Origin of the sequence: Aureibaculum koreense (assembly GCF_034296135.1) — a bacterium.
In the GTDB taxonomy this organism is placed as follows: Bacteria; Bacteroidota; Bacteroidia; order Flavobacteriales; family Flavobacteriaceae; genus Aureibaculum.
The window spans coordinates 1-53,870 of record NZ_JAXKVV010000024.1 but is presented as its reverse complement, the minus strand read 5'-3'; the positions used below and the strand labels follow the sequence as shown (position 1 = coordinate 53,870).

The window sequence follows — 53,870 nt, the reverse complement described above, 5'->3', positions numbered from 1 at the left end:
TTGCTTTGAGCATTCATAAGAGCCTTTAGTTCTGATTCACTCTCTTTAATGTGTAAGTCTATTTGTTTTGCCATAAGGCAATTTACAAATAATTGAGTAAATTAACAAGAGAAATGGTATAAAGACCAAAAAAATAGGTGCTGAAATTTTAGCTGAAAACTGTGGACAAACTGTAGAAAAAATATTAAAAGACTTTAATAGAGATTATTGGATGTCAGCCGATGAATCGGTTGAATATGGCATTGTTGATGGGCAGTTAGATAAGCTGGTTTAGCTATTTGCTCTTTACTAAAATCAATACCAACATAATACTTAAACCGAAATACAGTAAGGCTAAGTAGCTTCCGAAAAAGTAATTTATCACTAAACTTTGCAGTACATAAAAGAGAGGAAAAGCAGTAATACCCACTGCAAACTTTGTGGTACTTACAAATTCAATTTCCTGAATTTTAGGTTCTATGGCTTTGTAAATCAATAGTGGAATTATACTATTTAAAACCACTAATTTTTTTAAAATTATCCAGAAAAAAGAAGGACTCTTAAAAGTTGAGCTTTTCTCGATGCTTTGTTTCTGAAATTTGTCCCGAGACTTCGGGATTAAGATTTGTTTATTGATTTTTTCAGGCTCTAAAAAATCTACATTTCCCAACTTTTCAATGGTTTCATCATAGTGTTCGATAGCAACATGTGTTGTTAACTCCTTCATTTTTTCGCTAACTACAACTTTTAACCTTTGTGCCGAACCATTAAAATCGTTTTTATCATAAAAAGCATTGGCTAATACAGGCCTACCGTAATAAATGGAAACACTTTCTGCAAATTTATCAGCTTTTGAATAATTAAGGCCAACAGGAACGATGTGTAATTGTAGATTGGGATGTTTTTCAAAAACACCAAAAGCAATTCTTGTAAAACCTTTGCTCAAAGGTCTTACCCAGCGTCTAATGTCATGAGTGCCTTCTGGGAATATTAATAATGAACGTTGTTTGTTTAGAATGTTAAAACATTGATTAAAAATTTCTTCGTTTTTAGCTAAGGTTTCTTTTCCATCTCGTAACCTATAAATGGGTAACATATTAACAGTTGATAAAATCCATTTTACAAAACCAATTTTAAAGGCACTGGCTCTGGTTAAAAAGTGAATATCCCTTGGGTTAGTTGTGGCAATCAATAATGGGTCTATTAGGGCATTTTTATGATTTGATACTAATAATACCGCTCCTTTTTTAGGAATGTTTTTAACCCCCTTAATGATTATTTTTTTGTAGAAAAAGAAGAGGCCCGTCCTAATATAAATTTTAACTAATTGATACCAAATTCTTTTCAAAATTATGTTGTTATTTTAGCGGTCTTTAACGACCAATAGTAGGCTAAACCTAGACCCGAGGCAATATCCCAAATGCCCCAAAAAGCAATGCAAAGAGCCATTCCGCCCAGCCCTAAATCATTAAAGAAATTAAAGTACAATAACAATCCCAGACCAGAATTCTGAATGCCAGTTTCAATAGCTAACGTTTTCTGATCAAAATAATTGAGACGCATTGCTTTGGCAAAATAGAATCCGCCAAGATATCCCATTATATTGTGAAAAATTACAATTAAAAGTACAAAATGAATGTATTCTGTAAAGACATCAAGATTTTGTGAAAATGCGATAATGATGAATATCAGAAAGATAATAATGGATAGCGGTCTTAAAATTTTTGCCAATTTAAAAGCAATTTTCTTATAGTATTTTCGAGTTAACATTCCTAAAATCAGAGGTATTCCTAAAATTAGGGTAACCAATTTTGCCAACGTAAATGGGTCTAACTGAACCGTTCTTAATATTTCTGAAGTAGGCTCGTATAAATTGCCCCAAAAGGCCAAATTTATGGGGGTCATTAATACTGCAACCAAAGTGGCAAAAGCCGTTAAACTTATGGATAACGCTGCATTGCCCCCTGCCAATTGAGTCATAAAATTTGATATATTGCCACCGGGGCATGCGGCAACCATAATCATTCCCAACGCAATACTCGGTGTGGGATTTACTATCGAAACCAAAATAAATGTAATTAAAGGAAAAAGTATAAATTGGCTAAAAATACCAACTAATACAATTTTCGGATTTTTAAATAAGCGTTTAAAATCGTTGCTGGTTATACCCAACGCCACCCCATACATAATTATGGCCAAGGTTATGTTCAATACCCAAAGCCCTCCGCTATCAAAGTTAATTTGGACTTTGTCAACGAGTTCATTGGTACTAATTTTTAAAAGCATATTCAATAATATTTGCACCCATTTGTAGAGCTTTCTCTCTTATAGGTGCGGGGTTGTTGTGTACAGCTTCATCTTCCCAACCATCACTCAGATCACTTTCATAGTCATAAAAAACCACTAAACGCCCTTCTATAAACAAACCAAAACCTTGTGGTGCTTTTCCTTCATGTTCATGTATTTTCGGCAGGCTTTCAAATTTATAAGTTTGATTATAAATAGCATGGTTATAAGGTATTTCTTGCAGTTCAGAGTCAGGAAATAATTTTTCCAATTCGGTTCTAATGTATTTATCCAATCCATAATTATCTGAAATATGTAAAAACCCTCCAGAAGATAAATATTTTCTTAAATTTTCAACATCGCTATCATCGAAAAATACATTTCCATGGCCGGTCATAAAAAGTATAGGATAATTGAAAACATCTAAACTATTAGCATCTACCGTTTCGGGTTTTTCGGTTATGGTAGTATTTATATTAGAATTACAGAATTGAATTAAATTTGGTATGGCGGTAGGATTTGCATACCAATCTCCACCACCTTTATATTTTAAAATAGCGACATCTTGTGAATACACTGCGGTATATAAAAAAAGTAATAATAACAAGAATCTGTACATAAAAATGAAAAGTGTATTTACAAATCTATTAATTTTTTACTTAACAATATGTTAACAAGTCAATATTGTTCGTAACAGGATGTTTTGTATTTTTGCAATTCTAAATCTTGCCTGTCGGCAGACAGGTTTAAAACTAAAATAAAATGAAAAATCAAATTTTAAAGGGTGCAGCAATTCTTTTTTTAGGATTGGCAATGGTAGCATGTAAAGATGCAAAAAATAAGACTGAAGCTTCCGCTGCGGAAGAAGTAGCTGAAACTACAAGCGAAGCAGCAACTTACACTGCTGATGTTGAAGGATCAACAATAGCTTGGAAAGGTGCTAAGTTAACAGGTACGCATGACGGTACTATAAAAATCTCTGACGGTAGTTTCTCTGTAGAAGATGGAAAATTAGTTGGAGGAAATTTTATAATAGACATGAACTCCATTGCGGTTTTAGATCTAGAAGATCCTAAGAAAAATGCTGATTTAACAGGGCATTTAAAAAGCGATGACTTTTTTGATGTAGAAAACCACGCAAATGGTGTATTTACTATTACTGGCGTTGAAGAAAAAGATGGAAAAAATATTGTAAAAGGAAATTTAACCGTAAAAGATATTAAGAAAAATATCGAATTCCCAGCGGTAGTATCAATAAGCGACACTGGTGTTACTCTAAAAAGTGAGCCATTTACAATTGACAGAACAGAATGGGATGTTAAGTTCAAATCTGGAAAATTTACAGATTTGGCAAAAGATAAATTAATTGATGACAATATTGAACTTCAAGTCGAAGTAAAAGGAACAAAATAGTAGGGAAAAATAATCCAATATTATATTGTTAAGATTGCATTCAAAATTTTAAAAGCACCACAAATTTGTGGTGCTTTTTTATTGATTTATAAATGAAACTAATTGTGTAGCCATTATACCAGCAGTTTCGGTACGCAACCTACTTTCACCCAACGATATGGGTTTAAAGTTATTATTAATTGCATTTTTAATTTCGGCAGTTGAAAAATCACCTTCTGGGCCAATTAAAATTGTTGCGTTTTGTTGGGGTTTTAAATTTTCTTTTAATGTTTTTTTATCAGTATTTTCGCAATGAGCTATAAATAAGTTTTCGATTTTACTTTGCTCGATAAAATCAGAAAAAGATGTCAAATTATTCAATTTTGGCAATTGAAATTTAAGCGATTGTTTCATGGCCGATTCTAAAATTCTAGACAACCTATCCATTTTAATAACTTTTCTCTCGGAACGGTCGCAAAGTATAGGGGTTATTTCATCAATACCGATTTCAGTTGCTTTTTCTAAAAACCATTCAAATCTATTAATATTTTTTGTAGGTGCGATGGCAACATGCAGATAATAATTCCATGGTTTTTTTTTAGTTTTAACCTGGTTTATTTTAACCGTACAACTTTTCTCATTGCCAATAATAATCTCTGAAGTGAACAATTCCCCGTTCCCATTTGTTATAAAAAGCAAATCACCAGTATTTTTACGTAGCACTTTAATAATATGCTTACTTTCTGTTTTGTCAAAAGTAAAATTGGTTGTGGCTTGGGTTATATCGGGTGTATAAAAAAGTTGCATGGTCAAAATTAAAGGTTTGAAATTTATTTTGATCTAATGTCTTTCCTGTAAGTTCTTCTTCTTTTATTGATAATAGGATCAAAATTTTTCCATAATTGGTGTATGGCATGGTTTTCTTCCAATTCCGAAGATCTGATACAATTTTCAATGCCTTTTTCTTTAAAAACTTTATAATATTCGTCAAAAATAATTGCGGTAACCCCTTTATTTTGATAATCGGGCCGTATCCCGATGAGGTAAAACAAAACCTCTTTACTGTTTTTTCTGGCATTTAAAAGATGAAATAATCCAAATGGGAAAAGTTTGCCATTAGCTTTTTGTAGTGCCTTGGCAAAACTAGGCATTACAATTGAAAAGGCAATTATTTTGCCCTCTTTGTCCGCTACAAATTTGATGTACTCGGGATTTATAAAACTAATATATTTCTTTTTAAAATAAGCTTTCTGTTTTTCAGATATTGGTACAAAAGTCGGTAGTTTGGTATAGGTAACATTGAACAAATCAAACATCTCATCTACATAAGGCATAATTTCCTTGGTCTTGGTAAAATTGACGGATTTTAGACTGTACCTTCTTTTAATTAAAGCCTGTGCCTTTTGGAAAACTGCTGGATTTTTTACGTTATTAAAAGAAAATATACTTTCAATAAATTCCTTTTCTTTTACATAACCCAATTGTTCAAAATGTTCTTTGTAATAAGGGTGGCTGTACCAAGTAATCATATTTCCTAACTGGTCAAACCCTCCGCTTAAAACACCTACCTTGTCAAGGTTCGAAAAGCCAAGTGGGCCTTCTATATATTCTAAATTATGTTGTTTCCCTATTTCGTTAACCTTGTCTAGTAGAGCTTTGGTTACATCTATATTATCAATAACATCAAACCACCCAAATCTCATTTTTTTCAACCCTTGTTGGTTAATCTCAGTAAAATTTATAATAGCGGCAACTCTGCCAACAATGTGGTTATTTTCATAGGCTAAAAAAAAGTGAGCCTTGGCATTATCTAATGCAGGATTTTTAGTTTTGTCAAAACCTTCAAGTTCGTCTTTTATAATTGGGGGAATCCAATACGGATTGTCTTTAAAAATGGAAAAAGGAAACTTGACGAATTTTTTTAAATCACTCTTTGAAGTAATTTCTTTTATGGTTATCATCTATAAATAATTAAACTCTTTTTAATTATTTCAAATCTACAAAAAAGAAATAGATTTAATTCGCTTATCTAAGTTAGATTAGTTACTATCTGGATCATAGTTTTTGTCATAGTTCTTAGCGTCTTTTTTCTGTTGTTTTTTATCTTCTTTTGCTTTCTTTTTAGCTTCTTTTTCCAGTCGTTTTTGAGCCTTGGTTTTTTTAGGTTTTAATTTTTTAACCTTTTTCTTACCGGCCTTTACTTTTTTAACCTTACGTTGTTTTTTGTCTTTTTTAGAAAAGAGCCTTGAAAAGAAACCGCCTTGTCGCCCTTCTTTGGTTACTTTGCCTTCAGAATCCAGGGTGCTAAATTTATCTTTATGCCTATCCAATCGCCAAGCAACTCCTGCACCAAAGAAATAAGAATCGTCGCCACGTTCGTCTTTTATGTAACGAAAAGCAGCATCAACTTGCATATTTTTATTAAGTAAATAAGCACCTCCGATTCCATATTGAAAATCATTAGGAACATTTTTTCTAAAAAACCCTTGATTTTCAGCAAATATTGAAACCTGCTCTGTTAATGAATACGTTGCAGTAATGATGTAAGAATTCTCTGCCTCATCCGTAAAAGTTTTGTCCATTATAAAATTTGTTAACAGCACAAACTTATTGGACAGATCGTTTTGAGTAAACAAGGCAAATCTTGGACTTAAGCCTCCAGGATATTTATGCAATTTACTTAGCAGATTAGTGTTTAAACCTGCATAAACACCAACTGCGGGTATTAGCCTTTTCCAGTCGTAACTATGTCTTTTTTTCCAACTGCGTATTTCTTTTGATTTATCTGTGTAGGTGGGAGAATACACCAAATATTTTGCCCCAACGGTAAATTTGCTTAATCCTAAAGCAGATTCACTGAAAACATCGGGCCGAGTATAATTTCTATCTTCTTGGCCAAATGATAAATCCAGGTTAATTTCCAATCTTTCAAAAAATTGACTAGTCCTGAAAGTTAAATCTGTACCGTAAGATTTACTATTATAATTAATTGTTTCTTCCGTTGCTTGGTCGTAGTACAAATAGTTACCGATATTTTTATAGAAAAAACCCGCTTCAACTTGATAAACTCCTGTACCAACGCTATACGGGCTGTCAGAGAAACCTGGTCGCTTAGAATTTATTACTTCGGTATATTGTGCAGAACTTATTTGAAAGCAGAAACTTAAAAATAAAAGCAAGATGAATTTTCTCATACGGGAGTGTTAATACTAGAAATTATCAATTTATGTATTACTTAACGTATTTGTTGCGTTCAAATTGTTATTTTTGAGGACTAATTTTAAAAATCTTTTTTTAGGGTTTTATTTTAAGCAAGAAGCCGGTATTATGGGTATATTAAGAACAATACTAATTATTTTAGTTGTTTATTATGCATTAAAAATTATAGGACGTTTCGTTTTTCCAATTTTTATGAAGAAAATGATGAACAATGTTGAGAAAAAATTTAATGAGCAACAAGGTAGGACAACTACTAAAAATGAAAATGTAAAAGAAGGTGAAACAGTTGTGGATAAAGCTCCAAACACAAATATTAAAAGCAATAACGATGTTGGGGAATACGTTGATTATGAAGAGGTTGAGTAGAAAAAATTCTAGTTTACCATATAATGAATTGCCTACATCAGGAAAATATTCAATTTAGATTTATCGTTACAATAAAAATAAATAATGAAGAATAAATTCATCCCTTTTGTCATTGCCATTATAGTATTTATTATTGCATCTGTGGCTTACTTTTCACCAGTATTGGAGGGTAAAAAAATATTTCAGAGCGATATAGCTCAATTTAGAGGTATGTCTAAAGAAATAGTTGAATACAGAAAGGAAAATGGCGAAGAACCGTATTGGACAAACAGGGCTTTTGGTGGTATGCCAGCGTATAATGTAAGTGCTTACTATCCTCATAACTATATAAAAAAAGCAGACTTGGCCTTACGTTTTTTGCCAAGACCAGCTGATTATCTGTTCTTATACTTTTTAGGATTTTTTGTATTGCTATATGTATTGAAAGTGGAATGGAAACTTGCCATTTTAGGGGCGTTGGCTTTTGGGTTTTCAACCTATTTTATCAGTCTTTTTGGAGCGGGGCACAACGCTAAAGCCCATGCCATAGCTTATATGCCCATGGTACTAGCGGGTATTTTGTTGGTTTTTAAAAGAAAGTATTTAGCGGGTTTTGTACTAACAGCTTTGGCACTGGCATTTGAAGTAAATGCAAGTCACCCACAAATGACCTACTATCTACTGTTTATGATATTGATTTTAGGTATTGTTTATTTAATTGATGCAATTAAACAAAAAACCATTTCGCATTTTATAAAAAGCACCCTCATATTGGCTGGGGCTGCAATATTGGCAATAGGAGTCAATTCAACCAGTTTATTGGCTACAAAAGAATATGCGGCACACAGTACACGTAGTAAAAGCGAATTGACAATTACACCTGAAGGAAAGCCAAAAGAATATATTACTACTGGGCTTGATAGAGAATATATAACCCAGTATAGTTATGGTATAACGGAAAGCTTTAGTCTGTTAATCCCAAGGTTTTATGGTGGCGGAAGTGGTGAAAATTTGGGTAAGGATTCAAATACCTATCAGTTTTTAAAAGATAAAATTGGCAGACAACAAGCCAAACAATTTTCTGAAAATTTACCTACCTATTGGGGTGAACAAATTATAATAGAAGCCCCTTTTTATATTGGTGCGGTATTGATTTTTTTGTTTGTTTTAGGATTGTTTTTGGTGAAGGGGAATCTGAAAAAATGGCTGTTAGCGGCCACTATTTTTTCACTCTTATTGAGCTGGGGCAAACATTTTTCTGTGTTGACCAACTTTTTTATTGATTATGTGCCCATGTACAATAAGTTTAGGGCGGTTTCCTCAATACAAGTAATTGCTGAATTGGCAGTTCCGCTATTAGCCATAATTGCGTTGAATCAGTTTTTAAAAGATAAAAATAGCAATGCCAACAAATTAAAATACTTAAAATATGCATTGTATGGAGTAGGAGGTTTAACATTAATATTTACATTGTTTGGAACCAGTCTATTTAATTTTGAAAGTTTTAGGGATGCTAGTTTAGAACAACAGATTCCTGGTTTTTCGGACGCTATTATTGCCGACAGAAAATCTATTTTCTTTAAGGATAGTTTACGCTCACTGATTTTAGTGCTGTTGTCTGGCGGATTTTTATGGGCGTATTTGAAAGAAAAGATAAATAAGAACGCTGTAATAATTTCTTTTGCCGTTTTAATTTTGTTCGATTTGGTAGGGGTTGATAAACGCTATGTAAATGCAGATGATTTTGTATCAAAAAAACAGGAAGAAGTTCCTTTTATCGCTACTGATGTTGACAAAGAAATATTAAAGGACAAATCTTATTACAGGGTTGCCAATTATACCGTAAACCCAATAAACGATGGTAGTACGTCTTATTTTCATAATTCAATTGGAGGCTACCATGCCGCAAAACCAAGACAATATCAAGAATTATTTGAATATCAGATTGCAAAGAATAATGTAGAGGTTTTAAATATGTTAAATACCAAATACATTATTTTTCAAGACAGTAATGGCGTTACAAGATTACAATTAAACGAAGAGGCCAATGGAAATGCCTGGTTTGTAAGCGAAGTTGAATTCGTAAATTCTGCCGATGAAGAGATTATAGCGTTAGATAGTTTGAATACGAAGCAAAAAGTCATTGTTAATGCTGAATTTAGAAGTCAACTAAAAGAAGCTCCTTTTGCTAAAGATAGCTTAGCTTCCATAAAATTGACGGACTATCAGCCCAATGTATTAAAATATGAAAGTAATACGAATAGAATGCAAGTTGCTGTTTTTTCAGACATCTATTATAAAGATGGTTGGAATGCTTATGTCGATGGTGAATTAACACCGCATTTTAGAGCAAATTACGTGTTGAGGGCGATGGTAATTCCTGAAGGGAAACACGAAATTGTTTTTAAATTTGAACCAACCATTATAAAAAAGGGAAACACAATCACATTGATTTCTTATGCTTTATTACTGCTGATTCCCGCAGGATGGTTTTTTATGGAAAAAAAGAAAAAGAATAATGAGTCACCACAATAAAAGGTACGCACATACATTAGAATTTTTACAAAAAGTGGTTCCTGCACCAGCCACAATACTCGATTTAGGAACAAGAAATGTTTTTAGTGAAATTATGGAAAAGCATGGCTATACTGTAATTAATACTGAAGGTGAGGATTTAGATATATTTCCGGAAGTTGTAGAAAAACATAAAGTTGATGCTGTCACCGCTTTTGAAATTTTTGAGCATCTAATTGCTCCTTTTAACGTGTTAAGAGCGTTAAACTCGCCGAAAATTGTTGCCACAATTCCACTAAACTTATGGTTTGCAAAAGCTTACCGATCTAAAACGGAGGAATGGGATAGACATTATCATGAATTTGAAGATTGGCAATTTGATTGGTTACTTGAAAAAGCAGGATGGAATATAAAAGAAACTGAAAAATGGACCAGTCCTGTTAAAAAGATTGGTTTTAGACCGATTTTGAGAAAATTCACTCCACGTTATTATGCCGTTTACGCAGAAAAAGAAATTAAATAATGAAAATAGGGATGATACTCGACAAAACTTTTCCTCCCGATCCTCGGGTTGAAAACGAGGCAACTTCCTTGGCTGAAAATGGTTTTGAGGTTTTTTTGTATTGCTTAATGTATAGAAATCAAAATCAAGAATATGATGAAACCCTTAAAGGCTTTCATTTAAGAAGATACCTTAGTAATAAAATTACTTATAAATTATCTGCTCTAGCTTATACCTTTTCATTTTACAACAACATACAAGCTAAAAATATTTCTCATTTTTTACAGCATAATAATATTGATGTTATTCATGTCCACGATATGAGAATAGCTGGAGCGGTATTTAAGGCAAATAAAGATTTTAATCTGCCAATAGTTTTGGATTTGCATGATAATATGCCTGAGATAATGAAGTTTTATCCCCACACTCAAAAATTTCCAGGTAAATATTTAATATCTCCAAAAAAATGGAAAAAGAAAGAAGAAGAATTTATTCAACATGCGGATAAAATTATAACAGTATCTAACGAGTTTAAGCAGGAGATAATCAGTAGAACTAAAATTTCAGAAAACAAAATAAAAGTAGTTCCAAACACAGTCAATCAATCTTTCTATAAAGATTTTGTTGAGAACGAGAATTTAGTATCAAGATATAAAGATGATTTTGTTATTTTATATGTTGGCGATACTGGAATTAGAAGAGGGTTATTGACCGCAATTGAAGCTATCCCGAAGATAAAAGAAGCTATTTCTAATGTTAAATTGGTAATTGTTGGGTCAAGTTCAGCAGATGAAATATTAAAACAAAAAGTAAAAGATTTGGATGTTGACCAATATGTCGATTTTCAAGGATGGCAAGATGTGTCATTATTTCCATCGTATATTTTGGCCAGTTCAATCGGTATTTCACCGTTGTATAAAAATATTCAACACGACGTAGCCTATCCAAATAAGATTTTTCAATACATGAGTTTTGCCAAACCAGTTTTGGTTAGCAATGCAACTGCCCAAAAAAATATAGTAGAAAAAACAAAGAGTGGTTTGGTACACATTGAAAAAGATGTTAATGACTTTACTTCAAAGGTTTTATCATTATATAATGATAAAACTTTACGTAATACCTTTGGTGAAAATGGAAAAAAATTTATTGAAAATGAATTTTGTTGGGAAAAAGCATCAAAAAGTTTGATTGAACTTTATGAAAATTTAAAAAATTGAAAGTCCTAATCATTACATATTATTGGCCTCCTGCAGGTGGTTCGGGCGTACAACGTTGGTTAAAATTTGTTAAATATTTAACGCAATTTGGTGTTGAACCTATTGTTTATACTGTTGATAATCCAAACTATGCCATTGAGGATGAATCGTTATTAGATGAGGTGCCAAATTCAATTAAAATATTAAAACAGCCCATTAAAGAGCCAAATAATATTTTAAAATTTTTTGGCAATAAAAATAAGAAAACAAGTGCAGGATTTTTAAATGCTAATCCCACTTTTTTTGGTCACATAATGCAATACATCAGAGCTAATTATTTTATACCCGATGCAAGAAAATATTGGATTAAACCTTCGGTTAGCTATTTGTCAGATTATCTTAAAAGTAACCCAGTTGATGCTGTAATAACTACTGGCCCACCACATAGTTTGCATGTAGTTGGGTTGCAATTAAAAAAGAAATTAGATATAAAATGGATAGCGGATTTTAGAGATCCATGGACGGATATTGATTATTTTCATCAATTGCCTTTAACACAAAAGAGTATACAAAAACACCATCAATTAGAAGAGGAAGTTGTAAGTAAGGCAGATTATACTTTGGTGGTGGGCAAAACAATGAAAGAAAGTTTTGTTAAATTTAATAGTAACATTCAGGTCATTACAAACGGTTATGATGGTAAATTGGATACTTCTAAAATTGAACTCGATAAAAAATTTACATTGGTTCATGTTGGACTCGTTAACATTGACAGAAACCCGAAAATGCTATTTAAAGTGCTTTCAGAGTTGATAACTGAAAATGAAGACTTTGCTGAAGATTTTCAAATGGTATTTGTAGGTAAATTAGCAAATGAAGTAGTACAAAGTTTAGAAATGGAAAATCTAAGATCAAACACAAAAATCATAGATTATGTTCCGCATAATAAAGTTGTAGAATTTCAAAAAAGTGCTCAAGTGCTTTTGTTGTTAGTAAATAATGTGCCGAGTGCTAAAGGAATTATTACGGGTAAAATATTTGAATATTTACAAGCACAACGCCCCATCTTGGCCATTGCACCGACTGATGGTGATTTAGCAGAAATTATTTCCAGTACAAATTCTGGTTCGGTTATCGATTTCAATGATGGAGACAAACTAAAAAAGAAAATATTAGAAATGTATAATATGTACAAAACCAATACTTTAAATTGCAACTCTAACAATATTGAGCACTATCATCGTAAAGCTTTGACTAAGCAATTAGTAAATGTGTTAAATGAAATAGTTAAATGAAACGAACATAAATTTTTTTAATTAAAAGCTACCCGCAGCGGTATGATTAAAATAAATTTATGAGAGAACGAGTGTAACGAGTGGTTGCATGGGTTCTTAAATTTTTAAATAGCTTATTTGCTGGTAGTTAAAAATTTTAAACACATGAAAAAAATAATAACCATATTAGGAGCAAGACCCCAGTTTGTGAAAGCAGCGGTACTAAGCAGGGTAATAACATCGCATCAAGAAATAGAAGAAATAATTGTACATACAGGTCAACACTTTGATACTAATATGAGTGCGGTGTTCTTTGAAGAAATGGACATTCCGATGCCTAAATATAACCTAGACATAAATGGCTTGGGACATGGAGCCATGACGGGTCAAATGTTAGAGAAGATAGAAAAAGTTTTATTAGATGAAAAACCCTCTTTAATTGTGGTTTATGGAGATACTAATTCTACTATTGCTGGAGCATTAGCAGCAAAAAAATTAGGTATTAAAGTGGTGCACATTGAAGCAGGTTTGCGTTCTTTTAATATGAATATGCCCGAAGAGATTAACCGGATTTTGACCGATAGAATATCCGATCTGCTATTATGCCCAACTCAAACCGCTGTTGACAATTTGAATAAAGAAGGTTTTTCAAATTTAAATATTCGGATCGTGAATTCAGGAGATATAATGAAAGATGCAGTTGAATTTTACGGTAAAAAATTAGAAGAAACATCAAATATAATTAACAGGTTATCCTTGCAAGAGGATGATTTTGTATTGGCAACAATTCATCGTCAAGAAAACACGGATAATATTGAAAAACTAAAATCTATTTTTGAGGGACTGGAAAAAATAAATAAGCATAAAAAGGTAGTTTTGCCATTACACCCTAGAACAAAAAATATTTTAAAAAAGTATAATTTATCTTATAATATCACTACCATAGATCCTGTTGGCTATTTTGATATGCTAGCTTTACTAAAAAATTGTCAAATGGTAATAACCGATAGCGGAGGTTTGCAAAAAGAGGCCTATTTTAACAAAAAACATTGTATTATTGCCAGAGAAGAAACTGAATGGACCGAGTTGGTTGAAAATGGATTTGCTCAAATTGTTGGGAGCAATACCCAAAAAATTATAGCAGTTTATGAGGAGTTTTCATCCAAAAAATCTGATTTTTCTAAAAATTTATATGGAGAAAATGTTGGAGAAACTATGTATATCGAGATTTTGAAAATAGTTCAGAGTTAGCTGTTAAAAAAAATATTAAAATGAGTTCCGATATTTTCCCCCTGAGGGGAAATGTCCGCAGGACAATGGGGCTGAACTTATAAACGCTTAAACTTACGCTCATGCAATTACCTAAATTTTTACTTGGAGATAACACAGATTTTCCCGATGATATTTTTATTGTGCATACCGATTACCCTCAATTTATTATCAATTTAGTAAATGATGAAATTGAATGGTTAGAAGATGTTACTGGAGAAAACCAGGAAGAACTTACTAACGAAATAAATGATTTAATTGAGCAGGCTTCTGTTTTTTATGATAGAGAAATGGAGCGATATCAAGACTAAAAAAAAGGCTGTCTAAAAAGTTTTTAGGTACGTCATTCTGAATTTATTTCAGAATCTCAACTTCCTATTATAAATTTTTGTTAGAATCTGAAACAAGCCTGCCTGTCGGCAGACAGGTTCAGATTGACGAAAATTTTACTTTTTAGATAGCCTTTTTATAATTTTTAAAAGTTAGACTTTATAACCCTCCTTTCAATTCATCTTGCCACTTAGCAAGTTCTTTCCATTTACCTTCAGCGGCCATTTTAGCTTGAGCAGGCCAAGTTTTAGGATTGTGAACTCTATAGCGAGGGCCGGCGTTGTCTAAAATCTTTTGTAATCTACTAACTTCCGCTTTTGATAATTGAACGAAGCTCCATATACCATCGTCATTTAACAAACCTTTTATTTTTGGACCAATACCTTCTACTTTCGTTAAATCATCTTTAATCGAATCATCGGCTTTGCTAGGAACTACAGTAGCTGCCAAAGAAGCAGTTGTAGCTGCTGCACTAGCCGCTAAAACACTTTTTTCTTTGCGACATGCGGCCAATTCAGCCTCTAGACCTTTAATTTTAGAGGAATAATCGGTTGTGTCATTATCACCTCCAAAAAGTTGTTTTAATAACCATCCTAATAGCAAACCAAGTATAAAGGCTCCTAATAACCATAAAAACCATGGCCAAAACATATCTGAACCATCGCAAGCTGTTGTATTTATTTGTAATGCTAACATAATTTTATTTTTTAGTTGTTGATTTATTTTATTTCTAATTCTACCCTACGGTTTTTCTGCATACCCTCTTCCGTATCGTTTGAGGCTATTGGATTGTTTTCGCCTTCTGTTCCAACTGAAATCCGGTTGCCCTCCACTCCTAACTCTACCAAAATTTTCTTAATTTCCTTAGCTCTTATTAAACCTAACCTCATGTTATAGCCGGGTCTACCTTTATTATCGGTATGACCTGTTAAAGTTATGGTTTTTTCATTCCCCTTAAGATTTTCTGCCACTTCTTTCAGATAAGTGTTAATGTTGTCGTTCTCCAATTTTTTTGCAGAGTTGTAAGGAAAATAAATCAAGGTTTTGTTGTCTATTTCTTGAATGTTTTCATTTCTGACTTTCCATTCTAAAATAGTACCGCCAAAAGGTGCAGTTTTAGCCGCTTCTGAATCACCTATCAATTTACTGTCAATTTCCATTCTGTCCATGGCAATTGAATCGGATAAAATTTGCCTTACCGCATCGGCCCTGGCCAATCCAATATTTTCAAAGGAAGTGTTGTTAACTTCGTCTTTGTAATAAGGGCCAACAATCCTTAATAATTTACCTTCGGCATCCGCTGATTGGATTTCGTTCTTTTTATCTGGCCAAAGGTCGTTGGTAATTGGTTTGGCAGAATTCCAATCATACACTAATGGGCCATACTTGACCTCAGCGGCTGCTGGTGCTATATCTTCTTTTGTTTCAACTTGCACGGCGTTGTCGCAACAGAGTATGGTGTCTTTATACCATTTCCAGCTAAACCATGCTAAAATAATGAACAAAAGAAATAGCATTAATGCTAAAAATTTCTTCATGTTTTGTAGTTTTAGTTAATATTTAGTTTTGTTAAAAGTAAGCAAAAATTCTATAAAAGTATAATTTTGAACACTATAGCATTATTTTTTTGCTGCTTCAACCAATTCTAATTGATTGGTGTTGACTTTTGTGGTAAATAATCCATAATTAATGGTCGCTATATTTTTTTCAATTTTATCAATAGTGCCAACCGATTTTCCATCTGGTAACCGTACCCTGTCGTTTACTTTGAAAGTGTAGTCGGCTTTTGTCTTTTCAACTTGTTTTTTAAGTGTATTTTTTTTCTCCCTAATTTTTTTTACTTCAATTAAAACCTCTTTATTTACTTCTTTCAACTTTCTTTCGGTCGTTTTTTTTACTTCAATTTCTTTTTTCTTTTGAACTTTGGTTTTTTTCTGAGGTTCATGTAATGTAGCATATTTATTTTTTTCGATTAATATCCATTTCATAAAATCGGATAACAGTTTCTTTTTGTTATTGGATTGAAAATAGGTATTGGACATTTCATTTATCTTTCTGCCAATTGATAACATTTTTTGGTTGTTATCATATAACTCTTGAAAACTTTCCAATTTTTCTTGAATTTTTAATTCCTTTTCAGAAAGATTATCGGTATGTGCTTTTGCTTTGTCTTGTTCTTTTTCTAAATTATCAGAGGTTCTCTGCAATTTATTTCGCTCTTTTTGAAGTTTAGAAATTGTTTTGTCTAATCGGATTTTACCACGTTCTACTTTCTTTTTTGCTCTGTTTATCAAACTGAACGGAATGCCATTTTTTTGTGCAACTTCAAATGTAAATGAACTTCCGGCCTGACCGATAAATAATTTAAATAGAGGCTCTAAGGTTCTCTCATCAAATTGCATATTGGCATTGGTTACATTCTCCAATTCGTTTGCCAACACCTTTAAATTTGAGTAATGCGTGGTTATTACGCCATAGGCATTTTTATTGTAAAATTCTTCTAAAAAAATTTCGGCTAATGCTCCACCTAATTCGGGGTCACTGCCAGTACCAAACTCGTCAATTAAAAATAAGGTGTTCTCATCACATTTTCGTAAAAAGTTACGCATATTTTTTAAACGATAGCTGTAAGTGCTTAATTGGTTTTCAATGGATTGGTTGTCGCCTATATCAGTTAAAATAGTGTCAAAAAAATATACCTCACTGCGTTCATGGACGGGAATCAATATTGCAGATTGTATCATAACCTGTAGTAACCCAATGGTTTTTAAAGTAATACTTTTTCCACCGGCATTTGGACCAGAGATAACTATAATTTGCTGATTTTGATTAAGTTCTAAGGTTTGAGGAACAGTATCAATCTTCTTCTTAGTATTGGATTCCAATAATATGGGATGATAAGCATCACGCAACAACACTTTTTTCTCATTAGATATTTTAGGAAGCAATCCGTTAATTTTTTGAGCATATTTAGTTTTGGCCAACACCAAATCTAGATGCGTAAGATAAAGTTGAAACTGTTCTAGAAGATTTTTGTAAGGACTAATCTGATCAGTTAACATTTTTAAAATCCGAACCACTTCTTGTTGCTCTTCATAAATTAAATCTTGCAATTTTCTACTTAATTTTAAAGTAGCTTCCGGTGCAATATAAACTATGCTTCCGGTTTTTGAATTTCCTAATAAAGAGCCCTTTACCTTTTTTCTGTGCATAGAAAGTACCGCCAAAACCCGCTGATTGTCAATAACAGATTCTTTGATGTCGTCTAAATAATCATTGGCAGCATAGTGGTTAAGGGCTTTGGTAAAACTATTGCCAATTTCGCCCCTAACAGAATTCATTTCTTTACGGATTGCTTTTAACTCAGTACTAGCATTATCTGAAACCTCTCCAAAGCGATTGATAATTTTATGGATACTTTCGTGAATGACTTTTGTGTGTTCAATATTTTGAGAGGCTTTAAAAAGAGCAGGAAAATACTCGGCAAATTTTTTAAAATATATTAGCAATTCAATTGTAGTTTCAGAAACCGCTGCCACTTTTTGAAAAGCTTGGGCCTCTAAAAAACTATTTTCGATACCTAACAAATGAATTTCTTTTGTAATTTCATCAAATTGATGATTGGGTATGCGATTATCGCTAATAAATGAGGCTAAATATTCATTTGTTTGATGTAATTGGTCAACTAAATTTTGTTTGTTCCGAATAGGTTCAATCTCTAAAACGGCTTTTTTGCCCAAACTAGAATGGCAGTAGTTGGCAATGCGGTTCAACACGATGTCAAACTCTAAATCTTTCAATGTTTTATTTGTGATTTTACTACTCAAAATTGTATTTTTGGTCAAACAAAAGTAACTAAAAAATAGTTTCTCCTATTACAGGGAATTAATCGAAAACTAGACTCATGAACGTTAAAATTGCTGAAAGCTGGAAACCTATTTTAGAAAAGGAGTTTAACGCAGATTATTTTAAGGATTTAGCTGCTTTCGTAAAAAATGAATATAAAAAATATACTTGCTACCCTAAGGGTGCTGATATTTTTGCAGCTTTTGAATACTGTTCCTTTGAAGATTTAAAAGTTGTAATTATAGGACAAGACCCTTATCATGGAGTAGGGCAGGCCAATGGTCTGTGCTTTTCGGTTAAAGAAAATATTGCCCTTCCACCTTCTTTGATTAATATTTTTAAAGAAATTGAAACTGATCTGAGCAAGCCAATTCCGTTGCATGGAAATTTAGAACGCTGGGCAAAACAAGGTGTTTTATTATTAAATGCTACGTTAACGGTTAGAGCTCATCAAGCAGCATCACACCAAAATAAAGGTTGGGAAAACTTTACGGATGCCGTTATCTCACAAATCTCAAAGCATAAAAATAATGTGGTTTTTTTGTTGTGGGGCGGTTATGCCAAGAAAAAGGTAAAGTTAATAGATAACAAAAAACATTTGATTTTAACCAGTGGGCACCCTTCTCCGTTAAGTGCTAATCGTGGGTACTGGTTTGGTAACAAGCACTTTAGTAAGACCAATACTTTTTTACAGGGTAAAGGATTGCAACCTATTAACTGGTAGCTTAATTTTTTTCTCTGAAAATCAATCATTTAAAAATATTATTTAAAATAATTCTAAATAAGGTTTTTTCTTTTCAATTTCCGTTTTATATTTGCGGCTTAATATATTATTTATAATAAGTCTAAATAAGAACAATGAAAAAAATCAACCTACTTTGCGGTTTGTTAATAGTCATAAATTTAACAAATTTGAACGCACAGCAAGATACCGTTCCGCAACAAATAAATGCGGCACAACGCTTAATATCTACAAATGTTAATAATGGAGTAATCGTCGGTGGTTATGGAGAAATAACTTATAATCAGCCAGAGGGAGATAATGGCGAACTGGATGTTCAACGTTTGGTTTTGTTATTAGGGTATAAATTTAGCGATAAAGTCCAATTTGTTACTGAAATAGAGTTTGAACATGTAAAAGAAGTTTATGTTGAACAAGCTTTTGTAAATTATAACGTGGCGGATAATTTTAATATTCGTGGTGGATTAATGTTGGTGCCAATGGGTATAGTAAACGAATATCATGAACCAACTACATTTAACGGTACCGAAAGACCAGCTGTTGACAATGTGATTGTACCTACTACTTGGCGTGAGATTGGAATTGGTGTAAACGGACGTTTACCAAATTTGAATTTGGGCTATCAAGCTTATGTTTTTAACGGGTTTAAATCGACTAACGACAGTGGTGAAGGTGGAATAAGTGGAATTTTAAATGGTTCTAACGGCTTACGAAGTGGTCGTCAAAAAGGAGCACAATCAACAATGAGCAGCCCAACGTTTGCCTCAAAAATTGATTATTATGGTTTGCCCGGATTGCGTTTGGGCCTATCGGGTTATTTTGGTAAAACCCAGACTGATGACGGGTTAGAATCTCTAGATGGATCAACTATAGGAATAAGTATGTTGGGTGTTGATGCACGTTATACCTATCAACGTTTTTCTGCAAGAGGTCAATTTATCTACGCCTCGTTATCGGATACAGAAGCTTACAATAATACTACAGGAAAAGATTTAGGTAGTGCTTTACAAGGTTGGTATGTAGAAGGGGCATATAATTTATTGCCACAGCATAACAAACAGAAACTGGTAGCTTTTGCGAGATACGAAAATTACAATACACACGCCGATGTGGCTGGAAATTTAGCTATAAATGATGCTTATAACAGAACAGATATTACCACAGGTTTAAGCTATCATATAGCCCCTGGGGTTGTTGTTAAAGGCGATTATCAATTCAGAGACAATGCCTTGTCTGGAGATACAATAAAGGACAGATTAAATTTTGGGATTGGTGTTTGGTTTTAATACATTAATTTTGAACGCAATAAAATAGTAACAGAATGATTTTTTGTAGTAGAGTATTTCTTCTTTTGTGCCTTGCTTCTATCACGGTCAATGCACTACAATTGCCCAAGAATATTCAAAAAAAAGTAGATAAAGAAATACGATCTGCATTTGATATAGAAGAATACACATTGGGAGCCATTGAGGTTTCCAAGGAGGTAAATGCAAAATCGGTTACTAAAATCACCAAAAACAATCTATATAAAATCATTAAAAGCGACACTGTAATCGGATATGCGTTTATTGATAAAGCACCAAGTAAAACCGATCAGTTCGATTATTTGGTGCTTTTTGATAAAGAGCTGATTTTAAAAAAATCAAAAGTATTAATTTACCGTGAAGAATATGGTGGTGAAATTAGCAGTAAACGTTGGCTAAAGCAGTTTGAAGGTAAAAATAGTTCAGAACAACTTAAATATGAAAAAGATATAATAGCAATTTCAGGAGCTACTATCTCTGCAAAATCAATGACGGTTGCCATTAACAATCTGCTCAAAACGGTTGATATTCTTCAAAAAAACAATTGTTTATAATGAAGATCAACGGACTTATACTAACCTTTCCCATAGAGCTAAAATTATTAATTGGTGCGTTTTTGATCGTATTGAGTGTTGGTTTTTATACTGGGTTGTTATTTGTAAATGAAACTTCAACCGTACAACCAAATGGTATAGAAGAAAATTATTTAGGCAATGAAGATGTAGAGGATGCCGAAGTAATGAAATTCAAAAAATCGCCAAAAGAAATGTTATCTATCGTCCATAGCCATATTTTGTCTATGTCATTGATATTCTTTTTGTTGGGACTCATTCTATCCATTACAAAGTTGTCAAAAAAGATAAAATTATTTTTAATGATCGAGCCATTTTTTTCGGTGCTGTTTACCTTTGGCGGATTGTATTTACTGTGGAAAGAAATGTTGTGGATGAAATATGTGGTTATGTTTTCAGGAACATTAATGACATTATCTTTTACGGTTTCCGTCCTTATAATTTTTTCTCAATTGGTTCGGAAACAGAATTAATCTTATAATACTAAAATCAATCTAAATAAAAATCGTAAATTCGCGTGCAATTAATTATTACGTAATTAGATTGCACATGAATACTCAAAATTCAAAGATTGTAGGCGAAGGTTTAACCTATGACGACGTACTATTAGTCCCTGCCTTTTCGGAAGTCTTACCACGCGAAGTTAACATCCAGACAAAATTTACCAGAAATATCACCATTAACATTCCTATTGTATCCGCCGCTATGGATACCGTAACAGAATCGGCTATGGCCATAGCTATGGCTCGTGAAGGAGGTATTGGGGTGCTTCATAAAAACATGTCTATCGAGCAACAAGCTACAAAGGTGCGAAAAGTAAAACGTGCTGAAAGCGGAATGATAATAGACCCAGTTACCCTACCGCTAACCGCAACCGTGGCCGATGCAAAAAATAGTATGAAAGAGCACAGCATTGGTGGAATTCCTATTGTGGACGATAAAGGGTTGCTCAAAGGGATTGTTACCAACAGGGATTTGCGTTTTGAGCATCAAAGCAATAGACCTATCACAGAAGTTATGACTTCTGAGAACTTAATCACCGCTCCCGTCGGCACTTCATTAAAAGATGCCGAAAAAATCCTACAAAAGCATAAAATCGAAAAACTTTTAATAGTAAAAGACGATAAACTAGAAGGCTTAATTACATTTAGGGATATTACAAAAGTAACGCAAAAACCAATTGCCAATAAAGACAACTTTGGGCGATTAAGAGTAGCGGCAGCCATTGGTGTAACACCGGATGCGGTGGATAGAGCAGAGGCGTTGATAAATGCTGGGGTAGATGCCATAGTTATAGATACTGCACATGGCCATACTAAAGGCGTAGTTACTGTGCTAAAAGAAATTAAGAAAAAATTTAAGGAAATAGACATTATAGTTGGGAATATAGCCACGGCAGAAGCCGCTAAATATTTAGTGGAGGCTGGTGCTGATGCCGTTAAAGTAGGCATTGGGCCAGGCTCAATCTGTACTACAAGAGTGGTAGCCGGGGTCGGGTTTCCTCAATTTTCGGCGGTGCTGGATGTTGCCGAGGCTATTAAGGGGAGTGGAGTGCCAGTAATTGCAGATGGAGGAATCCGTTATACGGGAGATATTCCCAAAGCTATTGCAGCTGGTGCTGACACCGTTATGCTGGGCTCATTATTGGCAGGTACAAAAGAGTCGCCAGGAGAGACGATTATTTACGAAGGTAGAAAATTCAAATCTTACAGAGGAATGGGTTCTGTAGAAGCCATGAGACAAGGAAGTAAAGATCGATATTTTCAAGATGTTGAAGATGATATTAAAAAACTGGTTCCGGAAGGCATTGTAGGCCGCGTACCTTACAAAGGTGATTTGTTTGAGAGTATCCATCAATTTATTGGAGGTTTACGGGCAGGTATGGGTTATTGTGGTGCAAAAGATATTGAAACCTTAAAAACTACCGGAAAATTCGTAAAAATTACGGCTTCTGGTATTAATGAAAGTCATCCGCACGATGTAATGATTACCAAGGAGTCTCCAAATTATTCTAGACGATAATCAGTATATTTATCCTCAATAATTTAAAAAATGGGAATTTTAGTATAAAAAAGCAATAAATAACAAAACCTTTTGATGTAAATTATACTTTTATTAAAGAAGGCACGTTATTTTATTGCATTTAATTCCCATTCCGTAGTTTTATGAAAATTTTTCAATTTTCTTAGCTGCGGAATGTTCTTTTATAACGTGCCTAAACTTTCAATATAATTGTTAAAAGGGGTTATTCTAAGTATAATAATTATTTGACAATATACGCTTTTTTTATATAATCTAACTTTGGGAAAGTAGATTTTAAATACGAATTGCCATATTTTTGAATAGAATCTTGCTTTCTTCCAGGGTTTTCTCCATAATCATCATAAAATGTTTTAACCACATCCATTCCATCGGTAACCTTAGCAATTACCGGAAACCCGGTTACATCACTATAAAATATAGAATCAAGCCTTGCATTGTTTTTTAGGTTGATAAATAACTGTGTGCTCCTAGATTTTGGTCCACCTCTGGCAAACGCAATTGTACCTTCTGCATTGCTCTTTTTAACAGGCTCGTCAGGTATTTTATAGCTGTTCCATGCTTTGTTCAGATCAGAGTTATCATGGATACCGAATTGAGCAACAAAATTAGGAACTACCCTGTACAATGCAATATGAGTATAAAAATCAGTAGAAATTAATTGGTATAATCTATCAACAGCTTTGGGAGACCATTCTCGGTGTGCTTCAATATCAAAATTACCTTTTGTAGTCTCAAACCTAGCTTTGAAGACTGCTGGGGCTTCTTTTTTGAGCCATTTTTCTTTAATTATTTTTTTTCCACAAGCACTAGAAACAAGAATCAAGAATATTAAAATTGTATAAAAAAAGGGTTTCATCTACTAAATTTATATTTTAAAAGTCTCCATGCAACTTTTAGTAAAGTTTATATACAAACTTATCAAAAATCTCTTAATAATTAATGATTTAGTGTAGTAGTAATGTTTATTCAGTAGTTTCATTAACAACAACAGCCAATTTATTACCAAACGGGCTAATAGCTATTCTGGTTATACCGTTTAATCCATAAGCGGACAATGAGGCAAATTCGACCCAAGTTTTATCAACTCCGGGTTTTAATTTATACAATTTATCGTCTTTGCCCATAATCATGGTGCCATCTGGTGTCCAAGCTAAATCTTGGGCATCTTCCAAAGGATCGGCTAAGTATACTTTTTCGCTTGTTATAGGGTCAATGGAATAGATTTCAGGATCCTCATGTTCTAAGCTAATAATACTTAATAACTCTGTATTAGGTATTTTTAATATAGATCTACCTATATTTTTATCAATAGGATATTTGATTTTGTATTTTAAGTTAGAAACTTCTAATGAAGAAGGGTCTCCTATTACGAAAGAGGCCAGCATTTTTTTAGATATCCAAACATGGTAGCCAACAGGTAAATTTTCAATGAGTACTTCTTGCTTTTTACCGTTAAATTTGTATTTCCACAAAAGTTGATTGCCATCTTCCTCTAACCTAATGGCTGTAAAATACTTTTTATCAGGCGTTTGAATAGGAGAATATTCACTAGCTTCGGTTTCTGTCAGCCATACATTTACATTATTTTTAATATCGTAGAGTGCAATATCGGTTTGCTCGTTACGGGTTGAGGAGTATAGTACGCCAGAACCATCATTTAAAAATGAAGGTTGATTATCGTAACCTTTATTGTTAGAAATATTTATAGGATTGTCAATTACAATGATACTATCTCCATGAATAAAATCAAATAAATAGATGTCTGTATCGGTTTGACCAAAACCGTAAGTAGCCATCGTAAGTAGTAAACAAAGTATTTTTATTTTCATATATAAAATTATTATCAACTTTATTACTTTTTTTAAAGTAATAAATGATTAATTCTTTAAATAAGTTGTTTAGTTTTGAGATAGGGTTGCAACAAATATAGATATTATTTAAATTGATTTACTATTTCGAAATTGTTATTTTAAATCAGTTTTTAACAATATTTTAGATACTATTACCCAAAGTAACAATAACTCTGCCAAAATAGAACGTAAATTTTACTGTTAAATTTTGCTGTTGTACATTTTATGTCAATTTAATTTTAATGCCACATTATGATGCTAAATTGTTATAACACAAAAAACCGCTTTAATGTTTCCATTAAAACGGTCTAAAGATTGGTTGGTTGATTGCATTTTTATGTTGCTATAATCTAGTTAAAACAACTTTTGGGTCAATACCTTTGCAGGTACTGTTTCTCTAATAACGTCATAATCAGTCAATTTATTTTGAATACTATTAATTAACTTTTCAGAAATGTTTTTTTCATTGTTCCATTTTGTTAAAGATAACCATGTTTTTACATCCTCTAATTTCAATTGATAACGCTTGGAGAACATCTGAATTAATTGTTCGTTTTCCAATGGGTTTTCAAAATATTTCAATTGATTGTTAATTACCTCAATGATAGTCCTAATGGCTTCATTCTGATTCTTTAAAACCTCGTTTCGAACAGCTATTACAAAACAAGGCCATGGGGTTTCAATATTATCAATTCTTCTAAAAGTACCATTGTCAACATAAGGTTTGGTCATAAAGTGTTCCCACATAAAATAATCAGCAGTTCCATTAGTTAAGGCATTAACTCCACCTTGCAAATTTTTAACTAGCACATATTCTAATTGTTCAATATCAAAACCTTGTTCCACTGCATTTACTTTTGCCATAAGTTGAGATCCTGAGCCATATCTACTAATGGCAATTTTTGCATTTTCAAGTTCCGAAACTGAATTAAATTCTGAACTTTTTGCCACATGAATTCCCCACAACAATGCAGAATCAACATATACTTTAACAATTTTACTTGGGTTGCCAGCTATTATATCTTTAATAATACCTTCGGTTAAAATAACGGCAGCATCAATACTACCATCGCGTAATGCGGAACACATGGCACCGGTACCACCAGGAAATTCTTTCCATTGCAGGTCAACATTCTTATCTTTAAACTTATTGTTTTCTATGGCGAAATGCCAAGGTAAATTAAAGTGTTCTGGCACACCTCCAATGGTTATTTTGTTCATGATTTTACTAACTTATTTAGGGTATAGGTAATTAATTTTTCAATTACTTGTTGTGGATTTTCACTAAAAGTACCACTTGCTCTGTTGGCAATAATAGCGTTCATTGATAGGGCTTCATGACCCAATAATTTTGCTAAACCATAAATTGCTGAAGTCTCCATTTCTAGATTGGTAATTTTTTCACCTTTATAGTTAAAGCTATCAATTTTAGAGTTTAAAACAGGGTCTTGTAACGCTAAGCGTAAAACCCTACCTTGTGGTCCATAGAAACCATTAGCCGTTGCAGTAATTCCCTTAAATATTTCACTATCAGAAATTTTTTGTTCTAAAATTGAACTTGCTTTAACCGCATAAGGTCTTGCTTTTTTGATGCTCCAATCCGTGTGTTTTATAAAAGCATCTTCAATTTCTTTTTCTAAAATACGCTCACAATCATAAGCACGTAAAGTGCCATCCATACCTAAGCCATAAGATGATAATACAAAGCTATTTACTGGAATATTATTTTGCAAAGAGCCAGAAGTACCGATACGTACGATGGAAAGCTCTGTATGTTCTAATTTTACAGTTTTTGTATCTAAATTAATATTTACCAATGCGTCAAGTTCATTTAGTACAATATCAATATTGTCAGGGCCAATGCCTGTTGAAATTACGGAAAGCTTTTTACCTTTATATATACCCGTTACCGTTTTAAATTCCCTTTTTTGAGTTTGAAAAAGAATGTTATCGAAATGTTTAGCAACAGTTGCAACCCTATCTTGATCGCCAACAAAAATAATGGTATCAGCAATATTTTCGGGTTTTAAGTTTAGGTGATATATGCTACCATCTTTATTTAAAATAAGTTCAGAAGGGAGGATGGGTTGCATAGTTTTTCTGTTTAGCTTCGCTGATTATTTTCTCTAGTTCGTATTTGTTAGTAATATTTTGCTCCAAAAGATCAAACAAAAACCTACTCATTTCAATAGTTGTGGTTTTTCTGTTAAAAAATTGAAGGATTTATGAGTTTCCTCCTTTGAGGGGAGGGTTAGGGAGGGGCTTTACCCTCCTACACGTTTAACCGCAAAGCCCTTGTCCTTTAACATTTCCATGATTTTATCTCTAAAGTCACCTTGAATAATAATTTTATCATCTTTATAACTGCCACCAACGCTAAGTTTTGTTTTAATTTCCTTAGCGAGCTTTTTAAAATCGGAAGATGCTCCAGTGTAACCTTCTAAAATAGTAATGGGTTTGCCTTTGCGTTTTTCATATTTGCAGATAATAGGATCGTCTTGCAACCAAATATCGCTTTTCTCTTTTGGATTTTCTTCCTTTTCGGGTTTATGATCTGGGAATAAATTTTTTAACTGATCCTGTAAATCCATCTTCTAGATATAAGATTTTAGATTATTTTTTTATCAATCCTAACTCAATCAAACGTTCGTTTAAAAAGTCACCTGCGGTAATACCTCCATATAATTTGGGATGTTCTTCATCAATACAATTTTCTAGGCAATTTAAAGGCATTTCACTAATGGGGTGCATAAAAAACGGAATTGAATAACGTGAAGTGCCCCATTTTTCCCTAGGTGGATTTACCACTCTATGGATGGTGGATTTTAATCTATTATTTGAATGACGCGACAACATATCACCAACATTTATTACCAATTCATCAGGTTGGGCAATGGCATCTAACCAATCCCCCTTATGGTTTTGCACTTGTAAACCTTTGCCTTGGGCTCCCATTAACAACGTTATTAAATTTATATCACCGTGTGCTGCAGCCCTGACAGCATTTTTTGGTTCGCTGGTAATTGGTGGGTAATGAATAGGCCTTAATATGCTATTTCCATTTTTTACATAATTGTCAAAATAATACTCATCTAAATCTAAAAATAGAGCCAAAGCCCGTAAAACAAAAACCCCAGTTTTTTCGAGCATTTTGTAGGTTTCTTTACCCACTTTATTGAATTCGGGTAATTCGGTAACGGTAACATTATCAGGATATTCCTCTTTTAATTTGGGGTTATCTTCTACATATTGACCAAAATGCCAAAATTCTTTTAAATCGCCCTCTTTTTTTCCTTTTGCACTTTCTTTACCAAACGAAACATAACCACGTTGCCCACCAATGCCTTCTATTTCATATTTTCGCTTGGTTTCGGTAGGCAATGCAAAAAACTTCTTAATTTCATTATATAAATTATCAACCAAATTATCGCTTAAAAAATGCCCTTTTAAAGCAACAAAACCAATATCTTCATAAGCTTTACCAATTTCTTTGACGAATTTTTGTTTTCTTTTAGGATCATCCGATAAGAAATCGGATAAATCTACACTTGGAATATTTTGCATGATGTGTTTTTTAGAGAAGTAAATTTAAAGAAATTATTTAACTTGGTTTTATAAATTATACTTTTAAAGTTTCACGCAATCGCCATCGCTATCAGGAAAAGAATTTGATGCTGTATTCTAAAAAAAAACTAGAGTTTTTAATATGGATATTATCATAGATGCCTCTCCCTGCCCGTCCGGCAGGCGGGCTTTGGGGAGGTCGCAATTGCCATTTGGCAATTACGGGTGGGGCTTATTTCGCCTTTTTATACAGCGGAATTAAATAAGAAAGTGTGTAATTGAAACCGAAACCCGAATTATTTAAAAAGACCCTGTTAAAACCAGGAACAAATAAATTTTTAAAATTATCTGGTTGTTTTGAGCTGATTACTTTTTTACCGCTAAAGCTAAACCCTAAATATAAATTATTGAAAAGCTCTGCTTTTACGCCCAATATTATTTCTCCCCAATGGGCATTTAGGCCATCGAATTTTTGTCCGTTTTCAACAGTTCTTAAATCGTCATAAAAGACATCGTTATTTATGGTAAATGTGTTTAAAGTTTGACTAAAAGTACTGAATCCGTAACGAAACCCAACATAGATCATGTTCTCCATATCCAGCCAATTTTCATAGGCATTATAGTCAACGCCTAATTTAATATAGGAGCCGTTGGTAGTAAAATTGATAAAATCTTCGTCGGTTGTATTTTCCATATAACCCAATTCGGCTGCAGCAAAATATTTTTTGGTAATACGGTAATCACCAACAATTTCTAATCCTTTTCTTGTATTATCGAATGCTGTATGAATTGGATTGTATAAATCTAAACCGACCCGTAAACCATATTTATTCAAATAAATAGTGTCTTTTTGGTCTGAACCGATACCTTGTGTAAAAGCATAAGCAAAACAGAATAAAAATAATATGTTAATGTAATATCGTAACATGTGCTTTGGTTTCATTTTCAATTTCGGACTGTTCCACAACCAAACTTTTTATCCATCTTTCGCTATCATTAAAATCTCTATTAATGCTTACGTTTTTAAAAATAGACTTATACCCACAAGACCTACCTACAAATATATTTTCGGTCTCATAATTTACTTGTATTGTGTCTTGATTTATCAGGTCACTATTTTTACTATCAGAAGTGAGTACAATTGTAGTTTGCAATGCATAAATATTTAAAGGAATGCCAATGGAATCAGTACCAACGGTATCTAAACTTTTGTTCGTAATGTCCACATTTATTATTTCAATGGCCAAATTATTTACTGATTTTGAAGATTCATCATCCTCAAAATCATAAAAAGCAATTATTAACTTTGGCGTAATAGGGTCAATACAAATTTCATCACGTTCGCAACTTGACATCACAAAAATTGTGGTCAAAAATACGAGTAGAAATGGTTTGACTTTTCTCATTTAAATAAATTTTAACTAACCTTATCTATTTGACTTATTTATATAGATTGGATATCACCATGAATAGTTAAATACCCATTATTGCTTAGTTTTTAAACATGCTTTAATAAATGCCACAAATAGCGGGTGCGGATTTAGCACAGTACTTTTATATTCTGGATGGTATTGTACACCCACAAAATAAGGATGTTTTGGTATTTCTATGGTCTCAACCAAATTTGTTTTGGGGTTAATTCCAGAAATTACCATACCAGCTTTAGTGGCTTTCTCCAAATAATCATTGTTAAATTCGTAACGATGTCTGTGTCGTTCACTTATCATTTCAGTTTGATAGGCTTCATAAACTTTAGTGCCTTTTTCTAATTTACAATCCCATGCTCCTAAACGCATGGTCCCGCCCATATTGGAAATATTTTTCTGCTCTTCCATTAAATTAATAACCGGATGGGGAGTTTTTTTATCCATTTCGGTAGAATTCGCGTTTTCCAATCCTAATACATTTCTGGCAAACTCAATAACCGCCATTTGCATACCTAAACAAATACCTAAAAAAGGTATATTATTTTCTCTAATATATTGTATTGCTTTTATTTTACCTTCTACACCTCTAAGCCCAAAGCCCGGTGCTACCAAAATACCATCTAACCCTTTTAATTTTTTAGCTGCATTTTCTGTGGTAAGACTTTCGGAGTGGATCCAATGTAAGTTCACATTAATTTCTTGCGAAGAACCCGCATGGATAAAAGCTTCTGATATTGATTTATAAGCATCTTGCAGCTCAACATATTTACCAACCAAGCCAATTTCTACGGTATGTTTAGGATTTTTATGTTTGCGTAAAAAATCGTTCCATTGTTCCAAATTCGGTTTTGGATCCGTGGGTAATTTCAATTTTTTAAGTACTACTTCGTCCAAACCTTCGTCGTACATTAAATTTGGTACATCATAGATAGTATTTACGTCGATAGATTCAATTACATCTTCTTGCTGTACGTTACAAAAAAGGGCTAATTTTCTTTTAATATCATCACCAATAGGATGCTCTGTTCTACATACCAAAACGTCGGGATTTACACCACTCTGCATTAACATTTTTACCGAATGTTGTGTGGGTTTAGTTTTTAATTCACCCGCCGCCGCCAAATAGGGGACTAATGTTAAATGGATAACAACCGCATTTTCCCTCCCTAATTCCCATTCTAATTGACGAACAGCCTCAACGTAAGGTAAAGACTCAATATCACCAACGGTACCACCAATTTCGGTAAGGATGATGTCATAATCTCCAGTATTTCCTAAAAGACGGATTCTTCTTTTAATTTCATCAGTGATGTGTGGAATTACCTGAACCGTTTTTCCTAAAAAGTCGCCTCTACGCTCTTTATCGATAACCGATTGGTAAATTCTACCTGTAGTAACGTTATTGGCTTGTGAAGTTGGAATGTTCAAAAACCTTTCGTAATGCCCTAAATCTAAATCGGTTTCTGCACCATCATTGGTTACATAACATTCCCCATGTTCATAGGGATTTAGTGTGCCAGGATCAATATTAATATAGGGATCTAATTTCTGAATGGTTACCGAGTAGCCCCGAACTTGTAATAATTTGGCTAAAGATGCGGCAATTATACCTTTGCCAAGGGATGAAGTTACGCCTCCGGTTACGAAAATATATTTGGTATTCTTCATGTACTATTTGGTTTGGTCAAAAGTACAAACTCTTAATGTAATGGCAAATGTTTTTTTGAAAGGAAAATAGAAAAAGAAAATAGAGCCTAGAACATAGAGCCTAGAACATGGGTCTTAAACCTTAAACTTGGAACTTTGAACACGGAACAGAAAAACCTTTACCTCCCATCTTGCAAAGCAAAAACCCTTTTCAATACATCTGTAGTTCGCGAAGATACTTTGGTCCTGATTTCTTTTTCTTCTACTGCAATCATAGTATAAACACCCTGCAAAGCTTCTGTAGTGACATAATCGGTTAAATCGGGATTTACCTTTTTTACAAAAGGAATAGCATTATATTTGTTAATAAGGTTGGCCCAAATTTGATCTGCTCCGACTTTAGCAAAAGAGTTTTTTATAACCGGTTCAAATTTAGTATATAAAGCATCGGAAGTTCCAGATTTTAAAAATTCAGTAGCAGCGGTATCATCACCCAATAAAATGTTTTTGGCATCGGTAAACGTAATTCCCTTTACTGCATCTACAAAAATTGGTGTGGCCTCGCTAACAGCATCTTCTGCTGCCCTATTGAGGATTTTTATGCCTTCTTCGGCTAATTTGGTTAGACCGATATCTCGTAAAGCTTGGTCAACTTTTTGGAGTTCATCTGGTAACCCTATTTTAACCAAATCGTTTTTATAAAAACCATCTTCCATGGTTAATTTTTTTACCTGTTGGTCAATACCTTTATCCAATGCTTGTCTAAGACCGGTTGCAATATCGGCATTGCTTAAGGTACCATTTGGTAGTTGATTTACAACCTGGTTTAATTCAGCACAAGAATTAAAAGTTATAAGAATAACTAAAAAAATAGATTTATAATTAAGTTTAGACATAATTTTTTATAATGAATTTCGTGCAAACTTATTCATTTTTGAATTGGAAAGCTGAAATTACCGGCAAAACTTTATTGTCAAAATCGAATACTGCCTGATTTTCCCATGGCGAACCATCTGTAGCGTCTTTTCCGTTAAAAGCGACGAGTTCTCCGCCCCAATAACAAAAACCCTTACCTTTTTCGGTCAAAGTAATCAATTCTTTTATTTTGGTAATAAAATCTTTTTGTCCTTGTTGCGTTGCGGGGTATTGTGGTAAAATTTGTTCTTCCAAACCGACAATATTGTTGGTCCAGTCGTTCCAATCTAACGTAAAAGGGTAAGCAGTTTCAGCAATTAATATTTCTTTTTGATGTTTTTCACTTAACAGTGAGAGTTTGTTTTTGAGCACTGTCAAATCCTTACCGTGCCAAATAGGATAATAAGATAATCCGATATAATCGTAATCAATAGTATTTACTTGATCAAAAAACCAATCAGCATTATTAATACCTGCAAAGTGGATCATGATTTTAGTGTTTTCATTGTCATCTCTCACCGCTTTAACACCAGTACTTAAAATTTCTAAAAATTGATTTTTATTGGAATTTATATCGCCGTAGGGCAGTAGTAAACCAGGATTTATTTCATTTCCGATTTGAATTATGTCTGGTTTTATTTCAGACATTATTTTTTTGGTATAATTGTAAACACTATCCTTTAAAGCGGTAAAGGGAATTTGTTGCCAATCTTTTGGTGGGTCTTGTTTACCAGGATCGGCCCAAGTATCAGAATAATGAACGGTAAGCCAAACTTTTAACCCTAAATTTTGTAGTTGTTTTGAGAAAGATTTTACTTCATTGAAACCAGAATTTTCAGTTTCAGGACGATTCCAAATTCTTAATCTAACGGTATTTACACCATTTTTTTTAAGAATGGAAACCATATCCTCTGCTTTACCTTCCTTATTATAAAAAGCAATATTTTTTTTCTCAATTTCGGGTAATGACGAAAGGTCAACCGCACTAATATATTCTTTTGCAGAAGGTTCAATTATTTCTTTAGGGGAATTATTTGAACAAGAAAGAAAAAATAAAAAAGAAATAATTATTATATGCTTCATTCCTTCTTTTGAAATAAGTTGTTCATATGGTTTAGACTTGCACTTACATCAAAATACAGACCTTCAATACCATCTTCGTTTTCCGCCAAGGTTAAATAATCGTAATGGTCAATAAGACTTTGTTTTCCACCAAATTCATAGCCTAAAAGGCTTAACAAACTATATTCGTGCGTTGGGCTTATAACGAAAAAAGCGGTTTCTTTAGAAAGACCATCACCAGAGCTAAGCATGGCATCGGTAATAATTCTCATTTTTGTATAATCTTTTAAAAGACTTATAGAATCCTTCATTTGTTTTTCGGCATAGAGCTTATAATTAATAGCTTTTAGACTAAATGGATTGTACTTTAATAAAGAATCAGAATATTGTACGATTTTTTTTAGATCGTTTGCACCATAATTTTTCTTTTTTAAGGTAATCCTTAAACTGTCGGTATAGTCTGACCGAGTGTAAGGGGAATAACTTTCTTGATGGATAAAACCATAATACAAATGCCTTTTCTCGTCCAAGGTCATTGTAGTATCGGCATTATTGAACTTTTCAACTAGCTTAGGATAATAAAGGTTTGAGGCTTTTTGAACTATTTTCTTTTTAATAAGATCGTAATCGGGTTTCTTAATAGTTGTATTTTGAGCAAAACCCACTGTTACAAAAAGCAACAGAATACACGGCAAAATTTTTTTCATAACATATTAAAATAACTCCTACTTATTACGAATCTACAATATTTTCAAGAGAATAACGAAAATTTTAAAATATTATTGAATTTTAGACTAGATTTGGGCTTTAAAATAAGAATACGTTAATGCAGCAAATTACAAATACCATTTTAATGGTTCGTCCCATAAAATTCAGGATGAACGAACAGACTGCGGTAAATAATTATTTTCAAGAAGATCTTGACATCAAGAACAGTGAAATCAATAAAAAAGCCCAACTAGAATTCGATACTTTTGTAAATAAATTAAGAGCTGTCGGGTTACATATTATTGTTGTTCAAGACATTGAAAACCAAGATACTCCAGATTCTATATTCCCAAATAATTGGGTTTCTTTTCATGAAAATGGTGATGTTGCTATATATCCGATGTTTGCCGAAAATAGGCGACCTGAACGTAGGGAAGATATTTTTGACACCATTGAAAATGAAGGTTACATTATAAATAATATAGTAGATTATACTTCTGCCGAAGAAGACAATATCTTTTTAGAAGGTACCGGAAGTTTGGCTTTAGATAGGCAACACAGAAAAGCATATTGTGCATTATCTCCTAGGGCAGATGAGCAGTTGATTATTGAATTCTGCGAAGATTTTGAATATACTCCGGTAATTTTCACAGCGTACCAGTCAGTTAACGAAGAGCGATTGCCCATTTATCATACTAATGTTATGATGTGCTTGGCTGAAACTTTTGCCATTATTTGTTTGGACTGTATTGATGATAAAAAAGAAAGAAAAAACGTACTGAAACATTTAAAAGAAGATGGTTTGGAAGTCATTGCAATAACCGAAGAGCAAGTTGCCAGTTTTGCGGGTAATATGTTACAAGTTAAAGGTAAAGACGAAAATAGGTATTTAGTGATGAGCGAAGCTGCTCATAAATCTTTAACAAAAGATCAAATAAATAAAATCAATAGACACTGCGAAATATTATCAAGCCCAATTGACACAATTGAAACTTGTGGCGGTGGAAGTGCTAGATGTATGATGGCAGAGGTCTTCTTGCCAAAGAAAATTGAATAACAATTAACGTCCCAATAGCTATCGGTATTGATTTTTATAAAATTCTAACTTATTTTTTAATCTACTCTAACACTTTCGGGAACCAATATTTTATAATTTCCATTGTTTCTAATAACATCTCTAACAATAGAGGAGGAGATATATGACGTTTTTGCTGAAGTGAGCAAGAAAACAGTCTCTACAGGAGCTAAATCTCTATTGGTGTGGGCAATGGCTTTTTCAAATTCAAAATCGGCGGGGTTTCGTAAACCACGTAAAATAAATTTGGCATCTATTGCAGCACAAAAATCTACTGTTAAACCCTTATAGGTAACGACTTTCACTTTCGGAAAGTCTTTAAAAGCATCTTCAATAAATTGTTTACGTTTTTCTAATGAAAACATATATTTTTTTTCCGCATTAATGCCAATAGCCACCACCACTTCATCAAAAACTTTAACACCACGTTTTATAATATCGTAATGTCCTAAAGTTAATGGGTCAAAAGATCCGGGAAATAATGCTCGTTTCATAAAATTAAATATCAAATTTAAAGCTCCAAATTACAAATAATATCCAAATTACAATGTTTTAAGTATTCAAATTCTAGAGTTATATTTTGGCATTAGAGTTAATATTTGAGATTTAGAATTTATTTATTGGGATTTCACCTTTACGCTCCACTCATATTCAAATTTGGAAACAGAATCGCCGCTTTCGTCAAAACCTTCGGCAGTCATTGTTAATGTTTGACCTGCTTTGGTAGAAATCGTTTGTTCAATTGCTTCTTTTATTAAGTGAACATCTTTGCAAATAAAGTTTATTCTTCCCGTGGCTTTTTTGGTAAATGTTCCAGTTTGTTTGGTAACTAGCATGGATATTTTCTTACCACTTTCGTCAATTTGTTTCATTACCAAAATACCTGTTGCCAATTCTGATGCCATTCCTTGAGTTGCCCAATACAATGATTTGAATGGATTTTGATTTATCCATTTGTGTTTTACAGTAGCAACGGCTTCTTTATCTGTAATTGATTTAACCCTCACTCCCGAAATATATGCGGATGGAAGCTTAAAAAACAAGAATTTGTTTAAATTTTTGACCGTTAATTTTGACATTTATTAAATTTTAATGCAAGATAGTGAAATTATATGTTCCAATTATTTTCGAATATTAGCAGTCTCCTTTAATTTAATAAAATACTGATAATTAAGTATTTAAATATTGTAAAATTTTAAAAAGTTCAAATATTAGCTAACTTCGAGCAATGTTTAAATGTTAAATAAATGTTAAAATACAGTACTTTGTATTGCATAGTAATATCTTTTGTACATATATTTGCATAAGAAAGTATTATATAAGTCAAGAACATGTTAACTCAAAACGAAAAAAATACGGGATTCTTAATTCATTTATCAGCTTTTTTAAGCTTTGTTTTTCCTTTCGGTAGTATTATCGGTCCTGTAATTATGTGGTCTATTAGTAAAGATAGAAGTGATTATTTGGACAGAAATGGAATTGAAGCGGTAAACTTTAATCTAAGTTATACACTTTACCTATTTATTTTAGGAATGATAATGTTTCCGTTCGCCTTCGGTTCTTTTTTTAATTATTTGAGGCATATTGATGATTTTGATCAGTTGGATAATTTCAATTTTCATTTTGATTTTGACAACCTTTTTGGAATTTTAAGTATAGGCAGCTTAATAGCTATAATTGCTTTTGTAAGATTTATTTTAATAATTGTAGCGGCCATAAAAGCAAATAGAGGTGAAGTTTATAATTATCCGTTAACAATAAATTTTGTAAAAAAAGATTGAAATTCTAGAATTCTAAATTAAAGAGAATTATCAAAAGAAGTTTCTAAGCTCCCTCCCTTGTGGGGAGGGTTGAAGAGGGGCTAAACAAACCAAAACTAAGTATAATGATACAAATTTTAACAACATTACTTATTTACCTGATTAATCTTATTTTAATGGTAATTAGTAATTAAATGAAAACAGAATGAAGATAGAAAACACAAAAGCACAAATGCGAAAAGGCGTGTTGGAATTTTGCATCCTTTCCATATTACAAGATGGAGAAGCGTATACCAATGAAATTCTCTCTAGCCTTAAAGATGCTAAATTGCTTGTTGTTGAGGGCACAATTTATCCATTGTTAACAAGACTTAAAAATGCAGGTCTGTTAAGTTATCGTTGGGAAGAGTCCACATCGGGCCCACCAAGAAAATATTATGGGTTAACCGAAACAGGCACAATATTTTTAAAAGAATTAAACACAACTTGGGCAGAACTTGTCCTAGCTGTAGATACAGTAACTAGCAAAAAATCAACAAAAAAATGAACAAGACAATTAATATAAATTTAGGAGGAATCTTTTTTCATATTGATGAAGAAGCGTATCAAAAATTAAGAAGATATTTAGATGCTATACGTCGTTCATTGAGCGACGACCCACAGGGTAGGGATGAAATTATCAATGATATTGAATCGCGTATAAGCGAACTGCTTTCAGAAAGGGTTAAAGACCCAAGGCAGGTTATTAGCGAAATTGATATTGACGAGGTAATTGCCGTAATGGGGCAACCCGAAGATTATATGATAGATGAAGAGCTGTTTACCGATGATTCAGGTAGAAATTATAAGAAAAAATCTACCAAGAAAAAATTATTTAGAGACGGAGATGATAAATTTATTGGTGGTGTATCATCAGGTATTGCACATTATTTTGATGTAGATGCAATTTGGATTAGAATTGCGTGGCTGGTTGCTACATTTGGACTAGGCTTTGGGCCATTACTCTATATTATTCTATGGATTTTATTGCCAGAGGCTAGAACTACGGCAGATAAATTACAAATGGAAGGTGAAGCGGTTACAATTTCTAACATTGAAAAGAAAATCAGGGCAGAATTTGAAGATGTTTCCGAACGTGTAAAAGGAGCGGCCGGAGAGGTTACTGATGCGGTTAAAGAGGGTTATGAGAACGTTTCAAATGCTGTAAAAAAAAAAGACCTAAGAAGGAGCGGAAGTAGGGCAAGATCTGGGTTGCAAGATTTTATCGATACCATTGGTAAAATAATTGTAGCCTTTTTTATGGTCATCGGTAAGTTTATAGGCGTAATGTTTATTGTAGGTTCGGTAATAGGATTAATTGCATTGGTTATCAGTTTGTTTACTGCGGGTACTGCAAGTTTTATTGGTGTAGATGGTATTTTTAATGGCGACTTGGAACTAATTGATGTTACGGTTGCACCAATTTGGGTAATGTCATTACTGGCTTTGATTTTAGCTGGTGTTCCGCTTTTTATGCTTTTCATTTTAGGACTGTTTATTTTATCCAACAAGTCTAAAATATTGAGTAGAACAACGAAATTAGTTTTATTCGCTATTTGGATTATTGCATTGTTCTCTGTTATTTATTTAGGAATAAGACAAGGAGCTGAATTTGCACATGAAGGTTCATCTATAGAAAAAAATGAGTTAAATATTTCATCAATGGATACGATAACCATAAAAATGGTCGATAACGAAGATTTGTCCAGTAACAATAATTTTAATCATCGTATATTTTTCAAAAAAGTACTAGATGCCAATGATGAAATTAAGTTTTACTCTAACGATGTAAATATTTCCATCAGAAAATCAGATAGTACCGAGGCTTATACCAAAATTTATAAAAGAGCTAACGGCAGAACACGTTTGATAGCAAGGGAAAATGCAGAACGTATTGAGTACGATTATCAACAATCTAGTAAGAACTTAATATTTAACAGTTATTTTTTAACGGACAGTAGAAATACATTTAGAAATCAGGACTTAATAATAAATTTATATATACCTGAAAATCAAGTTGTTTATTTCGATGAATCAGCTAGGGTATTTCTTAGAAACTTAAGAACCACCAATAATATGTACAGTAGGGACATGGTAAAACATTATTTTAAAATGACCGATGAAGGCCTAGAATGTTTGGATTGCCCACCGCCAAAAGCTGAAAATATTGATGATGATGAAAAAGATACTATTATTGAAGTTAAAGATGGCGTTAACATAAATCTTAGCAAGGATAGTCTAAAAGTTGAAATTAATGATAATGGGGAAAAAGCAGAAATTAAGCTAGATAAAGAAGGTGTAATTATACAATAAATCCAGATGAAAAAGCATATAATAGTTGTCGTTTTTCTTTTAATTTCCTTATCAACAATATCTCAAGTGGAGAAATCTTCTGAGCTCTATAATATCTTAAAAACAAACGACAGTTTGATTTTCGATTCGAGCTTTAATACTTGTAATCTCAAAATTTTGTCAACTCTTATTCATGACGATCTAGAATTCTATCATGACAAAGCAGGCCTAATGGAAGGAAAGGATGCTTTTTTAGAGAATACCAAAAATGGTTTGTGCAAATCGTCACATAAACTTCGTAGAGAGTTGTTAGAAGAAACTTTAGAGGTTTTTCCTTTAAATGATAGCAATGGGAAATTATACGGTGCCATTCAAAAAGGAACACATCGGTTCTATGAAAACGAAAAAAGAACAAGCATTGCACTTTTCACGCATTTATGGATACTTAAAAATGATAAGTGGTTGTTAAAAAGAGTGTTGAGCTATAACCACAAAACAGAAATAAATTAGTTCCATAATTAACAATTCATCCTAGAAAACACACAATTCAGAAACTAAAAATTGTTTAAATAATTCTTATGACGGAAATTTGAACTAATCAAATAAAAATATAAACTTAAATCCAAACAAATGAAAAATTTATTTAAAATTTCGGCAGTATTAGTCCTGTTCTTAACGGCCTCCTGTTTTATGGATGGTGTTAAGGGAAACAGAAATGTTGTTACACAAGATAGAAAGATTTCCTCTGATTTTGATGCTATCACGGTAAGCCATGGTATTGAGGTTCGCTTAACAATGAGCGATGCTACCTCATTATCGCTTGAAGCAGATGAGAACTTACATGACATTATCATAACCGAGGCGGAAGATGGTGTTTTACGCATTTATTCTGAAGAAAATATATGGAGTGCCAAGGCGAGAAAAGTGTATTTAACCGCTGAAAACATCAATAAAATAAAAGCGACGAGCGGATCTGAGGTAATTTCGGAAAACACGATATCCGCGGGTGATTTTGATATTAGGGTTTCAAGTGGTGCAGATGTTAGGTTGATGCTAGATGTTGGCAATTTATCTTGCAACACGAGTAGTGGTTCAGATGCCAGACTAAAAGGGAATGCAGGGCATTTTATTGCCAGCTCATCAAGTGGAAGCAATATAAGGGCAAAAGAATTGACTACTAAAACCTGTAATGCCGCTGTTTCCAGTGGAGCGGATATTTCAGTGAACGTAACCGATAAATTAAATGCTGCTGCCAGTAGTGGTGGTGGAATTAGATATTCGGGAAACCCGACTGAAGTTAAAAAAAGTAGTTCTTCTGGAGGGAGTATCAGAGGATAGAGTGAGAAAAATTTAGAAAACTAACCAAACAAGTTGTTTTTCCATTTTTTGTTGAAAAAAGAGGCTGTTTTACATTGAAACAGCCTCTTTTTATTAGATAATCAACCAGTAATGTCCGGTTAAAAATTATATGATGTCCCTACGGGACATTGGTTTAATAGAATCTTGTTGTTTACCAATATGTTGCCCCGCTGGGGCATATATGCCGTTAGGCATGAAATATGGGTAAAAAAACAGAACCCGTAAAAAGTAGCGTCCCGTAGGGACGCCATGTATTGCGAGGCTTCTCACGGTTATGCTTCATCTTTACCGGACGCTACAGATAATCAACCTATAAAAGTCTTGCGTGTTATGTCTATTTTAATTTTCTAAGGCTGCTAAATAGCGTTCGGCATCTAAAGCCGCCATACAGCCCGTACCTGCTGCGGTAACAGCTTGTCTGTATTCTTTGTCCTGTACATCACCAGCCGCAAAAACACCTGGTAATTTGGTTTTGGTAGATTTACCTTTGGTAATCAAATAACCGGATTCGTCCATTTCTAAAATACCTTTAAACAAGTCGGTATTGGGTTTGTGACCTATGGCAATGAAAACACCGGTTACTTCAATTTCACGTTTTTCACCAGTTTGGTTATTTACTATTCTTACACCTTCAACAACTTGATCTCCCAATACTTCATCCAATTCGGTAAAGTACAGAACTTCTAAATTTTTGGTATTATTAACTCTGTGTTGCATCGCTTTTGAAGCTCTCATTTCATCACGACGCACTAAAAGGGTTACTTTTTTGCATAATTTGGCTAAGAAAGTAGACTCTTCGGCAGCGGTATCGCCACCACCAACTACCACAACATCCTGTCCTTTATAGAAAAATCCATCACAAGTGGCACATGCGGAAACCCCACCACCTTTTAATCTTTCTTCACTCTCCAGACCTAAATATTTAGCGGTAGCCCCGGTAGAAATAATTATGGTTTCAGCTTCTATTTCTTTAGCACCGTCAATAGTTACTTTGTGTATGCCTCCAACTTTATCGCTAAAATCTACTTTGGTGGCCATTCCGAACCGTACTTCGGTATCAAAACGTTCGGCTTGTTTTTTAAAATCTTCCATCATCATTGTGCCATCAACGCCATCAGGGTAACCGGGATAGTTATCAACTTCGGTTGTGGTGGTTAATTGTCCACCTGGTTCCAACCCAGTATAAATTACCGGTTTTAAATCTGCTCTGGCGGCATAAATAGCAGCTGCATATCCGGCAGGGCCAGAACCAATAATTAGGCATTTTAATCTTTCTGTAGTTTCTGACATGGGGTTTAATTTTAGAACAGCAAATTTAGAATATTTTTATGGCTATTCAAGTTAGTTTCCATCATTTTTTCAAATTCGTAAATAAGATATTTTTATATATAACTGGCTAATCAATAAATACTCATGAATATCATTTGAACTATATTTCGTATTAAATGAGTTAAGGGAGATAAATCTCTTTATTACCTTTGTGCTCTTATGTTTTATAATAATTAAATAAAAAAATTATGAAAAAAGTTTTTATTGCAGTTGTTTTATTAGTAGGGTTTATGTATCAATCATCGGCACAAGAAATCTCCTCTCACGCCATAGGTATTAGAGTTGGAGATAATGATGGTTTTGGTGGCGAGGTATCTTATCAGAAAAAATTAAAAAACAGGAATAGGTTAGAGCTTGATCTTGGTTTTAGAAACACCAGATACAGTGATGCTTGGAAACTTTCCGGTATTTACCAATGGGTATGGAACATTGATGGAGGTTTTAATTGGTATGCAGGCTTTGGTGCCGGAGTTGGCACATGGGACCGTAATTATAAAAATGACAAGTTTGATGATGACGATGATGGTTTTTTTATTAATGCGGACGGAAATATTGGTATTGAATACAACTTTGATATACCTTTACTGATATCGTTAGATTTTAGACCGGAGTTTGGTGTGGTAAACGGATATGACGATTTAGGTTTGGATGTTGCATTAGGCTTAAGGTATCAGTTCTAAACGAAAACAATTCGAGCAGATTATGTTTTGATTTGCTCGAATTGTTCACATATTCAGTAGGATAAAATACTAAAACAATATTAATGTGTGGCCATAATGGCTTTTCGTTTTTTTAACTGAATTTCCAGGTCTCTAATGGTTTCGTCGGTGGCAGCTTCCCAGCTTTTTTCGTCAGAGGTTGCAAAAATCCGAGGCCCAGGAATGCTCAACCTAATATCGCATATTTTGCCCTTACCGGTCGGGTCGTTTTCCAATTTATAAGATACATCTGCTTTAATAATCCAATCATATTTTTTTTCTAATTTTTCTAAACGTTCTTTTACAAAGGTTTCCATGGTCTCACTAGTTGGCATTTTTACGAATTGAACAATTACTTCCATTTTTCTATCTTTTAAAATTTGAACTTCATTTAATAATAGTTAAATTTAATACTCTAATCTTATATAAAAAAATTATATTGTTATAATAATCTTAAAAAATGAGGTCCTATTCTTTTTTTACAATTGTTTTATTATGCTTAGCCATTTTAGCAATTGATATATTGGCATTTATGGGGCTAAGGTCCATACTAGAGCATACCAATTTACTGCCATTGGTTAAAATTGCTGTCAAATTGGTTTTTTGGATTTTTACAATAGGTTTAATAACGGCCATATTAGTACTAAAGAGTAGGATGGATTCCATTCACGTGGGTAGAAAACAATTGTTGATTTCTAGATTGTACGGCTTAACCATTTCTTCTTTTGTTCCCAAAATAATTTTTGTTTTTGCCATTGCTATCATTTATTTTACAAACTCTTTATCTTTGAATTCCAATTGGATGATTTTTGTAATAATCCTTGCCCTGCTTTCAGGGTTGTTACCTTTTTTTGCTATTATCTACGCCATCTTTAAGGCCGCATATCGGTTTAAGATTCATAATATTGAAATTGTTTTTGAAAATTTACCAAAAAAATTTGAGGGCTTAAAAATCGTTCAAATTTCCGATATACATATAGGGAGTTTTAATTACAGATATAAAATTCTGGAAAAGGCAGTAAATCAGATAAATGATTTAGAACCTGATCTTATTTTTTTTACGGGAGATATGGTCAATAATTACGCCTGGGAACTGAAAGGATGGGCCAAAGTTTTTAAAAAGCTGAAAGCCAAACGAGGTAAATTTGCAGTTCTGGGCAATCATGATTATGGAGATTACAGCCAATGGAAAACCAAAAAAGCAAAACAATCGAATTTTGAATCGATTAAATATTTCTTTAAAAAAATTGATTTTACTTTATTAATGAATGACGCTGTTGTTATCTCGAAAGAATCAGAAGAAATTGTAATTGTTGGCGTAGAAAATTGGGGCAAACCACCTTTTAAACAGTATGGTAATCTAGATAAGGCACTAGAAACAGGAAAATTTGTTTCGTTTAAAATATTGTTATCTCACGATCCTTCTCATTGGGCAGAAGAGGTAATCGAGAAAACAGATATTGCCTTGACACTTTCGGGGCATACCCATGGCATGCAAGCTGGGTTTAATTTAAAAAATAAAGAATGGAGTCCCATTAAATATAAATACAAACATTGGGCGGGTTTATACAAACATAAAAATCAATACTTATATGTTAACAGAGGTTTGGGTTGGTTGGGTTTTCCTGGCAGGTTGGGCATGCGACCAGAAATAACGTTAATTGAATTGATGAGTAATGATTGACAATTTTTAAACATTTTTACTCGTTACTCAAAACATGTCCCTTTTTTCAGGGGTAAAATATTTACCTGAAAAAAGTGTTATATCATTATTATTTATATTGCACTTTTGTAATGTAAAACTTTAATCAAACAATAAAAATAAATAACCTAAAATTTAAAAACATGAAAACAGTAAACACTAACCCATCTATGATCAAATATTTAATAAATGCAAAATTTTTAGCATTATTTTTTGTGATGGTAAGTTCTTTTTCTTTTGCTCAGATAGATAAACCTTATATTGATAGCAGTGGACAAGTAGAGTATTCTAGAGAGGTTGAAAAATATTCCGCCACAATTGTTGTATCTGAAGATTTAGCGTATAGCAGTTATGACGAAAATATAACTTTCGAAAAAATTAAAAGTGATTACTTCGGTAAATTAAAAAACAGCAATGTTGACATTACTAAACTAAAAGAAGATGAGTTGGCTTATACCGCTATGGGCTACAGAAAAAAAGGAATGGTCTACCAATTTGAAACCACTTCGCAAGAAAAATTTATTGAATTGTTATCGGTAGGTTTTTCAGGTGTAAATGTGAATGAGAAATATGTTCATTATAAAGATTTATCTTCTCAACAAGTTGGAGAACTGTCTAGTAAAGCTATTGCTGATGCTAAAACCAGAGCTGAAATTATTGCAAAAAGTGCAGGAAAGAAAATTGGTGGAATATTATCCCTTAACAACTATAAAGAAGAAAGTAAAAGAGGATTTTATAGCACAAGAGATCTTACCGACCATATCTTTAGCGTAAGCGTAAGGTACGAATTACAATAATTTTAATCTTAAAGTCAAAAAAAAGGGTCGATTCGTTACGAATCGACCCTTTTTTTACGTTCTAGTTGTTTAAGAACTTATTTTTGAATTATTAAGCGTCCCCACCGAATAACAATTAACTCAATAACTGTTTTACTTAAAACTGTTTTTCTCCCAATCCTTAATTAACTGTATTTGAGCAGCCGTTAAATCTTCATTCCCTGGGGGCATTGAGCCGTTTGCTACTCTACCAATTAAATCTCTATTCTCAACGGCTTCTTTAACTTGCTGTAGCGTAACCAAAGCCATCGGAGCACCGCTATTGGGTGTGCTGGCATGACAACTTATACATTTACTATCAATTATACTTTTTATATTGTCTTTATAAGTAATATTCTTTACTGGTTGATCTATAGGGTCATCACCATCTGATGTACACGAAACAAGCATAAAAGCAAAAATTGAAATGAAAACAATAAGAATATTTTTCATGATGTTTTGTCTACGGTTTAATATAGTAACTGATTTTTTAAATTAATATTTGATTTTCAGTTTAAAAACAAAAAAGCCGATTCCTAAGAACCGACTTTTTTAAAGGGAATTAAAATATCTTTATTTCTTTATTAATAAAACACGTTAGGTTCTATAAAATTGTTTGGTTTGTTTCTTTTAACAATAGTTTATGATTTTTAGTCTTTTTATGATTGGGCAGGAGGATTACTCCCTTTGGATGTGGTTCTCAAAAAGAGTATGTTGCTCGTCAAAACCTAAATACTATCATGTTTTTTTTTGTAATGTTTGTGCTCATCTTTCGATGGCAACGCTTACAAATAAAAAACCTAAAAATCTAAAGATTTTTAGGTTTCGATGGTCGGGGTGAGAGGATTACTCACTTTGGTCGTGATCCTTTAATAATTTTGTTGCTCATGAAAAGTCAAATTGCTATCACAATTTATAGACTTTTTTGTCTTCATTTCGGCTTGAAGTAAACTTCAATCTCATTCAAACAAAAAAGTCTAAAATCAAATGATTTTAGACTTTTCATGGTCGGGGTGAGAGGATTCGAACCTCCGATCTCTGGTCCCCCAGACCAGCACTTTAACCGGACTAAGCTACACCCCGAGATTGGTTGGCAAAAATAGAAATATTATCCAATATCATCGTCAGTATCATCTAAAATTTCAATGCCGTGTTGTAAAACTATAGAATTTGGTATGGTTATGTTTTCTCCTTTATCTGTTTTCATGAAAAGGAAAAATCCAGAAATATCCATAACGGTACCTATCCAATCATAATCTTTATCTATAATTCTTATTCTGTGACCTATTCTTACCGGATGACTGAAAAATAAAATAACACTTGCCGTAAGATTAGATAAAATAGACCATTGAGCAAAAAAACCAACACCGAGTACCGCTAGGATAGAAGATATAAATACGGTAAATTCCCTGGGTTCGACACCCCAGATAATTGCTATAAAAACAACGAATACTATATAGAGAATAAGATAATGTAAATTTAAAATAATCTTTCTTCTATTTAAGTCAATAGACTTTAAAGTTGTGAATTTTTTAATTGTTAATTTAACCAATTGCCCTATAATTAATAATACTACAATTAAAACTATGGTCAATAGAATTTGATATTTGTACGCGATGATCATTAGATATCTTTTTGTTAAAAAATAAACCGCAAAATTAATAATTATTATAGTTGTCTATGAAAAAAAGGGAAGAGTCGCTTTAATAATATTTACTTTTTTGTTATAGAAGCATTTTTACCAGAATAAGCTGTGCGTATTTCACTATTGTTTTTTCTTAAGTTCAAACAAATCTAATCTTCTGTCCCTAAGGTTTTTTACGGCACCAAATTGGTTTAATTCCCTAAGAAGATCAATATCTACATCAGCAATCAGTATCATTTCTGTATTTGGTGTGGCTTCCGCTTTTATTCCGTTTGTAGGGAACGAAAAATCACAAGGTGTAAACACCATAGATTGTGCAAATTGAATGTCCATGTTTTCAACATTGGGCAAATTTCCTACACTCCCCGCAATGGCTACATAGCATTCGTTCTCTATGGCTCTTGCCTGTGAACAATGTCTTACTCTTGAGTATCCATTTTGAGTATCCGTTAAAAATGGAACAAAAAGAATATCCATACCCTCGTCCGCAAGTAATCTGCTTAGCTCAGGAAATTCAGAATCATAACAAATGAGAACCCCTATTTTACCGCAATCCGTGTCAAACGCTTTTATGGTATTGCCTCCTTGCATGCCCCAAACTTTTGCTTCGTCCGGAGTAACGTGTAGTTTCTCGTAACGTTCTACCGTGCCATCTCTACGGCATAAATAACCCACATTGTATAAACGGCCGTCTCTCATTTCTGGCATACTACCCGAAATGATATTGGTGTTATAAGATATAGAAAACTCAGAAAATTTATTCACTATGGCCTCTGTATGCTTCGCCAATTCCCTAATAGCCTCTGGCGTACTTAAATGATTGTCTTTTGCCATTAACGGTGCATTAAAAAACTCTGGAAACATAGCAAAATCTGATCTGTAACCAGCTACGGCATCAATAAAATACTCTGCCTGATTGAGCAGTTCTTCTAAATCTTTATAAGGACGCATTTGCCATTGTATCAAACCAAGACGTACAACCTTTTTCTTTGTAGTTGCTTTTTTAGTGGGCTTTTTATAGTAAATGTTGTCCCATTCCATCAATATGGCAAATTCTCCGGAAGCTTCATCACCCTCCAAGTATCCTTGTATTACTTTGGTAGGATGAAAATCGTTTGAAATCTGAAAGTTTAAAACGGGGTCATTTATTTCTTTACGTTTTACCTTCTCAATATATTCTTTTGGTGAAATTTTAGTCGAATATTTGCTGTAATTGGGCATTCTTCCGCCAAAGGCGATACCTTTAAGATTCAATTTTTCACATACCTCTTTACGATAATCATAAAGTCTTCTCCCTAAACGCAATCCTCTAAATTCGGGTTTAATAAAAACATCTATTCCATATAAAACATCACCATTATTTGTATGTGTACTAAACGAATAATTACCCGTTATATCTGCATAATTGTGGTCATCTTCAAAATCATCGTAGTTAACTATAATGGACAGAGCACAACCCGCTAGTTGCCCATTGATTTTAATAACAACTTGTCCTTCCGGAAATTTATTGATAAGCGATTCTATATGGTGTTCTTTCCAATAGGAATTGGGCATATTTGTGTACGCCGAAATCATAGCGGTTTTAAGTTCTTGATAATCTGCTAAGTCAAGAAATTTAAGTTCAATATTCTCTATGTCTTTTGTTTTCATCCAATTGTTAGTGCCGAATATTTCTTCGGTGTACTTAAAGCGTTAATATTTTTTAATTTATAATTGTAAATATATGATAGAAATTATTCCTTTTCTTTCAGCTACATATCCAATAAATACGCAAATATCAATGGTGCGACAATTGTGGCGTCGCTTTCAATAATAAATTTAGGGGTATTTATATCTAATTTGCCCCAAGTAATTTTCTCATTAGGTACCGCTCCACTATAAGACCCATAACTTGTGGTTGAGTCACTTATTTGACAGAAATAACTCCAAAAAGGAGTATCTGTACGTTCCATGTCTTGGTAAAGCATAGGTACCACGCAAATAGGGAAATCTCCTGCAATACCACCACCTATTTGAAAGAAACCTATACCTTTTTCTGAGTTTTCCGTATACCAATCCGCTAAGTAAGTCATGTATTCAATACCCGATTTCATAGTACTTGCTTTTAGTTCGCCTTTCATCACGTAACTCGCAAAAATATTGCCCATTGTACTGTCTTCCCAACCTGGAACTATAATAGGTAGGTTTGCTTTCGCCGCGGCGTACATCCAAGAATTTTTAATATCTATTTCATAATGTTTTTCTAACACTCCGGAAAGTAATAATTTGTACATAAACTCATGTGGAAAATAGCGTTCTCCTTTAGCTTCTGCATCTTTCCAGATTTTTACGATATGTTCTTGAATTCTTCTAAAAGCTTCTTCTTCGGGGATACAAGTATCTGTAACGCGGTTTAACCCACGTTCCAGTAAATCCCACTCATCTTGTGGTGTTAGATCACGATAATTGGGCACACGTTCGTAATGGCTATGTGCTACTAAATTCATAATATCTTCTTCTAAATTAGCACCTGTACACGATATGATATGAACTTTTTCTTGGCGGATGATCTCAGCAAAAATCTTTCCAAGTTCTGCAGTACTCATTGCACCTGCAAGAGATACCAACATTTTTGAACCGTTGGTTAATTGTTCTTCATAACTTTTAGCTGCGTCAACAACCGAGGCCGCGTTAAAATGTAAATAGTACTTTTCCAAAAATTGAGAAATAGGGCCTTTAATCGTCATCCTGATCGTATCTTAATTTGTTGATATTACTTCTTTCTTCGTTATTGTATAGATTTTCGTTTTCGTCATCTACATCTTGTTCATCAAACTTATAACTTAACATTTTATAGTAGAGTTTGGCTGCAAGAAAATCTGATGATTTATCTACTTCATTAGGACATAACTCTACAATGTCAAAACCTACAACATTTTTTTCTTCGAATACTTTTCTCAGAAAATCTAATGTTTCGTACCATAGTAAACCACCAGGTTCTGGTGTGCCGGTAGAAGGCATAATTGATGGATCCAAGGCATCCAAATCAAAAGTAATATAAACATTATCCGTCATTAATTCAATAACATTGTCCACCCAGTAATCATTGGTAACCATATCATGAGCAAAGAATACATTTTCTTCTTTCATAACCAATTTTTCGGAAACGTCCATACTGCGAATACCCACTTGAATCAGGTTTGTATTTTCATTGGCCTCGTACAACGCACAAGCGTGATTGTATTTTGAGCCTTCATATTCTTTTCTAAGATCTGCATGTGCATCTATTTGAAGTACTGTTAAATCGTTAAAACACTCATTAAATGCTCGGATGGCACCTATTGATATAGAGTGCTCTCCACCAAACAAGGTTACAAATTTATTACGTATAATATTTGCTTTGGTAGTTGTGTGTACAGCTTTAACCATAGCTTCTGGTGAACTATTTTCGGTAACAGGTTCGGAAAGATAGATACCTTGTTTATATACTTCACTATCGGTTTCAATGTCGTAAAGTTCCATATTTTCAGAAGCATGTAAAAAAGCTTCAGGACCTTTATCAGCTCCTTTTCCCCAAGTACTTGTTCCATCGTAAGGTACGGGAATAAGTACAATTTTTGATGTTTCTACGTTGGCATATTGCTCTTCTATGCCAGCATATGTTTTTTGCGTATTCATTGTAATACTTTATTATTGGTTTTAAGTTAAATTATTTTATTGCTTTGGTTAATTCTAGTTTCGCCGTGTCCGCTTTTGCAATGTCCTTATTAATCTCGAAATTATAGCCCAAAACGGACAGCAGTTGCTCCGAGGTTTGTTGTTCTACAAACACGGAAGTAGTTAATTCTCCATTTTCATCACGATTTATTAAAACATGTTTCGGTGTAGGTATAAGGCAATGTTGTAATCCTCCAAACCCTCCAATAGTTTCTTGATAAGCACCCGTATTAAAAAAGCCAATATATAACGGTTTATCTTTATTGAATTTAGGAAGATAAATGCCGTTCATATGTTGCTCACTGTTATAATAGTCGTCGCTATCGCAAGTTAGTCCACCGAGAAGTACACGCTCATATTCTTTGTGCCATCCATTTATTGCTAACATTACAAAACGTTTGTTTATAGCCCAAGTGTCTGGTAAAGTTGTGATGAAAGAGGAGTTTATCATATTCCATTTCTCACGATCGTTTTGTTGTTTTTGGTAAAGCACTTTATAAATTGCACCGCCACTTTCTCCTACGGTAAAGCTTCCAAATTCAGTAAATATATTAGGTACATCTACTCCGGCCTCATCACAGGTTTGTTTTATCTGACCAATAATTTCACTTACCATATAGGCATAATCATAATCAAAAGCAAGTGAGTTTTTAATTGGGAAACCACCGCCAATATTAAGGCTATCTAAACTGGGGCATACTTTTTTAAGTGCCACATAAACCTTCATGCATTTTAATAGCTCATTCCAGTAATAAGCATTATCACGTATGCCGGTATTGATAAAAAAGTGTAGCATTTTAAGGGTAACTTTTGGGTTGTCCCTAATCTCCTTATTATAAAAAGGAACTATATTTTTATATCCGATACCTAATCTTGATGTATAAAACTCGAACTTTGGTTCTTCCTCTGAAGCAATACGGATACCAATATTATATTTCCCGTTTATGGCATCACTGAGTAAGTTGATTTCTTCGTAATTGTCAATGATGGTAATACAATTTTTATGACCATTGTTGATTAACCTAGCAATATTTTTTATGTATTGGTCACGTTTAAAACCATTACTTATAACAAACGTATCATGATCAATTTTGCCTTCAGCTTTGAGGTTTTCCACAATATCAATATCAAATGCGGACGATGTTTCAATATGAATGTCATTTTTTAAGGCCTCATCAAGAACGTGTTTAAAATGAGAGCTTTTTGTACAATAACAATAGTTGTAGTTACCTGCATAGGTATGCTCTTTTATAGCATCTGCAAACCATCTTTTTGCTCTATTTATATTGTCGGAGATTTTTGGCAGATATGTAAATTTAAGTGGTGCACCATATTCTTCTATGAGTTTCATTAAGTCAATTCCATGAAAGTAAAGTTCGTTATTATTTAAGGTAAACTCTTCTTGCGGAAAATCAAAAGTTTGATCGATAAGATCAAGGTATTTCGTTTTCATTATATGTAAAAAAATTGTGAATATTAATTTTGCTCAATATAGCAAATACAACGGAGTTTCAAAAAAAATCAGATACGGAAAATAAAGATGGTCGAAGGAACGAATAAATTGTTCTCCAACCGAAGTATGGTAGTAAGTGTTTCAGAAGTCAGCCTGACAATTCGTTTCTCTATACCTAGAGCGGCTTTTGGATTAGACTTCCTTTTTCTCCTAAGCACGAATATGAAAAATGTTTTCAATCTGGTTATGGCAATACGTCCATTCTTAGAACGAATTAAGGGGCAAAAGTAATAAAAAATTAAATTCACCGTCTTTTTTTAATTTTTTTTGTTAAAGCTTTTTTAAAAATTATTTTAGGGATTAAAATTATGGATTTGTTATATAAATGTTAGTTGTTTGAATATATTTTGTTGTGCTTAAAATTCTTTCGTAATTTGCATTTAAGTGAAGTTCTAATAAATAACGCCAGTTTAAACAATCTTTTTATTTAAATTATTATGCCAGATGGATTAATCAAATATATAGTATGTGAAAAACCTGGAGAATTCCTGTTAAAAGAAAGGGAAGTTCCTGTTAGAAAAGACAATGAAGCTTTATTACAGGTTAATAAAGTTGGTATTTGTGGTACCGATTTGCATGCTTATTCTGGGAATCAGGCTTTTTTTACATATCCAAGAATTTTGGGTCATGAACTGGCAACAGAAGTACTGGAAATTGGCGAAAATGAAAAAGGTATTAAAGTAGGAGATAAGGTTATAATTATGCCCTATATAAGCTGCGGTAAATGCATTGCTTGCAGAAATGGTAAAACTAATTGTTGTACAAACATTAAAGTGTTAGGCGTACATACCGATGGCGGAATGCAAGAACAAATTACCGTTCCGACCAACATTTTATTGCCTGCCAATCATTTATCTGATAACGAAATGGCCATTGTGGAACCATTGGCAATTGGAGTCCACGCGGTAAGACGTGCCAATATTAAAAAAGACGAATTTGTGGTGGTTGTGGGTTGTGGTCCCATAGGAATTGGTATTATTAAACTAGCACAAATTGAAGGGGCAAAAGTCATTGCCCTAGATATGAACGACGGCAGATTAAAATATGCTAAAGAAAAAATTGGAGTTGATTATGTTGTAAACGTGGCTGAAGATCCTGTAAAACGGATTCTAGAAATTACAAATGGAGAGTTGGCAACAATCGTGTTTGATGCTTCGGGCAATAAAGAGGCTTTGGAAGCGGGGCCTAGCTATATGGCACATGGTGGGCGATTTGTATTAGTTGGTTTGTCAAAAGGAGAATTGACTTATAGTCATCCTGCGGTTCATGCCAAAGAAATGACATTAATGTGCAGTAGAAATGCCACTACCGAAGATTTTGAATACGTTATTAATGTGTTAGATCGTTTTCCGACCGAATCTTTTATTACACATAATGTGGATTATACGGAAATGATTGCTAATTTTGATAGTTGGCTAAACCCTGAAACCGGCGTAATTAAAGCAACGGTAAACTTTAAATAATAGATGACGAAAAATTACCTTCAGCTTGATCCGCGAGATAATATAATTGTCGCCATAACCGATTTAAAGGAAGGCACGGTAACCACGATAAATGGTGCCGAGATTACGATAAAAGAAAACATCAAACAAAAACATAAATTCGCTCTGAAAGATTTCAATATTGGGGATGAAATTTTTATGTACGGGGTACTTGTAGGTAAAGTTACGAAACCTATTCAAAAAGGGACTTCCATTACCATAGAGAATGTAAAACATGCTTCGGCATCCTATAATAATTCTATAGAAAGATTTACGTGGATGCCTCCTAATGTCACTAAATTTAAAGATAGAACTTTTAATGGTTATCACAGAAAAGACGGTAATGTGGGTACAGCTAATTACTGGTTGGTCGTTCCACTGGTTTTTTGTGAAAACAGAAATATTGATGTGATAGAAGGAGCATTGGCTGATGCTCTAGGCTACCAAACCAAAAAAGATTTTGCCGTTGACACCCAAGCA

The 53,870-nt window shown here is 33.2% G+C and carries 55 protein-coding genes, 1 tRNA gene and 1 pseudogene; 25 read left to right on the top strand and 32 right to left on the bottom strand.

The genetic code is table 11. The features are described from left to right. Positions 1-118: 118 nt before the first annotated feature. Positions 119-274: pseudogene (locus UMM65_RS15255) on the top strand (ClpP family protease); the annotation flags it as partial. Here UMM65_RS15255 and UMM65_RS15250 read toward each other — a convergent pair. The 3 genes from UMM65_RS15250 to UMM65_RS15240 are packed head-to-tail and all read right to left on the bottom strand — an operon-like array spanning position 275 to position 2,884. Further along, complete coding sequence (locus UMM65_RS15250; protein ID WP_321977782.1) at positions 275-1,327, bottom strand: lysophospholipid acyltransferase family protein; 1,053 nt, start codon at positions 1,325-1,327, stop codon at positions 275-277. Positions 1,328-1,329: 2 nt separating this feature from the next. After that, positions 1,330-2,265, bottom strand: coding sequence for a bile acid:sodium symporter family protein (locus UMM65_RS15245; RefSeq protein WP_321977781.1), 936 nt, complete (start codon positions 2,263-2,265; stop codon positions 1,330-1,332). After that, the gene (locus tag UMM65_RS15240) at positions 2,249-2,884 is read right to left on the bottom strand and encodes a DUF4159 domain-containing protein (protein ID WP_321977780.1); all 636 of its coding nucleotides are present in this window, start codon (positions 2,882-2,884) and stop codon (positions 2,249-2,251) included. Before UMM65_RS15240 ends, UMM65_RS15245 begins: the two co-directional genes overlap by 17 nt. A gap of 143 nt (positions 2,885-3,027) precedes the next feature. Here UMM65_RS15240 and UMM65_RS15235 point away from each other — a divergent pair, with 143 nt between their 5' ends. Then, complete coding sequence (locus tag UMM65_RS15235) at positions 3,028-3,678, top strand: YceI family protein (protein ID WP_321977779.1); 651 nt, start codon at positions 3,028-3,030, stop codon at positions 3,676-3,678. A gap of 78 nt (positions 3,679-3,756) precedes the next feature. On the opposite strand, the gene UMM65_RS15230 is transcribed toward UMM65_RS15235, so the two are convergent. From UMM65_RS15230 to UMM65_RS15220, 3 genes are all read right to left on the bottom strand, one after another. Next, positions 3,757-4,464, bottom strand: coding sequence for a 16S rRNA (uracil(1498)-N(3))-methyltransferase (locus tag UMM65_RS15230; protein WP_321977778.1), 708 nt, complete (start codon positions 4,462-4,464; stop codon positions 3,757-3,759). A 23-nt stretch (positions 4,465-4,487) separates the two neighbouring features. Then, on the bottom strand, positions 4,488-5,618 hold the full coding sequence (locus UMM65_RS15225; RefSeq protein ID WP_321977776.1) for a GNAT family N-acetyltransferase: 1,131 nt from the start codon (positions 5,616-5,618) through the stop codon (positions 4,488-4,490). A gap of 78 nt (positions 5,619-5,696) precedes the next feature. Beyond that, positions 5,697-6,851: a transporter gene (locus tag UMM65_RS15220; protein ID WP_321977775.1), complete on the bottom strand. Its 1,155-nt coding sequence runs from the start codon at positions 6,849-6,851 to the stop codon at positions 5,697-5,699. A 133-nt stretch (positions 6,852-6,984) separates the two neighbouring features. On the opposite strand from UMM65_RS15220, the gene UMM65_RS15215 reads away from it, so the two are divergent. The 7 genes from UMM65_RS15215 to UMM65_RS15185 all read left to right on the top strand — a co-directional run bounded on the left by UMM65_RS15215 (position 6,985) and on the right by UMM65_RS15185 (position 14,287). Then, a complete protein-coding gene (locus UMM65_RS15215) occupies positions 6,985-7,242 on the top strand; it encodes a DUF4834 family protein (protein ID WP_321977773.1) in 258 nt (85 codons plus the stop codon). 84 nt (positions 7,243-7,326) lie between these two features. Then, entirely contained in the window at positions 7,327-9,756 is a 2,430-nt protein-coding gene (locus tag UMM65_RS15210) for a YfhO family protein (protein ID WP_321977772.1), read from the top strand. Continuing rightward, a complete protein-coding gene (locus tag UMM65_RS15205; RefSeq protein WP_321977771.1) occupies positions 9,740-10,258 on the top strand; it encodes a methyltransferase domain-containing protein in 519 nt (172 codons plus the stop codon). Before UMM65_RS15210 ends, UMM65_RS15205 begins: the two co-directional genes overlap by 17 nt. An 11-nt stretch (positions 10,259-10,269) precedes the next feature. Beyond that, positions 10,270-11,454, top strand: coding sequence for a glycosyltransferase family 4 protein (locus UMM65_RS15200; RefSeq protein ID WP_321977770.1), 1,185 nt, complete (start codon positions 10,270-10,272; stop codon positions 11,452-11,454). Continuing rightward, entirely contained in the window at positions 11,451-12,728 is a 1,278-nt protein-coding gene (locus UMM65_RS15195; protein ID WP_321977768.1) for a glycosyltransferase family 4 protein, read from the top strand. The genes UMM65_RS15200 and UMM65_RS15195 overlap by 4 nt, the downstream gene beginning before the upstream one ends. Before the next feature lie 144 nt (positions 12,729-12,872). Beyond that, positions 12,873-13,958 (top strand): non-hydrolyzing UDP-N-acetylglucosamine 2-epimerase, encoded by a 1,086-nt coding sequence (wecB, locus tag UMM65_RS15190; protein ID WP_321977766.1) that lies wholly within the window; start codon positions 12,873-12,875, stop codon positions 13,956-13,958. A gap of 101 nt (positions 13,959-14,059) precedes the next feature. Beyond that, complete coding sequence (locus tag UMM65_RS15185) at positions 14,060-14,287, top strand: hypothetical protein (protein WP_321977764.1); 228 nt, start codon at positions 14,060-14,062, stop codon at positions 14,285-14,287. Between the two features lie 178 nt (positions 14,288-14,465). On the opposite strand, the gene UMM65_RS15180 is transcribed toward UMM65_RS15185, so the two are convergent. From UMM65_RS15180 to UMM65_RS15170, 3 genes are all read right to left on the bottom strand, one after another. Beyond that, entirely contained in the window at positions 14,466-15,002 is a 537-nt protein-coding gene (locus UMM65_RS15180; RefSeq protein WP_321977762.1) for a hypothetical protein, read from the bottom strand. Between the two features lie 23 nt (positions 15,003-15,025). Beyond that, positions 15,026-15,844 carry an OmpA family protein gene (locus UMM65_RS15175; RefSeq protein ID WP_321977760.1) on the bottom strand — a complete coding sequence of 273 codons (819 nt, stop codon included), beginning with the start codon at positions 15,842-15,844 and terminating at the stop codon, positions 15,026-15,028. An 81-nt stretch (positions 15,845-15,925) separates the two neighbouring features. After that, complete coding sequence (locus UMM65_RS15170; protein WP_321977759.1) at positions 15,926-18,133, bottom strand: endonuclease MutS2; 2,208 nt, start codon at positions 18,131-18,133, stop codon at positions 15,926-15,928. Between the two features lie 77 nt (positions 18,134-18,210). On the opposite strand from UMM65_RS15170, the gene UMM65_RS15165 reads away from it, so the two are divergent. From UMM65_RS15165 to guaB, 5 genes are all read left to right on the top strand, one after another. Beyond that, positions 18,211-18,876 (top strand): uracil-DNA glycosylase, encoded by a 666-nt coding sequence (locus UMM65_RS15165; protein WP_321977758.1) that lies wholly within the window; start codon positions 18,211-18,213, stop codon positions 18,874-18,876. Between the two features lie 134 nt (positions 18,877-19,010). Beyond that, entirely contained in the window at positions 19,011-20,180 is a 1,170-nt protein-coding gene (locus tag UMM65_RS15160) for a porin (protein ID WP_321977757.1), read from the top strand. Between the two features lie 35 nt (positions 20,181-20,215). After that, on the top strand, positions 20,216-20,752 hold the full coding sequence (locus tag UMM65_RS15155) for an FMN-binding protein (protein WP_321977755.1): 537 nt from the start codon (positions 20,216-20,218) through the stop codon (positions 20,750-20,752). Next, positions 20,752-21,243, top strand: a complete 492-nt coding sequence (locus UMM65_RS15150; RefSeq protein ID WP_321977753.1) for a hypothetical protein — start codon at positions 20,752-20,754, stop codon at positions 21,241-21,243. Before UMM65_RS15155 ends, UMM65_RS15150 begins: the two co-directional genes overlap by 1 nt. 76 nt (positions 21,244-21,319) lie before the next feature. Then, entirely contained in the window at positions 21,320-22,792 is a 1,473-nt protein-coding gene (gene guaB / locus UMM65_RS15145) for an IMP dehydrogenase (RefSeq protein ID WP_321977751.1), read from the top strand. 241 nt (positions 22,793-23,033) lie between these two features. Here guaB and UMM65_RS15140 read toward each other — a convergent pair whose 3' ends face one another. The 12 genes from UMM65_RS15140 to UMM65_RS15085 all read right to left on the bottom strand — a co-directional run bounded on the left by UMM65_RS15140 (position 23,034) and on the right by UMM65_RS15085 (position 33,985). Continuing rightward, positions 23,034-23,669, bottom strand: coding sequence for a peptidylprolyl isomerase (locus UMM65_RS15140; RefSeq protein ID WP_321977750.1), 636 nt, complete (start codon positions 23,667-23,669; stop codon positions 23,034-23,036). A 106-nt stretch (positions 23,670-23,775) separates the two neighbouring features. Continuing rightward, positions 23,776-24,642 carry a TolB family protein gene (locus tag UMM65_RS15135; RefSeq protein ID WP_321977749.1) on the bottom strand — a complete coding sequence of 289 codons (867 nt, stop codon included), beginning with the start codon at positions 24,640-24,642 and terminating at the stop codon, positions 23,776-23,778. 375 nt (positions 24,643-25,017) lie between these two features. Next, entirely contained in the window at positions 25,018-25,884 is an 867-nt protein-coding gene (locus tag UMM65_RS15130; protein WP_321977748.1) for a substrate-binding domain-containing protein, read from the bottom strand. Then, on the bottom strand, positions 25,881-26,756 hold the full coding sequence (locus UMM65_RS15125; RefSeq protein ID WP_321977747.1) for a nucleoside phosphorylase: 876 nt from the start codon (positions 26,754-26,756) through the stop codon (positions 25,881-25,883). The genes UMM65_RS15130 and UMM65_RS15125 overlap by 4 nt, the downstream gene beginning before the upstream one ends. A 171-nt stretch (positions 26,757-26,927) precedes the next feature. Continuing rightward, positions 26,928-27,254 carry a translation initiation factor gene (locus tag UMM65_RS15120; RefSeq protein ID WP_321977746.1) on the bottom strand — a complete coding sequence of 109 codons (327 nt, stop codon included), beginning with the start codon at positions 27,252-27,254 and terminating at the stop codon, positions 26,928-26,930. A 22-nt stretch (positions 27,255-27,276) separates the two neighbouring features. Beyond that, positions 27,277-28,227 (bottom strand): isopenicillin N synthase family dioxygenase, encoded by a 951-nt coding sequence (locus UMM65_RS15115; RefSeq protein ID WP_321977745.1) that lies wholly within the window; start codon positions 28,225-28,227, stop codon positions 27,277-27,279. A 232-nt stretch (positions 28,228-28,459) separates the two neighbouring features. Further along, positions 28,460-29,155, bottom strand: a complete 696-nt coding sequence (locus UMM65_RS15110; protein ID WP_321977743.1) for a DUF6048 family protein — start codon at positions 29,153-29,155, stop codon at positions 28,460-28,462. Continuing rightward, positions 29,136-29,633, bottom strand: coding sequence for a DUF6452 family protein (locus UMM65_RS15105; protein WP_321977741.1), 498 nt, complete (start codon positions 29,631-29,633; stop codon positions 29,136-29,138). Before UMM65_RS15105 ends, UMM65_RS15110 begins: the two co-directional genes overlap by 20 nt. Before the next feature lie 78 nt (positions 29,634-29,711). Further along, a complete protein-coding gene (locus UMM65_RS15100; RefSeq protein ID WP_321977740.1) occupies positions 29,712-31,322 on the bottom strand; it encodes a CTP synthase in 1,611 nt (536 codons plus the stop codon). Positions 31,323-31,480: 158 nt separating this feature from the next. Then, positions 31,481-32,197, bottom strand: coding sequence for a DUF4197 domain-containing protein (locus tag UMM65_RS15095; protein ID WP_321977738.1), 717 nt, complete (start codon positions 32,195-32,197; stop codon positions 31,481-31,483). 28 nt (positions 32,198-32,225) lie between these two features. Then, on the bottom strand, positions 32,226-33,299 hold the full coding sequence (locus UMM65_RS15090; protein ID WP_321977736.1) for a glycoside hydrolase family 53 protein: 1,074 nt from the start codon (positions 33,297-33,299) through the stop codon (positions 32,226-32,228). Further along, on the bottom strand, positions 33,296-33,985 hold the full coding sequence (locus UMM65_RS15085; RefSeq protein ID WP_321977735.1) for a DUF4919 domain-containing protein: 690 nt from the start codon (positions 33,983-33,985) through the stop codon (positions 33,296-33,298). Before UMM65_RS15085 ends, UMM65_RS15090 begins: the two co-directional genes overlap by 4 nt. Before the next feature lie 119 nt (positions 33,986-34,104). On the opposite strand from UMM65_RS15085, the gene ctlX reads away from it, so the two are divergent. Next, on the top strand, positions 34,105-35,043 hold the full coding sequence (gene ctlX, locus UMM65_RS15080; protein ID WP_321977734.1) for a citrulline utilization hydrolase CtlX: 939 nt from the start codon (positions 34,105-34,107) through the stop codon (positions 35,041-35,043). Between the two features lie 56 nt (positions 35,044-35,099). Here the strand turns inward: ctlX and coaD are convergent, their stop codons facing one another. Both coaD and UMM65_RS15070 read right to left on the bottom strand, forming a co-directional pair. Continuing rightward, entirely contained in the window at positions 35,100-35,555 is a 456-nt protein-coding gene (gene coaD / locus UMM65_RS15075; RefSeq protein ID WP_321977732.1) for a pantetheine-phosphate adenylyltransferase, read from the bottom strand. Between the two features lie 123 nt (positions 35,556-35,678). Then, complete coding sequence (locus UMM65_RS15070; RefSeq protein ID WP_321977731.1) at positions 35,679-36,140, bottom strand: DUF4442 domain-containing protein; 462 nt, start codon at positions 36,138-36,140, stop codon at positions 35,679-35,681. Positions 36,141-36,392: 252 nt separating this feature from the next. On the opposite strand from UMM65_RS15070, the gene UMM65_RS15065 reads away from it, so the two are divergent. The 5 genes from UMM65_RS15065 to UMM65_RS15045 all read left to right on the top strand — a co-directional run bounded on the left by UMM65_RS15065 (position 36,393) and on the right by UMM65_RS15045 (position 40,490). Continuing rightward, positions 36,393-36,842, top strand: coding sequence for a DUF4870 domain-containing protein (locus tag UMM65_RS15065; RefSeq protein WP_321977730.1), 450 nt, complete (start codon positions 36,393-36,395; stop codon positions 36,840-36,842). 184 nt (positions 36,843-37,026) lie between these two features. Beyond that, positions 37,027-37,368, top strand: a complete 342-nt coding sequence (locus UMM65_RS15060; protein WP_321977728.1) for a PadR family transcriptional regulator — start codon at positions 37,027-37,029, stop codon at positions 37,366-37,368. After that, positions 37,365-39,173: a PspC domain-containing protein gene (locus UMM65_RS15055; RefSeq protein ID WP_321977726.1), complete on the top strand. Its 1,809-nt coding sequence runs from the start codon at positions 37,365-37,367 to the stop codon at positions 39,171-39,173. The genes UMM65_RS15060 and UMM65_RS15055 overlap by 4 nt, the downstream gene beginning before the upstream one ends. A 6-nt stretch (positions 39,174-39,179) precedes the next feature. Further along, positions 39,180-39,662 (top strand): nuclear transport factor 2 family protein, encoded by a 483-nt coding sequence (locus UMM65_RS15050; RefSeq protein WP_321977724.1) that lies wholly within the window; start codon positions 39,180-39,182, stop codon positions 39,660-39,662. 120 nt (positions 39,663-39,782) lie between these two features. Next, entirely contained in the window at positions 39,783-40,490 is a 708-nt protein-coding gene (locus UMM65_RS15045; protein WP_321977723.1) for a head GIN domain-containing protein, read from the top strand. A 360-nt stretch (positions 40,491-40,850) separates the two neighbouring features. Here UMM65_RS15045 and trxB read toward each other — a convergent pair whose 3' ends face one another. Further along, entirely contained in the window at positions 40,851-41,801 is a 951-nt protein-coding gene (gene trxB / locus UMM65_RS15040) for a thioredoxin-disulfide reductase (RefSeq protein WP_321977721.1), read from the bottom strand. A 227-nt stretch (positions 41,802-42,028) separates the two neighbouring features. Between trxB and UMM65_RS15035 the strand changes: the two genes are divergently transcribed. Continuing rightward, positions 42,029-42,520 (top strand): hypothetical protein, encoded by a 492-nt coding sequence (locus UMM65_RS15035; RefSeq protein ID WP_321977719.1) that lies wholly within the window; start codon positions 42,029-42,031, stop codon positions 42,518-42,520. Between the two features lie 80 nt (positions 42,521-42,600). On the opposite strand, the gene UMM65_RS15030 is transcribed toward UMM65_RS15035, so the two are convergent. Beyond that, on the bottom strand, positions 42,601-42,900 hold the full coding sequence (locus UMM65_RS15030) for an HPF/RaiA family ribosome-associated protein (protein ID WP_321977718.1): 300 nt from the start codon (positions 42,898-42,900) through the stop codon (positions 42,601-42,603). A 98-nt stretch (positions 42,901-42,998) separates the two neighbouring features. Here UMM65_RS15030 and UMM65_RS15025 point away from each other — a divergent pair, with 98 nt between their 5' ends. Together UMM65_RS15025 and UMM65_RS15020 are read left to right on the top strand one after the other, a co-directional pair. Beyond that, complete coding sequence (locus UMM65_RS15025; protein WP_321977717.1) at positions 42,999-44,222, top strand: metallophosphoesterase; 1,224 nt, start codon at positions 42,999-43,001, stop codon at positions 44,220-44,222. 161 nt (positions 44,223-44,383) lie between these two features. Then, positions 44,384-45,037, top strand: coding sequence for an SIMPL domain-containing protein (locus UMM65_RS15020; protein WP_321977716.1), 654 nt, complete (start codon positions 44,384-44,386; stop codon positions 45,035-45,037). A gap of 132 nt (positions 45,038-45,169) precedes the next feature. Here the strand turns inward: UMM65_RS15020 and UMM65_RS15015 are convergent, their stop codons facing one another. From UMM65_RS15015 to UMM65_RS14985, 7 genes are all read right to left on the bottom strand, one after another. Further along, entirely contained in the window at positions 45,170-45,508 is a 339-nt protein-coding gene (locus UMM65_RS15015; protein WP_321977715.1) for a cytochrome c, read from the bottom strand. A gap of 552 nt (positions 45,509-46,060) precedes the next feature. Then, positions 46,061-46,138, bottom strand: a tRNA-Pro gene (locus UMM65_RS15010). 25 nt (positions 46,139-46,163) lie between these two features. Continuing rightward, positions 46,164-46,679, bottom strand: coding sequence for a mechanosensitive ion channel domain-containing protein (locus tag UMM65_RS15005; protein ID WP_321977714.1), 516 nt, complete (start codon positions 46,677-46,679; stop codon positions 46,164-46,166). Positions 46,680-46,820: 141 nt separating this feature from the next. Then, a complete protein-coding gene (locus UMM65_RS15000; RefSeq protein WP_321977713.1) occupies positions 46,821-48,350 on the bottom strand; it encodes a bifunctional GNAT family N-acetyltransferase/carbon-nitrogen hydrolase family protein in 1,530 nt (509 codons plus the stop codon). 101 nt (positions 48,351-48,451) lie between these two features. Next, on the bottom strand, positions 48,452-49,426 hold the full coding sequence (locus UMM65_RS14995; protein ID WP_321977711.1) for a deoxyhypusine synthase family protein: 975 nt from the start codon (positions 49,424-49,426) through the stop codon (positions 48,452-48,454). Further along, a complete protein-coding gene (speB, locus tag UMM65_RS14990; protein ID WP_321977710.1) occupies positions 49,416-50,357 on the bottom strand; it encodes an agmatinase in 942 nt (313 codons plus the stop codon). Before speB ends, UMM65_RS14995 begins: the two co-directional genes overlap by 11 nt. 31 nt (positions 50,358-50,388) lie before the next feature. After that, positions 50,389-51,849: an arginine decarboxylase gene (locus UMM65_RS14985; protein WP_321977709.1), complete on the bottom strand. Its 1,461-nt coding sequence runs from the start codon at positions 51,847-51,849 to the stop codon at positions 50,389-50,391. Between the two features lie 512 nt (positions 51,850-52,361). Here UMM65_RS14985 and UMM65_RS14980 point away from each other — a divergent pair. Continuing rightward, positions 52,362-53,372: a zinc-binding alcohol dehydrogenase family protein gene (locus tag UMM65_RS14980; protein WP_321977784.1), complete on the top strand. Its 1,011-nt coding sequence runs from the start codon at positions 52,362-52,364 to the stop codon at positions 53,370-53,372. Between the two features lie 3 nt (positions 53,373-53,375). Further along, a partial coding sequence (locus UMM65_RS14975; RefSeq protein ID WP_321977707.1) for a UxaA family hydrolase occupies positions 53,376-53,870 on the top strand: 495 nt, incomplete at its 3' end.

What these genes read in the sequence shown, in the direction of transcription:
- UMM65_RS15095 (WP_321977738.1), bottom strand. Translation starts at nt 32,197, where the DNA reads ATGTCTAAACTTAATTATAAATCTATTTTTTTAGTTATTCTTATAACT.
- UMM65_RS15220 (WP_321977775.1), bottom strand. Translation starts at nt 6,851, where the DNA reads ATGAGAAAATTCATCTTGCTTTTATTTTTAAGTTTCTGCTTTCAAATA.
- UMM65_RS15045 (WP_321977723.1), top strand. Translation starts at nt 39,783, where the DNA reads ATGAAAAATTTATTTAAAATTTCGGCAGTATTAGTCCTGTTCTTAACG.
- UMM65_RS15180 (WP_321977762.1), bottom strand. Translation starts at nt 15,002, where the DNA reads ATGTTAGCATTACAAATAAATACAACAGCTTGCGATGGTTCAGATATG.
- UMM65_RS15070 (WP_321977731.1), bottom strand. Translation starts at nt 36,140, where the DNA reads ATGTCAAAATTAACGGTCAAAAATTTAAACAAATTCTTGTTTTTTAAG.
- speB (WP_321977710.1), bottom strand. Translation starts at nt 50,357, where the DNA reads ATGAATACGCAAAAAACATATGCTGGCATAGAAGAGCAATATGCCAAC.
- UMM65_RS14985 (WP_321977709.1), bottom strand. Translation starts at nt 51,849, where the DNA reads ATGAAAACGAAATACCTTGATCTTATCGATCAAACTTTTGATTTTCCG.
- UMM65_RS15205 (WP_321977771.1), top strand. Translation starts at nt 9,740, where the DNA reads ATGAGTCACCACAATAAAAGGTACGCACATACATTAGAATTTTTACAA.
- UMM65_RS15035 (WP_321977719.1), top strand. Translation starts at nt 42,029, where the DNA reads ATGAAAAAAGTTTTTATTGCAGTTGTTTTATTAGTAGGGTTTATGTAT.
- UMM65_RS15135 (WP_321977749.1), bottom strand. Translation starts at nt 24,642, where the DNA reads ATGAAAATAAAAATACTTTGTTTACTACTTACGATGGCTACTTACGGT.
- trxB (WP_321977721.1), bottom strand. Translation starts at nt 41,801, where the DNA reads ATGTCAGAAACTACAGAAAGATTAAAATGCCTAATTATTGGTTCTGGC.
- UMM65_RS15105 (WP_321977741.1), bottom strand. Translation starts at nt 29,633, where the DNA reads ATGAGAAAAGTCAAACCATTTCTACTCGTATTTTTGACCACAATTTTT.
- UMM65_RS15055 (WP_321977726.1), top strand. Translation starts at nt 37,365, where the DNA reads ATGAACAAGACAATTAATATAAATTTAGGAGGAATCTTTTTTCATATT.
- UMM65_RS15090 (WP_321977736.1), bottom strand. Translation starts at nt 33,299, where the DNA reads ATGAAGCATATAATAATTATTTCTTTTTTATTTTTTCTTTCTTGTTCA.
- UMM65_RS15245 (WP_321977781.1), bottom strand. Translation starts at nt 2,265, where the DNA reads ATGCTTTTAAAAATTAGTACCAATGAACTCGTTGACAAAGTCCAAATT.
- UMM65_RS15165 (WP_321977758.1), top strand. Translation starts at nt 18,211, where the DNA reads ATGAACGTTAAAATTGCTGAAAGCTGGAAACCTATTTTAGAAAAGGAG.
- UMM65_RS15115 (WP_321977745.1), bottom strand. Translation starts at nt 28,227, where the DNA reads ATGCAAAATATTCCAAGTGTAGATTTATCCGATTTCTTATCGGATGAT.
- UMM65_RS15175 (WP_321977760.1), bottom strand. Translation starts at nt 15,844, where the DNA reads ATGAAGAAATTTTTAGCATTAATGCTATTTCTTTTGTTCATTATTTTA.
- UMM65_RS15025 (WP_321977717.1), top strand. Translation starts at nt 42,999, where the DNA reads ATGAGGTCCTATTCTTTTTTTACAATTGTTTTATTATGCTTAGCCATT.
- wecB (WP_321977766.1), top strand. Translation starts at nt 12,873, where the DNA reads ATGAAAAAAATAATAACCATATTAGGAGCAAGACCCCAGTTTGTGAAA.
- UMM65_RS15085 (WP_321977735.1), bottom strand. Translation starts at nt 33,985, where the DNA reads ATGAAAAAAATTTTGCCGTGTATTCTGTTGCTTTTTGTAACAGTGGGT.
- UMM65_RS15120 (WP_321977746.1), bottom strand. Translation starts at nt 27,254, where the DNA reads ATGGATTTACAGGATCAGTTAAAAAATTTATTCCCAGATCATAAACCC.
- guaB (WP_321977751.1), top strand. Translation starts at nt 21,320, where the DNA reads ATGAATACTCAAAATTCAAAGATTGTAGGCGAAGGTTTAACCTATGAC.
- coaD (WP_321977732.1), bottom strand. Translation starts at nt 35,555, where the DNA reads ATGAAACGAGCATTATTTCCCGGATCTTTTGACCCATTAACTTTAGGA.
- UMM65_RS15015 (WP_321977715.1), bottom strand. Translation starts at nt 45,508, where the DNA reads ATGAAAAATATTCTTATTGTTTTCATTTCAATTTTTGCTTTTATGCTT.
- UMM65_RS15050 (WP_321977724.1), top strand. Translation starts at nt 39,180, where the DNA reads ATGAAAAAGCATATAATAGTTGTCGTTTTTCTTTTAATTTCCTTATCA.
- UMM65_RS15110 (WP_321977743.1), bottom strand. Translation starts at nt 29,155, where the DNA reads ATGTTACGATATTACATTAACATATTATTTTTATTCTGTTTTGCTTAT.
- UMM65_RS15200 (WP_321977770.1), top strand. Translation starts at nt 10,270, where the DNA reads ATGATACTCGACAAAACTTTTCCTCCCGATCCTCGGGTTGAAAACGAG.
- UMM65_RS15235 (WP_321977779.1), top strand. Translation starts at nt 3,028, where the DNA reads ATGAAAAATCAAATTTTAAAGGGTGCAGCAATTCTTTTTTTAGGATTG.
- UMM65_RS15030 (WP_321977718.1), bottom strand. Translation starts at nt 42,900, where the DNA reads ATGGAAGTAATTGTTCAATTCGTAAAAATGCCAACTAGTGAGACCATG.
- UMM65_RS15065 (WP_321977730.1), top strand. Translation starts at nt 36,393, where the DNA reads ATGTTAACTCAAAACGAAAAAAATACGGGATTCTTAATTCATTTATCA.
- UMM65_RS15240 (WP_321977780.1), bottom strand. Translation starts at nt 2,884, where the DNA reads ATGTACAGATTCTTGTTATTATTACTTTTTTTATATACCGCAGTGTAT.
- UMM65_RS15225 (WP_321977776.1), bottom strand. Translation starts at nt 5,618, where the DNA reads ATGATAACCATAAAAGAAATTACTTCAAAGAGTGATTTAAAAAAATTC.
- UMM65_RS15215 (WP_321977773.1), top strand. Translation starts at nt 6,985, where the DNA reads ATGGGTATATTAAGAACAATACTAATTATTTTAGTTGTTTATTATGCA.
- UMM65_RS15005 (WP_321977714.1), bottom strand. Translation starts at nt 46,679, where the DNA reads ATGATCATCGCGTACAAATATCAAATTCTATTGACCATAGTTTTAATT.
- UMM65_RS15150 (WP_321977753.1), top strand. Translation starts at nt 20,752, where the DNA reads ATGAAGATCAACGGACTTATACTAACCTTTCCCATAGAGCTAAAATTA.
- UMM65_RS15185 (WP_321977764.1), top strand. Translation starts at nt 14,060, where the DNA reads ATGCAATTACCTAAATTTTTACTTGGAGATAACACAGATTTTCCCGAT.
- UMM65_RS15155 (WP_321977755.1), top strand. Translation starts at nt 20,216, where the DNA reads ATGATTTTTTGTAGTAGAGTATTTCTTCTTTTGTGCCTTGCTTCTATC.
- UMM65_RS15125 (WP_321977747.1), bottom strand. Translation starts at nt 26,756, where the DNA reads ATGCAACCCATCCTCCCTTCTGAACTTATTTTAAATAAAGATGGTAGC.
- UMM65_RS15230 (WP_321977778.1), bottom strand. Translation starts at nt 4,464, where the DNA reads ATGCAACTTTTTTATACACCCGATATAACCCAAGCCACAACCAATTTT.
- UMM65_RS15130 (WP_321977748.1), bottom strand. Translation starts at nt 25,884, where the DNA reads ATGAACAAAATAACCATTGGAGGTGTGCCAGAACACTTTAATTTACCT.
- UMM65_RS15000 (WP_321977713.1), bottom strand. Translation starts at nt 48,350, where the DNA reads ATGAAAACAAAAGACATAGAGAATATTGAACTTAAATTTCTTGACTTA.
- ctlX (WP_321977734.1), top strand. Translation starts at nt 34,105, where the DNA reads ATGCAGCAAATTACAAATACCATTTTAATGGTTCGTCCCATAAAATTC.
- UMM65_RS15060 (WP_321977728.1), top strand. Translation starts at nt 37,027, where the DNA reads ATGAAGATAGAAAACACAAAAGCACAAATGCGAAAAGGCGTGTTGGAA.
- UMM65_RS15140 (WP_321977750.1), bottom strand. Translation starts at nt 23,669, where the DNA reads ATGAAACCCTTTTTTTATACAATTTTAATATTCTTGATTCTTGTTTCT.
- UMM65_RS15020 (WP_321977716.1), top strand. Translation starts at nt 44,384, where the DNA reads ATGAAAACAGTAAACACTAACCCATCTATGATCAAATATTTAATAAAT.
- UMM65_RS14995 (WP_321977711.1), bottom strand. Translation starts at nt 49,426, where the DNA reads ATGACGATTAAAGGCCCTATTTCTCAATTTTTGGAAAAGTACTATTTA.
- UMM65_RS15210 (WP_321977772.1), top strand. Translation starts at nt 7,327, where the DNA reads ATGAAGAATAAATTCATCCCTTTTGTCATTGCCATTATAGTATTTATT.
- UMM65_RS15100 (WP_321977740.1), bottom strand. Translation starts at nt 31,322, where the DNA reads ATGAAGAATACCAAATATATTTTCGTAACCGGAGGCGTAACTTCATCC.
- UMM65_RS15160 (WP_321977757.1), top strand. Translation starts at nt 19,011, where the DNA reads ATGAAAAAAATCAACCTACTTTGCGGTTTGTTAATAGTCATAAATTTA.